46 protein-coding genes (2 of these 46 cut by a window edge) are annotated in these 57,671 nt (G+C 54.9%); 25 read left to right on the top strand and 21 right to left on the bottom strand.

Annotation, left to right across the window (positions count from 1 at the left end; translation table 11 throughout):
* On the bottom strand, positions 1-108 hold the 5' end (the start) of the coding sequence (locus AAF465_01890; protein MEM7081475.1) for an MATE family efflux transporter. 1,269 nt of this gene lie to the left of the window's left edge; the window shows 108 of its 1,377 coding nt (coding positions 1-108); the start codon lies at positions 106-108; its stop codon lies beyond the left edge, outside the window.
* 198 nt (positions 109-306) lie between these two features.
* Between AAF465_01890 and AAF465_01885 the strand changes: the two genes are divergently transcribed.
* Together AAF465_01885 and AAF465_01880 are read left to right on the top strand one after the other, a co-directional pair.
* Positions 307-1,587 carry an acetyl-CoA C-acetyltransferase gene (locus AAF465_01885; protein ID MEM7081474.1) on the top strand — a complete coding sequence of 427 codons (1,281 nt, stop codon included), beginning with the start codon at positions 307-309 and terminating at the stop codon, positions 1,585-1,587.
* A 353-nt stretch (positions 1,588-1,940) separates the two neighbouring features.
* Positions 1,941-3,662: an amino acid carrier protein gene (locus AAF465_01880; protein MEM7081473.1), complete on the top strand. Its 1,722-nt coding sequence runs from the start codon at positions 1,941-1,943 to the stop codon at positions 3,660-3,662.
* An 85-nt stretch (positions 3,663-3,747) separates the two neighbouring features.
* Here the strand turns inward: AAF465_01880 and AAF465_01875 are convergent, their stop codons facing one another.
* The gene (locus AAF465_01875) at positions 3,748-5,181 is read right to left on the bottom strand and encodes a deoxyribodipyrimidine photo-lyase (protein ID MEM7081472.1); all 1,434 of its coding nucleotides are present in this window, start codon (positions 5,179-5,181) and stop codon (positions 3,748-3,750) included.
* A gap of 511 nt (positions 5,182-5,692) precedes the next feature.
* On the opposite strand from AAF465_01875, the gene AAF465_01870 reads away from it, so the two are divergent.
* From AAF465_01870 to AAF465_01845, 6 genes are all read left to right on the top strand, one after another.
* Positions 5,693-6,070, top strand: a complete 378-nt coding sequence (locus AAF465_01870) for an antitoxin Xre-like helix-turn-helix domain-containing protein (protein MEM7081471.1) — start codon at positions 5,693-5,695, stop codon at positions 6,068-6,070.
* Entirely contained in the window at positions 6,036-6,791 is a 756-nt protein-coding gene (locus tag AAF465_01865; protein ID MEM7081470.1) for an RES family NAD+ phosphorylase, read from the top strand. The genes AAF465_01870 and AAF465_01865 overlap by 35 nt, the downstream gene beginning before the upstream one ends.
* 318 nt (positions 6,792-7,109) lie before the next feature.
* Entirely contained in the window at positions 7,110-8,213 is a 1,104-nt protein-coding gene (gene hemH / locus AAF465_01860; protein ID MEM7081469.1) for a ferrochelatase, read from the top strand.
* An 85-nt stretch (positions 8,214-8,298) separates the two neighbouring features.
* The gene (locus tag AAF465_01855; protein MEM7081468.1) at positions 8,299-8,973 is read left to right on the top strand and encodes a hypothetical protein; all 675 of its coding nucleotides are present in this window, start codon (positions 8,299-8,301) and stop codon (positions 8,971-8,973) included.
* A 30-nt stretch (positions 8,974-9,003) separates the two neighbouring features.
* Entirely contained in the window at positions 9,004-10,206 is a 1,203-nt protein-coding gene (locus AAF465_01850; protein MEM7081467.1) for an AraC family transcriptional regulator, read from the top strand.
* Between the two features lie 44 nt (positions 10,207-10,250).
* The gene (locus AAF465_01845; protein MEM7081466.1) at positions 10,251-10,700 is read left to right on the top strand and encodes a DUF4149 domain-containing protein; all 450 of its coding nucleotides are present in this window, start codon (positions 10,251-10,253) and stop codon (positions 10,698-10,700) included.
* A 50-nt stretch (positions 10,701-10,750) separates the two neighbouring features.
* Here the strand turns inward: AAF465_01845 and AAF465_01840 are convergent, their stop codons facing one another.
* Entirely contained in the window at positions 10,751-13,981 is a 3,231-nt protein-coding gene (locus AAF465_01840; GenBank protein ID MEM7081465.1) for an ATP-binding protein, read from the bottom strand.
* A 288-nt stretch (positions 13,982-14,269) separates the two neighbouring features.
* On the opposite strand from AAF465_01840, the gene AAF465_01835 reads away from it, so the two are divergent.
* Positions 14,270-14,737, top strand: a complete 468-nt coding sequence (locus AAF465_01835; GenBank protein MEM7081464.1) for a nuclear transport factor 2 family protein — start codon at positions 14,270-14,272, stop codon at positions 14,735-14,737.
* A 375-nt stretch (positions 14,738-15,112) separates the two neighbouring features.
* Here AAF465_01835 and AAF465_01830 read toward each other — a convergent pair whose 3' ends face one another.
* The 3 genes from AAF465_01830 to AAF465_01820 form a co-directional block, all read right to left on the bottom strand.
* Positions 15,113-15,574, bottom strand: a complete 462-nt coding sequence (locus tag AAF465_01830; protein ID MEM7081463.1) for a hypothetical protein — start codon at positions 15,572-15,574, stop codon at positions 15,113-15,115.
* A 497-nt stretch (positions 15,575-16,071) separates the two neighbouring features.
* Positions 16,072-16,767, bottom strand: a complete 696-nt coding sequence (locus tag AAF465_01825; protein ID MEM7081462.1) for a hypothetical protein — start codon at positions 16,765-16,767, stop codon at positions 16,072-16,074.
* Positions 16,768-16,770: 3 nt separating this feature from the next.
* Positions 16,771-19,374, bottom strand: coding sequence for an RHS repeat-associated core domain-containing protein (locus AAF465_01820; GenBank protein MEM7081461.1), 2,604 nt, complete (start codon positions 19,372-19,374; stop codon positions 16,771-16,773).
* A gap of 186 nt (positions 19,375-19,560) precedes the next feature.
* Between AAF465_01820 and AAF465_01815 the strand changes: the two genes are divergently transcribed.
* The gene (locus AAF465_01815) at positions 19,561-21,099 is read left to right on the top strand and encodes a S41 family peptidase (protein MEM7081460.1); all 1,539 of its coding nucleotides are present in this window, start codon (positions 19,561-19,563) and stop codon (positions 21,097-21,099) included.
* A 22-nt stretch (positions 21,100-21,121) separates the two neighbouring features.
* Here AAF465_01815 and AAF465_01810 read toward each other — a convergent pair whose 3' ends face one another.
* Entirely contained in the window at positions 21,122-21,943 is an 822-nt protein-coding gene (locus AAF465_01810; GenBank protein ID MEM7081459.1) for a DUF4198 domain-containing protein, read from the bottom strand.
* Between the two features lie 457 nt (positions 21,944-22,400).
* On the opposite strand from AAF465_01810, the gene AAF465_01805 reads away from it, so the two are divergent.
* Positions 22,401-23,204, top strand: coding sequence for a thrombospondin type 3 repeat-containing protein (locus AAF465_01805; protein MEM7081458.1), 804 nt, complete (start codon positions 22,401-22,403; stop codon positions 23,202-23,204).
* 57 nt (positions 23,205-23,261) lie between these two features.
* Here AAF465_01805 and AAF465_01800 read toward each other — a convergent pair whose 3' ends face one another.
* Genes AAF465_01800 through AAF465_01785 form a run of 4 tightly spaced genes read right to left on the bottom strand, consistent with a single transcriptional unit; the run spans position 23,262 to position 27,882 of the window.
* Positions 23,262-24,365 (bottom strand): DUF4340 domain-containing protein, encoded by a 1,104-nt coding sequence (locus tag AAF465_01800; protein ID MEM7081457.1) that lies wholly within the window; start codon positions 24,363-24,365, stop codon positions 23,262-23,264.
* Positions 24,362-26,209, bottom strand: a complete 1,848-nt coding sequence (locus tag AAF465_01795) for a Gldg family protein (GenBank protein ID MEM7081456.1) — start codon at positions 26,207-26,209, stop codon at positions 24,362-24,364. The genes AAF465_01800 and AAF465_01795 overlap by 4 nt, the downstream gene beginning before the upstream one ends.
* Before the next feature lie 6 nt (positions 26,210-26,215).
* Entirely contained in the window at positions 26,216-26,950 is a 735-nt protein-coding gene (locus tag AAF465_01790) for an ABC transporter permease (GenBank protein ID MEM7081455.1), read from the bottom strand.
* Positions 26,947-27,882: an ABC transporter ATP-binding protein gene (locus tag AAF465_01785; protein MEM7081454.1), complete on the bottom strand. Its 936-nt coding sequence runs from the start codon at positions 27,880-27,882 to the stop codon at positions 26,947-26,949. Before AAF465_01785 ends, AAF465_01790 begins: the two co-directional genes overlap by 4 nt.
* Before the next feature lie 258 nt (positions 27,883-28,140).
* On the opposite strand from AAF465_01785, the gene AAF465_01780 reads away from it, so the two are divergent.
* The gene (locus AAF465_01780; protein ID MEM7081453.1) at positions 28,141-28,380 is read left to right on the top strand and encodes an EF-hand domain-containing protein; all 240 of its coding nucleotides are present in this window, start codon (positions 28,141-28,143) and stop codon (positions 28,378-28,380) included.
* A gap of 16 nt (positions 28,381-28,396) precedes the next feature.
* Here AAF465_01780 and AAF465_01775 read toward each other — a convergent pair whose 3' ends face one another.
* Positions 28,397-28,612, bottom strand: a complete 216-nt coding sequence (locus tag AAF465_01775; protein ID MEM7081452.1) for a hypothetical protein — start codon at positions 28,610-28,612, stop codon at positions 28,397-28,399.
* 346 nt (positions 28,613-28,958) lie between these two features.
* Here AAF465_01775 and AAF465_01770 point away from each other — a divergent pair, with 346 nt between their 5' ends.
* The 5 genes from AAF465_01770 (at position 28,959) to AAF465_01750 (ending at position 33,088) form a co-directional block, all read left to right on the top strand.
* The gene (locus AAF465_01770; GenBank protein MEM7081451.1) at positions 28,959-29,651 is read left to right on the top strand and encodes a response regulator transcription factor; all 693 of its coding nucleotides are present in this window, start codon (positions 28,959-28,961) and stop codon (positions 29,649-29,651) included.
* An 88-nt stretch (positions 29,652-29,739) separates the two neighbouring features.
* Entirely contained in the window at positions 29,740-31,032 is a 1,293-nt protein-coding gene (locus AAF465_01765; protein MEM7081450.1) for a HAMP domain-containing sensor histidine kinase, read from the top strand.
* 153 nt (positions 31,033-31,185) lie between these two features.
* Entirely contained in the window at positions 31,186-31,764 is a 579-nt protein-coding gene (locus AAF465_01760; GenBank protein MEM7081449.1) for a DUF2878 domain-containing protein, read from the top strand.
* Between the two features lie 14 nt (positions 31,765-31,778).
* Complete coding sequence (locus AAF465_01755) at positions 31,779-32,519, top strand: DUF6134 family protein (protein ID MEM7081448.1); 741 nt, start codon at positions 31,779-31,781, stop codon at positions 32,517-32,519.
* A gap of 104 nt (positions 32,520-32,623) precedes the next feature.
* Complete coding sequence (locus tag AAF465_01750) at positions 32,624-33,088, top strand: lipocalin family protein (GenBank protein MEM7081447.1); 465 nt, start codon at positions 32,624-32,626, stop codon at positions 33,086-33,088.
* Here AAF465_01750 and AAF465_01745 read toward each other — a convergent pair.
* Entirely contained in the window at positions 33,085-33,966 is an 882-nt protein-coding gene (locus AAF465_01745; GenBank protein MEM7081446.1) for a 5'-3' exonuclease H3TH domain-containing protein, read from the bottom strand. The two genes, AAF465_01750 and AAF465_01745, sit on opposite strands and share 4 nt — an antisense overlap.
* A 48-nt stretch (positions 33,967-34,014) precedes the next feature.
* Entirely contained in the window at positions 34,015-34,620 is a 606-nt protein-coding gene (locus tag AAF465_01740) for an HNH endonuclease (protein MEM7081445.1), read from the bottom strand.
* Between the two features lie 170 nt (positions 34,621-34,790).
* Here AAF465_01740 and AAF465_01735 point away from each other — a divergent pair, with 170 nt between their 5' ends.
* The 7 genes from AAF465_01735 (at position 34,791) to AAF465_01705 (ending at position 42,942) form a co-directional block, all read left to right on the top strand.
* Positions 34,791-35,495 (top strand): SDR family oxidoreductase, encoded by a 705-nt coding sequence (locus AAF465_01735; protein ID MEM7081444.1) that lies wholly within the window; start codon positions 34,791-34,793, stop codon positions 35,493-35,495.
* A 135-nt stretch (positions 35,496-35,630) separates the two neighbouring features.
* On the top strand, positions 35,631-37,805 hold the full coding sequence (locus AAF465_01730) for a primosomal protein N' (protein ID MEM7081443.1): 2,175 nt from the start codon (positions 35,631-35,633) through the stop codon (positions 37,803-37,805).
* Positions 37,806-37,900: 95 nt separating this feature from the next.
* On the top strand, positions 37,901-39,658 hold the full coding sequence (argS, locus tag AAF465_01725) for an arginine--tRNA ligase (GenBank protein MEM7081442.1): 1,758 nt from the start codon (positions 37,901-37,903) through the stop codon (positions 39,656-39,658).
* 49 nt (positions 39,659-39,707) lie between these two features.
* Entirely contained in the window at positions 39,708-40,370 is a 663-nt protein-coding gene (locus AAF465_01720; GenBank protein MEM7081441.1) for an SPOR domain-containing protein, read from the top strand.
* 146 nt (positions 40,371-40,516) lie between these two features.
* Positions 40,517-41,674 carry a CapA family protein gene (locus tag AAF465_01715; GenBank protein ID MEM7081440.1) on the top strand — a complete coding sequence of 386 codons (1,158 nt, stop codon included), beginning with the start codon at positions 40,517-40,519 and terminating at the stop codon, positions 41,672-41,674.
* Positions 41,675-41,767: 93 nt separating this feature from the next.
* Complete coding sequence (locus AAF465_01710) at positions 41,768-42,568, top strand: alpha/beta hydrolase (GenBank protein MEM7081439.1); 801 nt, start codon at positions 41,768-41,770, stop codon at positions 42,566-42,568.
* A 68-nt stretch (positions 42,569-42,636) separates the two neighbouring features.
* A complete protein-coding gene (locus AAF465_01705; protein ID MEM7081438.1) occupies positions 42,637-42,942 on the top strand; it encodes a hypothetical protein in 306 nt (101 codons plus the stop codon).
* On the opposite strand, the gene AAF465_01700 is transcribed toward AAF465_01705, so the two are convergent.
* The 5 genes from AAF465_01700 to AAF465_01680 form a co-directional block, all read right to left on the bottom strand.
* The gene (locus AAF465_01700) at positions 42,943-44,139 is read right to left on the bottom strand and encodes a heparan-alpha-glucosaminide N-acetyltransferase domain-containing protein (GenBank protein MEM7081437.1); all 1,197 of its coding nucleotides are present in this window, start codon (positions 44,137-44,139) and stop codon (positions 42,943-42,945) included. It abuts the gene before it with no gap.
* 39 nt (positions 44,140-44,178) lie between these two features.
* Positions 44,179-46,218, bottom strand: coding sequence for a choice-of-anchor X domain-containing protein (locus AAF465_01695; GenBank protein MEM7081436.1), 2,040 nt, complete (start codon positions 46,216-46,218; stop codon positions 44,179-44,181).
* Between the two features lie 258 nt (positions 46,219-46,476).
* Positions 46,477-47,064 carry a TlpA disulfide reductase family protein gene (locus AAF465_01690; GenBank protein ID MEM7081435.1) on the bottom strand — a complete coding sequence of 196 codons (588 nt, stop codon included), beginning with the start codon at positions 47,062-47,064 and terminating at the stop codon, positions 46,477-46,479.
* A complete protein-coding gene (locus AAF465_01685; GenBank protein ID MEM7081434.1) occupies positions 47,037-47,696 on the bottom strand; it encodes a thioredoxin family protein in 660 nt (219 codons plus the stop codon). The genes AAF465_01690 and AAF465_01685 overlap by 28 nt, the downstream gene beginning before the upstream one ends.
* Positions 47,697-47,795: 99 nt before the next feature.
* Positions 47,796-49,760, bottom strand: coding sequence for an acyltransferase family protein (locus AAF465_01680; protein MEM7081433.1), 1,965 nt, complete (start codon positions 49,758-49,760; stop codon positions 47,796-47,798).
* 165 nt (positions 49,761-49,925) lie between these two features.
* Here AAF465_01680 and AAF465_01675 point away from each other — a divergent pair, with 165 nt between their 5' ends.
* Entirely contained in the window at positions 49,926-53,408 is a 3,483-nt protein-coding gene (locus tag AAF465_01675; GenBank protein MEM7081432.1) for an SBBP repeat-containing protein, read from the top strand.
* A gap of 190 nt (positions 53,409-53,598) precedes the next feature.
* Here AAF465_01675 and AAF465_01670 read toward each other — a convergent pair whose 3' ends face one another.
* Together AAF465_01670 and AAF465_01665 are read right to left on the bottom strand one after the other, a co-directional pair.
* Positions 53,599-57,132, bottom strand: coding sequence for a thrombospondin type 3 repeat-containing protein (locus AAF465_01670; protein ID MEM7081431.1), 3,534 nt, complete (start codon positions 57,130-57,132; stop codon positions 53,599-53,601).
* Between the two features lie 396 nt (positions 57,133-57,528).
* On the bottom strand, positions 57,529-57,671 hold the 3' portion of the coding sequence (locus tag AAF465_01665) for a sigma-54 dependent transcriptional regulator (protein MEM7081430.1). The gene runs 1,228 nt beyond the window's last position; 143 of the gene's 1,371 nt are visible here — the last part of the coding sequence; its start codon lies off the right edge, out of view; it ends in the stop codon at positions 57,529-57,531.

The raw sequence follows: 57,671 nt of genomic DNA, 5'->3' as shown, positions 1-57,671 counted from the left end.
GAACGTGGTTAGACCGATAATCACGTTGTTCACAATCAACGGCCAGCCGAGCACAAAGAGCGCTTTGCTTTCATTGAAAAATCGGGCGCGTTGCGAAAGGAGGGTCACTGAAAGGTCCGGGAAATTGCTATGATAGGGGACTCTAGCACGCTTGGAAATTAAGCAGACCCCCTGGTTACGCACTCGAAATAGACGACCAGGACACCGCGACAAACATCGGCCCGTGACGCGAACCGGACACACCAACCTACGTCCAATTTGAGCACCCAAATCCGGCACCGCCGAATCACAATTGAGGAGCACCACATGAAAGTTAATTTGCGTAAGGTTGCCATCATTGGCGGCAGCCGCATTCCGTTTTGTCGGTCGCACACCCAATACAAATCCGCGGCCAATCAAGACATGCTGACGGCGGCGATCGCTGGCGTCGTCCATCGCTTTAACTTGCGCGGCGAAACGCTGGGCGATGTGGCCAGCGGTGCGGTGCTCAAACACTCGAAAGACTGGAACTTAGCGCGCGAATCGGTGCTCGGTAGCGGGCTGCATGCCAACACGCCGGCGTTTGATATTCAGCGAGCCTGTGGCACGTCGCTGGAAGCGGCGATTTTAGTCGGCAGCAAAATCGCACTTGGACAAATCAATTCCGGCTTGGCCGCCGGTACGGACACCGTGAGCGACGCCCCCATTGTGTACCCCAAAGAGTACCGTGCGGTGCTGATGGATATTTTTCGCTCTCGCTCTGTCACCGACCGCGCCAAGGCGGCGCTGGGCTTTCGGCCTTCCCATTTGAAACCTGAAACGCCGAGTGTGAATGAACCGCGCACCGGACTCTCAATGGGCGAAAGCACCGAACTGATGGCCAGGCAATGGAACATTTCGCGCGAAGATCAAGATGCGCTGGCGCTCGCCAGCCATCAAAAAGCGGCGGCCGCGTACGACTCTGGATTTTTCTCCGATCTGGTGGTGCCGTTTAGAGGGGTATCCACCGACAACAATCTTCGCCGCGACTCGTCGATGGAGTCGCTCGGTAAATTGCGCCCCGCGTTTGATAAAAAAAGTGGTCACGGCACGCTGACCGCAGGCAATAGCACACCGCTCACAGACGGTGCTGCGGCTGTGCTGCTGGCGTCGGAACAATGGGCGCAGGACCGCGACTTGCCCGTGCAAGCCTATCTGACGCACGGCCGGGTGGCCGCTGTGGATTTCATCGAATCGGAAGGACTGCTCATGGCGCCCGCTTACGCGGTGTCCGAAATGCTCAAAGCCGCCAACCTCTCGCTGCAGGACTTTGACTTCTATGAAATCCATGAAGCGTTTGCCGCACAAGTGTTGTGCACCTTGCGGGCCTGGGAATCGGAGCGTTTCTGTCGCGAAAAACTGGGTCGCGACGAAGCCATGGGCAGCATCGATCCTAACAAGCTCAACGTTAACGGCAGCAGCCTGGCGGTCGGTCACCCGTTTGCCGCGACGGGCGCACGTATCTTGGCAACCACCGCCAAGCTGCTTGAACAAAAAGGTTCGGGTCGAGCGCTCATCTCAATCTGTACCGCGGGCGGCATGGGCGTAACGGCCATCGTGGAACGGTAGTTCTGCCCGGCGCTCCGTGCCGAAACCCTCCTCTGATGGCAAAGGCCGTGCCCATGTCATCCGGGGTCAATCGCGGCCACGCGCCACCGACAGATCGACGCGCAGCGTTTTCGCCGAGTGGACGCTCGATGAACACATTCCGATGGCCCTAGGCGGTGCCAAGGCACTTTATGAATGGCACAAACCGGGTCAGCGATGCGCGGTCGGGTGCGTTTTAAGGGACGACTGACCACCCCGTTATTGTGCAACGCGTCAGCATAATGCTTAGACTCGTCGCTTGCCTCCTCCAGCACAAACCCGCATGATGTGTGCAAAATCAAAACCTTGCTGACACCTCAATCGAAAGGGCCACAATGGAAGCATTCAATTCGTTCCTGGAAACAGCGAACTCCTATCTTTGGCACAACAATATGCTCTACCTCATGGTGGGCGTGGGCGTGCTGTTCACTGTTTGGTCCTTTTTTGGTCAGTTTCGGGCGCTGACCCACGGTACCAAGGTGATTCGCGGGGCCTACGACGACCCCAACGATCCGGGCGCGATCAACCACTTCCAGGCGCTGTCGGGGGCCCTCTCGGCCACCGTAGGCCTTGGCAACATCGGTGGCGTCGCCTTGGCCATCAGCCTTGGCGGTCCAGGTGCCGTGTTTTGGATGTGGGTGATCGGTTTTTTGGGCATGGCGATCAAACTCACCGAAGTGACGCAGTCGATGCTCTATCGCAACACTGACGATCCCGAAAACCCGCACGGCGGCCCGATGTGGGTGGCCTCGAAAGGGATTAAGCGCGCCTACCCCAATCTCGCCTGGTTGGGTTCGCTGATCGGCGGCGTGTTCTGCATCATGCTGCTCATCTCCACCATCACCGGCGGCAACATGTTTCAAGCGTGGAATGTCGCCGAGCTCAACGAAACGTATTTTGGAATCCCAGGTTGGATCACAGGCGTGGTCATGGCCACCTTGGTGGGTCTGGTGATTATTGGCGGCATCAGCCGCATCGGGAAAGTGGCAGGGTTTCTTGTGCCAATCATGGTCGCGCTTTACCTGCTGGCCGGCACGTTTGTGCTCATTAAAAACGCCGGAGCAATTCCGGATGTGTTTCGACTGATCTTCTATTCCGCGTTTAATCCCACTGAAGCCACCGGCGCGTTTGTGGGTGGCACCATGGCCTCAGCGCTACTGTTTGGTATGAAACGCGCCATCTTTTCCAATGAAGCGGGTCAGGGGAGTTCGCCGGTCATTCACTCCGCAGCCAAAACCGATGAGCCGGTACGCGAAGGGCTGGTGGCGGGACTCGAACCGTTTATCGACACCATCGTCGTCTGTACCTTTACCGCCCTGATCATCCTCAGCACTGGTGTTTGGAATCGTGGCGCAGAAGGCGTCTACGACACCGCGCCTGCGATTGTGCCCGTTGGCGCGAGTCAGTTTTCGATTGATGACACGCCGGCTCCAGTCTCGCAATCCAGTGACTGGCAGGTGGGGCAATCGGTGTTCATGATTGTGGCCGGTGACGAAGACGAGCGGCGCGGCAACAACCTGCATCAGCTATTTGGTCAGGTTGTGGACAAGAACGGTGAGAAGTACATCGATTGGAGTACGATCGAATCGCGTACCACGCCGAGCCTCGAAAAGGCCGAGGTCTATGCGTCACTCGGTGGCGCGACGCTCACCGCGCGGGCATTCGATTCGGCCGCCAATGGACTGGGCAAATGGCTGGTGACTATTGCCTCGCTGATGTTCGCGATCTCGACCATGATTTCGTGGAGCTACTACGGCGAGCAGTGCATTGTGTACTTGCTGGGTGAAAAATCCGTGCTCGCCTATAAGTTCGTTTTCTGCCTGCTTATTGTGGTGGCCACTCTCGGACTGATCGAAACTGATCGGGCACTTGATAACCTCACGAGCTTCGGCACAGGGGTGGCGGTGCTTGCCAACATTCCGATCATGCTCATCTTTGGCCGCCAGGCGATGCGGGCGTATCACAACTATTTCAAACGCGTGAAAGCGGGGCAGGCCGAACCGGGTAAAGGTACGCCGGCTCCGAGCATTGATGACATCATCGACGGTAAGGCTTAGCCAACACCCCGATAAAAAACGCCCGCACGAGCACAGGAAACGGTGCGCGTGGGGGCGTTCTTTTAGGTGATCGCGTCGGTTTGCGTCACTTGATTTGCGCGAACGCATCGAGCGCTATTTGACGCGCAGCCTTTCGATCGATGAGTGGTTTGGGATAGGTTTTACCTAGCGTCACGTTCGCACTTGCCAACACATTCGCTGGCGCTTCGGCGGGATTGTGTAGCCATTTGTTCGGCAAGTCGGCGAGCTCCGGCACCCAGCGGCGCACGTAGTCGCCATCTTTGTCGAACTTCTCGCCCTGCAAGATGGGGTTAAAAATTCGAAAATACGGTGCGGCATCGGCTCCGCAGCCAGCCACCCACTGCCAGCTCGCAGAATTCGCCGCCAGATCCGCATCGACAAGTGTGTCCCAGAACCACGCGGCGCCTTGCTGCCACGGTATGAGCAAATCTTTGACCAAAAACGATCCTACGATCATACGCACGCGATTGTGCATCCAACCGGTGGCCCAGAGTTCGCGCATACCCGCATCGACAATCGGAAACCCGGTTTGACCGGTTTGCCACGCCCGCAGCCGTTTGGCGTTTTTCTTCCACGGAAAACGCTCGAAGTTTTCCCGAAACGGTTTGGTAGGCAGCTCGGGAAATTGCGTCAACAGGTGATACGAAAACTCGCGCCAGCCGATTTCCGACAGGTAGGTGTCGGCCCCTTTGCTCGGCCCGCGCCGGTGCGCGACATGCGTGGTGGTGGCATGCCACACCTGCGCCGGACTGATCTGGCCATAGTGCAAATACGGCGACAGCCGTGATGTACCTTTTTTCGAGGGTAAATTACGCGCGTCGTTGTAGCGCTCAACATCGTTTTCGAGAAACTGCTCAAGCGACTGGTGTGCGGCCTCTTCGGTCGGCGTCCATGTGGCCTGCATTTCGCCTGCCCAATTGGGTTGAGTCGGTAGTAGCGCCCAGTCGTCGACTGAATCGCTGGTGGGTTGCGACGACGCAAACCGAATCGTCTCCGGCGCGGCCAACGGCGGAGACGGTGGTGTTTGCGCAAGACAATTACGCCAAAACGGGGTGAACACTTTAAACGGGGTACCGCCTTTGGTACGCAACTGATTGGGGTCAAACAGTATGTTGCCTGCAAAACGACGCACGGTAATACCATCCGCAGTCAAGTCCGCATGGAGCTGCGTTTCCACGTCGGCCATAAACGGCTCATAGTGACGACTAAAGTACAGCGCACTCGCGTCGCTTTCTTTAACCAGTGTCGGCAGGACGTCGGCATAACGACCCGCTCGTAAAATGAGACGCCCGCCGCGCTGACGAAGCTGTGCATCAAGATCCACTAAAGCGTGATGTAGCCACCAGCGGCTTGCGCCTCCGATTCGATGCCTACCCGGCGTGTGTTGGTCATACACGTAGCAGCACACCACCTCATGCCCTGCCTCTAACGCACGGGTGAGTGGACGATGGTCACAAAGCCGCAGATCTTGTCGATACCAAATGAGCGTAGTGGGCATGGCGTATCACTGTGTTCGCGTCGCATAAAAGCGACTGGAGAATTCGGCGGGCTGGTGTTTAGCGCGTCGAAGCGAAGTGTACGCCAAGGGAGTGAATCAGTGGTGATAGCGCGAACGTCATCGCAAAAGCAAAACGGGCAAAGCGATACTCCGCTTTACCCGTTGGTCACTATTCGTTTTATTTTTTTGCAATCGCCTAAAACCAGACAACCTTCGCCGGCTCTTAGAGGGCGTTCAGCAAGCCGTCTGACCAACCGTCAGGCTACTGGTCAGTCCGGCGCGGCCCACAATCCACCAAGAAATCGAAGAGCCGGCTGAAGCACCGTTAATGTATCGCAGTGCATCACAACGGCCCATAAATGGAATGTTAGGCTTTGTAAACTCCCATCTAAACAATCAATTGCAAGAATACGCGGCCGTCAAAGGATGAAGGTCTCTTGGCATGGTTGCGCAATTTCTCTTTTTCTCATGAAATTTTTATTAATTTTCTTTCTTGTGGTAAAGTACAGCCATGGACAAATCACCGCAACTATCGAGTCACGACTACCGGGTGGTGCTCACCAAAGCCGTGCTGAATGCCCAGCAGCTCATGGGTTTGAGCAAAACCGCGCTCGCACGGGTGCTCGGCATTAGCCCAGCCTCGGTCACGCGCATGGCCGGCGGTCAGTTTTTGCTGGGCACCGACAGCAAAGAGTGGGAGTTAGCCACACTGCTCGTGCGACTTTATCGCGGTCTTGACGCGATCATGGCCGGCGATGAGGCCGCCATGCGCGGCTGGCTCACCCATCACAATCACGACCTGGACGGTCAACCTGACCAGCTCATCCATCACATCACCGGATTGGTCGACTGCGTTGCCTACGTGGACGCCTTCCGCGCTCGAGTCTGACGTTGCACCGCTCGCTGGCAAGGCCTGGCGAGTGGTGGAACATCAGCACACACACGCGACACGCAAACTCGTCGACACGCAGCACGAGCAGATGCTGCTCGAAGACATACTCGAGCAGTCAAAACCACAATACCCCCAAGCGGTGGCGCACTTTGATTACTTATTAAAAACACCCTTTCGCTATTTGCCGGTCAATCGCTATGGGTCGCGCTTTCGGCGTGCGGGCAGTCGTGACGGGGTTTTTTACGCGTCCAAAGCCCTGCCCACCGCACTGGCTGAAACCGCGTTTTATCGTATTCGCTTTTTCAACGGCACCGAGTCCGACATGTTGCCCCGCCCGCGCGCCCAGCTCACCGCGTTCACCATCGCGTTTGACACGGCTCGGCATATTGATCTTCGACAACCGCCGCTGAATCGCGATCGCGAAAAATGGATGAGTCTCACACACTATCAAGACACCCAAGCACTCGGGGATGTGGCGCGTGAGGCGCGCGTTGAGCTCATCGCCTATGCGTCGGTTCGAGCGCCCAACGCTGGGGTAAACTACGCATTGCTATCGCCTGCCGCGTTTCAAGGCACTCAACCCATTGATCGCCAAACATGGTATTTCTATCTCAGCCCTCTCGAGGCGCATTTTTCGCGCGCGCTAGCCACCGGCCCTGACGACCACTGCATCTTCGATCGCGCGCGGTTTGATGCCATGCCGACACTATCCGCCTGAGCATCGCGGAGGGTTGGGGCGTGGTTGTCGCCAGACGTTGAGGCGCAGAACGATCTCTTGGCGAATGGGCCATCGCTGCGTTCGGCCCTCATCGCACACGTAATCGCCGTGCGCGTGAGTTCACCTGACGACCATCCGTTGCGAACACCCCACCCGCTCGCGCTTCTTACACTCACGCAACCTGTCGCGAGCGCCTCTCACTGAGTCTCGCACAGCGCAGAATGATTCGATCATTGCAGTCGCTTCAAATCACGCCCAAGCGACGGTTTGTTGGTAGACTTGGCGCACCTGACCCGTTACCACCACGGCCACGCTCTCATGCCAAAGTATTCCGGTGAGCCCGACTTTCGACACGGACAGCACACGCGAATTGGTGTGCTGCTAGCCAATCTCGGCAGTCCGGACGAAGCCACCACCGCGTCGGTGCGACGCTACCTCGCCGAATTTCTGATGGACCCACGCGTGGTGGAGGTGCCACGCTTGCTCTGGCGCATTATTTTGCATGGTGTGATCTTGCGTATCCGCCCCCGCCGCAGTGCGGCCGCCTACCAAACGGTGTGGGAGAAGGAGGGCTCGCCGCTTATCCGAATATCCAAAGACCAGATGCGCGGTGTGGCCGAACGCCTGCAGCGCCGCTTTGGTGATCATGTCGCCGTCGATCTGGCCATGCGCTACGGCAACCCGTCGGTGCCCGACGCGTTGGCGCGCCTCAATCAACAAAACGTGCGGCAGCTACTTGTGCTGCCGCTCTATCCTCAATACTCCGCGGTCACCAGTGCCTCTACGTTTGATGCGGTAGCGGCGGTGTTCACCCACAAACGCTGGATCCCGGAGTTGCGCATGATCAATCAGTATCACGATCATCCGGGCTACATTCAGGCGTTGGCTCGCTCGGTGCGAGACTACTGGGCCGAGCACGGCCAAGGCGAACGCCTGCTGCTGTCGTTTCACGGCATTCCAAAGCGCTATCTCACCAACGGCGATCCGTATCATTGTCAGTGCCACAAAACCGCACGTTTGCTGGCGGCCGAACTGCAGCTTGATGACACCCAATGGGCTGTCGCATTTCAATCGCGCTTGGGTCGTGAGGAATGGCTGCGTCCGTACACCGGCGATACCGTTGAACAATGGGCCAAAGAAGGGCTTCAAAAAATCGATTCGCTGTGTCCAGGCTTCTCCGCCGACTGCCTGGAAACACTCGAAGAAATGGTGGTGGAGTATGGCGACCTTTTCAAGGAACACGGGGGCGATGAGCTGCGTTACATTCCGTGTCTGAATGACGCCGATGCGCATTTGGATTTCCTCACCCATCTCATCCTTGAGAACCTCGAGCCCTGGGCGTCGAATATAGACGCGCTCAACAGCGAAACGGAACGTGAGGCATCGAATCGCCGCGCCAAAGCGCTCGACTCGCCGGTGTAGTGACATGGATTGCGAGTTCTTGGTCATGACCTACGCTCGCCGGTGCGCGCTACCCGCACTCTTTTAACTCGAGTTGATCCGCGACATGACGCCACTGCTTGAGCTCAGTCTATGCACCACCGATATTTTGCGCGACATGGGCCGCTTTTCCGATCTTGGTTTTGAGGAATATCCGGTGAATGAGTCGGTGCCACATCCGTACGGTGTGATGGGCGACGGGCGTTTTTTTGCCGGCCTTCATGGCGCTGACTTTGCTTCCCCCACGCTCACCTACGTGGTGCCGAACCTCGTCCGTATCGTGCCTGCGCTATCGGATCTTGAAATTGAATTTGAGCGCGCGGATCTTGGCGACGACCAGTTTAATCAAATCAGCTTTTACGACCCGGGTAATCAGCGTATCAACCTCATTGAAGCGCGAACCTTCTCGCCCGCCTACGCCGACACAGAAGCATCGCACACGCTCGGCGCGTTTCAGGGGATTGAGCTCCCGCATAGCGATGCCCGCCAGGCCTTTTGGGAACAACTTCAGCTTGTCGTGGAAACCATGACGCAACAATCGGTGGACGCCGAATCCGTACCGCTTGTGGACGTTCATCCCGATCGCGCACGCCTTACGGTGCGGTATCGCGGTGATCTGGATACCCTAATCATGCACAGCGCTCAGCAAGGTTGGCGCCACTTCTCGGTCACCGCTGACAACGAAGGGCTGTATCGAACAGATCACCAGTTTGATTTTGTGATTCAGTCTGCTTCGTCATAAACATGCGGTCGTTCTTTCAGGTATTGATCGATGTTCGATCTCTGCGGGTGGCTTGGCGCCCAAGCCGGCGACGCACAACCGAGTGCGATGACGATGGTTGAGCAACTGAGCTTCGGCTGGCGTAGCACACTCATGGGCGGTGTACTCTTTCCCATTATCGCCAGCGCCTTACTGCTTTGGGTGGGCGCGGCCGACCGCCGCGCCGTGCGCTGGCTGGTGGCCTTGATGCTCGCCACGCTGTCGTCGTGCATTCCGTTCTTCATCGGTTTTGCCGGCGCCTACGATATTTGGCCAAACCTCACGTTTTTGCCAGTCGACGCCTCGTTGAGTTTCGCACCGCTACTCTACCTCTATGTCTACAGCAGCTTCGTCGACCAGCCCCCAGGCTGGCGTCGTTGGCTTTTGCTGCCTGTCGCCTTGCACCTGGCGTACCAGTTTGGCGCCTTCACGCTGATTGACGGCTATCAGGCCAAGTGGGCCTACACCGATCGTTTCCATCAGCCGTACGTTGAGCCCTTTGTCCGCGTGCTATCAATTACGTTGTCGTTAGGCTGTGCGGTGGCCATTCATCGACTCTACCAGTCTTACTCAGCGTGGCTTCCGACCACGCGCGCCGACGACGACAACTATCGCCCGCTTTGGCTACGACTCTTCATTTGGATGTGGGGCGCTGTGGGCGTGCTGTGGATCGGCATCACTATCATGGAGTTGAGCGACAGCTACAATTACCGCGGTCGTTACTGGCTCATCATCGCATCGCTGCTCGCCGTATTGCTAATCCTTCTTGAGACACTCGCACGCAGTCGCACGCCTTTTCCCAAGATGCCGCTGACGGACGAAGTCGATGAGCAAGCACGCCAAGAACGCAAGGAGCACCCCAACCGGTCGCAAGACTGGCCAGCCATCGGACGACAACTGAAAGAACGGGTGGAATCGGAAAGGTGGTTCTTGGAGAGTGATTTTTCGCTCGCTGAGCTTGCACAACGCACGGGACTTAATCGCTCCTACGCTTCCCGTGCACTGAACGAAGGGCTTCAGCAGAACTTTTCAGAATTCGTCAACACCCTGCGAATCGACACCGCGCGTCAACTGCTCGCTGATGTCGATCGGCCGCTGCTCGACGTTGCCTTCCAGTCCGGCTTCGGCTCCAAAGCGAGTTTCAATCGAGTGTTTCGGGCAGCGATGCTGTGTACGCCGAGTCAGTATCGCAAAAGAGTTGATTCGACCGGCTAAAAAATAGTCCAATACGCCATCGAGTTTGTGAACCCATACGATCTATGACAACCATCAGCCTCATCGTGATTGCCATTACCACCGGACTTCTAGCCGGTGCAATTGTTTTCCAATCGGCCATCGTTGCGCCAGCCGTGTTCAAGACGCTCGGCGCAGAGGGTGCCCGTGACTTTTTGCGCGCCCTGTTCCCGCGCCTGTTCCGATTCGGTATTGCCTCCGGTCTTACGATCAGCGTGTTCGCAATTCTGTTAATGGTGCTCGACGGCGCCGGACGATCTACGGTATTGCTCATTGTTGCCGGCGTTGGCATCGCCATCGCACAATCGGTTGCCTTGAAGCTCGTACCAGCAATTAACGCCGCCCGGGATTTAGGTAGCGACGGGGCGGCGCGTTTTCACCGACTTCACACTTACAGCGTCGCGCTGACCCTGATCGCTTTGTTAATTGCGCTGATCGCATTAGGTGCATTTGGTGCCACCACCACTTTGCCTTAGAAGGTTAGATCGGCATTGGGGCTCGCTCCGTCCATCAGGCGCCGACGCCATCAAGCGTCCTGCGTTTGCTTCGGCATTCCCTGAGTACTGTGAATCGCACTAGCGAGCGCCTCAACGAGGCGAGAAGGACTAAACGGTTTAGCGACATAGGTCACGCCAGGACGTACGAGGTCGCGATTCGCCAGGTCTGACGACATATAGCCCGAGCACAGCAGCACTGGCCGACCTGGATGGTGTTTGAGGAATTCGTCGATAATTTCTGAAGACGGTGCACCCGGCATGACCCCATCAATACACGCCGCAACAAAGTCGGTGTTTTCAATGGCGAGCTGTTTTCCTTCGTCGCCATCAGCGGCTTCGGTGACATCGTATCCACAGTTGCGTATGGCCTGTGCCATCACGGCACGCACGTTAATCTCATCCTCGGCGAGCAGAACTGTGCCGGTCGACTTCACGGTGCTGACCTGGCTCAGGCGTTGCGGTGTTTTTGCCGACGCCTTTTCAGCGGGCCACGTAATGGTGAATGAGCTTCCCACACCAACCTGCGACTGAACGTCGAGCGTGCCGTTGCTGTCATTAATAATATCCGCCACCAAATGAAGACCAAGCCCTGTGCCCATGCCGCCTTTCTTTGTTGTATAAAACGGCTCGAAAATTCGATCTCGCTTCGCATCGGTAATGCCACAACCGGTGTCGGTGACATTCAGTACAGCCGTATTTCCGCTTTTGGTTAACGACAGGGAAATCGTGCCGTCATCGTCAATGGCATCTCGTGCATTAGTTACAAGATTAAACAGCAGTCGACGCAATGCCATGCTGCCGATACGTACCGCGACGTCCGGTTGTATTGTCGCTTCGAGCGTAATCGACTCCGGCAGCATACGCCGCAATAGCGTGGTGGCCACATCGACATTGGCAGACAAGTCATAGATGGGATAGCGACCATCGTTTCCCACCCCTGGGCCCACGCCGTCAAATTGCGTGGCAAGCGCCTCCGCGTAATCGACCGCGTCCGCGAGCGTTAACACGGCGTCGGCAATCTGCTCGTCGGAAAGATCGTCGGCTGACAGAAGGTCAGACGCCATTACTACGGCGTGTATCGCGTTGCGTAGATCGTGAATAACCGTTCCGGCAGCCTGACCCGCTACCTCGGAGCGCTCAGAGCGGTTTCGTTGTGATTCCATTTTCAGAAGTCGGGCGCCTTCTTCGGCCTCTCTTAGGCGCATCGATTCGACCCGTTTCAAGGCATCTTTTTCGGCTAAAACGCTGTTGGCCGTATGTGTCAGCACGCCCACCACACTGCGCGACAGGATCAACCCGAACAACGCGACTTGCGGAGCAAACCGGTACCAGTTTGCCGCCAACGACACATCGCCATTCGCCAGTGGTGGTAAGTAAAACGGTCCTGAACGCAAATAGCCGGCTAACAGCAGCGCACCGGTCACGCCAATCAGGGCAATGAGACCGTCCCAGCGTTTACCCAGCAACGCCGCCCAGATCACCGCGGTGGCCACCGCGATCATGGCGGATACGAGTGTGTAGGACGTGGCAAAGACGATCGTCACGCCCACCCACGAGAGCGCCACAATCAGGAGGATAAACGACACGCGAGGCGACAGGTCTTTCTTCCAGCCGGACAACGACGTCAAGATCACCGCTGGGCCGCCTGTGATTAAAAAGACCGGAATCATCTGAGGCAGTAACAGCGCAACAGCCGTCAAAATAGTCGCCACTACCCCTGTGGTGACACGAGCGAGTTTAACCACTACCTCGTGTTGCCATTGGGGGGTGTCGGGGGTATCACCCGACCAATTTATGTCAGGTGTGACGGAGGTCTGATGGGGACCGAGCTCATGACGGTGAAGAACATGCGACGTTGGCCAAATCGAGTTTGGGTCAACCTCGGCAAAAACAATAGGTGATACCAAAGGTAGAATAACCAGCGCTCGCGTGCCGTATTCCTCATCGCTCTCTAAACGCAATTCCCCGCCCGCTTGTTCAGCGATGGCGTGCGCAACAGAGAGACCCAGACCACTGCGAGCAGAGTCGCGCGAGTAAAACGGGTCGATCGCCCTTGCCAAGGAATCCGGACTCATGCCGCGGCCGTTATCTTCAATCGCCAAGACGGTCCGCGTGATGGTGGATTCGTTTTTGTCGTGATAGAGCGCTGCCGTTATTCGAATCTGACCCGACTGACTGATCGCCTCGGCGGCATTGAGCACCAGATTGAGTAACATTTGCTGAAACGATTTGGGATCGATTAAAACGTTGAGTTGCTCTACCGAATGAAAACGCAGATCGACATCGTTGGGCACCACGTGAGCATGCGTGCTCGAAAACTCACGTAGCACATCCGCAAGATTGATCAGTCTCGCATCCGGTTCGTCCCGTCGGCTAAAAATCATGAGATCACTGGTGGCTTTTAGCGTGCCGTCAAACGCATCCTGAACCTGCTCTTTCGCACGCTGCCGATTCTCGACAGACGCATCAACCTGCACAGTTTCTAGTGCAGACCGCACGACGGTCAGCGCGTTGTTAAACAGATGGGCAAGCCCGCCTGAGAGTTGCCCGACGGCCTGAATTATTTGTGTGCGTCTCAGCTCGCGTTCTACGCCAAGACGCGTCGTCCGAGCCTGCATCGCCGCTTCTCGTAGCAATTTTGCTTGAGCAAGCTCGCGATGGGCGCTCGCGTAGCGATTGTTCACTTCGCGTGTCACGTATCGAACGACGATGACAAACGTCAGGCAAATCGCGGAAAACAACACCGTGGCGCTGAGCCAGTTGCGCATCACACTCGGATCGTGATCGGGCGTGCTGATTGCCAGTAGACCGATATCGGTCGCATAACCCGCCACCAAAAAACCCACGGTGGTTATAACCACCATTGAAATCATTGCCGCTCGGCCAAGCAACAAGCCGGCAACCACCAGCACAAGTGGGTAGCCGCTACCGAATGAGGGACCGAATCCGCGGGTTACCAGTACCGAAATAACGGTACACAGCAGCACGGCAAACAGAATCCAGCTGCGAGTTTTGATACTGACTGTTTTGATCAGCGGTAACACACCAACCGTGATACCGATCGCCAGCAAGATGCCAGAGACTTTGGCCATGTACCCAGCGATGGCCAGAAACAGAAACGGTGCAATTAGGTGTACGGCCGCTGTTGCAATGCAAATAACATTGAACAGACACTTTCGCCATCGCTCGGGGTCGTCTACACCGTCCACAATGGGCAAAGAGTGATCATTTGATATAGGAGGCGCAAATTTGTTTCCCATCGCCTCCCCGATTGAACACCTGCGACAAGACTAGAATAGCACGTCAAATCCACGATGAAATACAGAAGAACCCCACTGTCGAGCGTTGGGGAAATAATTCCTTTCACTAGGCGATTGTTCCACCTATCAACCCATCGCGATCAGTGTTTGCATCGCTGAAATGATCCTGATCATGGCCAACCAACGCCCTGGCGAACCAGTACCCCGCCGCTATCAATACGATCGCCAACCATTTACGATCGCAACCTGAACACCAATTAGTTCCGCTTGAAACTCTGGAGCCTCACCATGCAAACCAAACCACCGCTGCCCCCGTTCGATGTCGAATCGGCGACCAAAAAAGTCCGCATGGCAGAGGATGCCTGGAATACAAGAGACCCTGAAAAAGTTTCGCTCGTGTACACACCTGACACCGTCTGGCGCAATCGCAGCGAGTTCCCGGTTGGCCGTGATCAAGTCGTTGCGTTTCTGCGCCAAAAATGGGCGCGAGAACTCGACTACCGATTGATCAAGGAACTGTGGGCCTGTCGCGATAATCGAATCGCCGTACGGTTCGCCTATGAATGCCACGACGAGTCCGGCCAGTGGTTTCGGTCTTACGGCAACGAAAACTGGGAGTTTAACGAGCAAGGTTTCATGAAGCGGCGCTTTGCAAGCATCAATGATCTAGCGATAAAAGAGGAAGATCGGCTGTTTCATTGGGACTTAGGACGACGGCCCGATGATCATGCCTCATTGAGCGATCTTGGTCTCTAATCCCAACCGCGAGGAACAAATTTCCTGACGCTGACGGTGATTAAGTGAACACGGAGCCTGTCCCATTAGCGATGCATTTCTAACTTGGGATTTTCTAAGTTAATTTGCTGTTCGCGGTTTATTGCAGCTGGTTTGTCGTCGAAGCGTTCATGAGACCGCTCTTCGTTGTCTTCGCGCATCCATTCGCTCGCAATCGACCGCTCTCAACGTCGCGAGCAGCATTTCACTTCGACCAGCGCATAAGCAACTAACACGAAAAAGGTGCCACACGCTGCCGTAACGACTCTAGCCTCTTTGGCGCAGGATGCCGATCCAGATTCGACGGAGAGTAATCTGATCAAATCAGAACGATACTGTTGCAACGAACATTAACACCTAGACACTTTCAGGCGCTGAGCTACTGCCACACCGGCTACTTTTGCTAAATTCGTATTTATATGTAGCAAATAATATTCTTTTTCTGACGTTTGGCTTCACTTGTTGACGATTTTCAAATGAGACCACTATCGAATCAATCTGATCGTATAAGTCAGAACTGCAGATTTCTTTCTCAATTGCAGTGACCACTTTATTAGAAAGTCTTTTCTCGATTTCAATATCACTACCGGTTACACCTTCGATATCAAACAAACTAACAATTAGAAAGTTGGGGTTCTTGATCGATACACTAGCGCTGCCCCCGGGCGTTTGCTGATCGATAACTTCGACCAGGTGCTTTTGAGACTCACTCATAGCACGGGACTGAACAAAGGGACCGGTTGGGGTATTCGGCGAACAGCCGGTAAGAACAATCCAGAAAAATAGGGGTACACCCAGGGCATTTATACAACTCTTCATGGATTCTATAACTCCGTCAGGAATCGATCTGCACAGTTGAAACTCTGCATCTCCATAGATCACCTATTGCAAGAGACCTGCATTTGCGCAGAACCACCGAATCCAAAACATCATCATTCGTTTGCGCTTTTAGAAAAAGCCAAACGAATAACGATCGTCATCGAACTCGAACTCACTGACCATAGCATCGCTAAGTATAAGACCCACTTCTATTCCACAATATTTACACAGATCTAAATCCAACTGAGGCTAGAAAATATCTGTAATATCACCGCCAACATAACACTTAACCAGGCGAGAAAAAAAATACGAGACTAATACTGTACAAAACCGCTCCTGCCAGATGCTGCCTATTCTTTTTAGATAAACGATTACGTGTTTCCTTGGCGCCAAGGCTTTCCTTTTCGACTTCTCTAGTTACAACATTCGAAGTAACCCACAAAACTGCATTTATAAAGTTAAAAATCCGGAATGGCAGTATTACACTCATGTACAGCTTACGGTTCGCTTGGCGATCCCAAACCAGACGGAATTATTTTCCCGGTCGAAACTCTAATTCGATACTTGAATGCGTTTTCATAATCAAGCTCCGTCATATCAGGATTAATCTTTATCAGATTGATAAGCGCAATATCATCATTGACTTCCCACGTGACCGCGTAATTATCAACGCACCGCCGCCCGCAATGCCCATCTATCTCGCTCATGGCTAGTGACAGACTGGGCAGAAAGCGCGCGTGAACTCTGGCCACAGAGAGAATGTTTTGATATAGGGTTCCCCCAAACCGATCCGGATAGTCCCTAGCACTGAGCTCATCTCTTGATAATTTGACTATAGTATCGTTTTCAAACGAATATTCGTATCCATATACAGTAGTTTTGTTCGAAGCACAGGTAGCGCATTCTTTCACAGGAAAGCGGAACAGAACCGCGAAATTTAAGGCGTCTATCTCGTAAATTTCGACAACATGAAAAAGAAGGTCGTATTGATCAAATCCATGCTTAGCAGACCGAAAAACCTTGGAAGCCGCCATCATCTTCTTTCCATGAAGGATATTGTTTTTCTCGGCTTCAAAAATAAGATCTGCATCCACTTCCATTCCGTTCCAATATTTCCCAGCATCAATGGCTAACGAAGAGCTATGAGATGACGATACGATTAATACAACTATTGCTAAAAAAAAACGACTCACCTGTTAATTTCCTCCTTGCGTAGGGTCTGGGTGTTGAAATACGTTTCGTGTAGCGTTGACCATAAATACAGAAATCCCTAAGTCGTTTGCCACTGATATATCTCCGCGGTTACCGGGAATAGCGCTTGTCCCGTGAAAGGTCGACTCGTTCGCACCTGTGCTCGGATCAACTCCAACAGAGAGATTTAAGCTAAATGAACCGGTATTTTCTGGACCCGATAAAGGCAAATCGTCAGTGTGATTATGAACGAACCCTACAATCGTTTCTTCAGAATATTGTTTGAGAAGTGTTGCAATATCCACTTGCCCATCATCGTACTGAGTAATTAAGTCTGTAATATGAAAACTACCGTCCTTCTCATATATTAGAGCTGCGAACTCGAAACGATCAGATAAGCCTGTTCCAAGAATAGCTGCAATTGCGGCGTAAGCTGCATGCCTCATTGATGAGAACCCCTTATTCGGCTTCGCAATCACTATAATTTCCTCAACAGGCCCCGGTGTTTCCTGGCTGTTTCCTTCATGGCTACCTGAACTAGACTGACCGAAATCTGTACCAGGCTCTCCTGAACTATTGTTGCCTCCACGCGAACCTCGCGAACCACCTTGGCTTAATTGCCCCAGGGATCCTGGGGGAGATTCGATCCCTCCTGGTGCATCGGGTGTTGCAGTAGTCAAAGTTTCTTCCAGATTGTTGGAGTCTGTGTATCCAGTCGGGTCTATCCGCGAAAGTGGATTGTTCTGAACATATGAATAGCGATTAAAAGACTGACTATCTATAGGATGAGGTATAAATGGATCCGCACTTATCATCCTGCCAACAACGGGATCATAAACACGGCCGTTCATATGAATCAGATTAAGTTCACGTAAATGTTCGTGATCGGTAAACCCCCGTGTCGTCGTTTCCCAATCCAGCCCTTCCGGAAGAGACACGTTGTCGTACTCCCATGTGTCCGCCATTCTACGTAAACCAAACGCATCGTAATTAAATTCTGCGACGAGTTCGCCATTCGAATCTGTTATGGCATCAATGCTCCCAAGATGATCGGTATGAAAGTACTGCACATGTCGACCAAGCTCGGCTGATCGACCGGGTCCAGGGTGACCCAGGCTAAAGTACGTCGGAAAGAGTGCAAAATCGACGTAGTTTATTGCACCATCACCATTAAAATCTGCGTGTTCGTTGTAATTTGGATCACCCAATTGGGTCAAGTGATGGGTCAGATAAATTGATGTGTCCAGAAAGTTGACGGCGCCATCGTTATTCAAATCAGGATCGCAGATGTTACCGAATCCATCTCCATTGGTGTCTCGTTGATTCTCGTTATCGACTAATGTGCAGTTATCGCTCGCATCAACAATACTGTCTCCGTCTGTGTTCTCCGTGGCTTCGATGTCACTGAGCGTCGCGATCCGCTCGCCGTTAGCAAAGATGTAATGCCGATAACCAACCACAGGGAGGCTATTGGCTTGCAATATACTGGTATGGCGCTCGAATAAGCCGCCGATATAGAGCGTTTCTGCATTCTCGTTAAATAGGGTCTCGACCTGTCGATAACGCTGATAGTTTGCGTCGTAATACAGATTTGATGCGGCATTTGACCCGCGCTTAATCTGCGACGGTTTATCAAAGCTGGTCCACGAAATGGTATTCGTTGGGCTACCCCGGTAGATCATGTTGCCATTGTCGTCATAGTCAAACGTTTGCACAACATCGCCACCGTCTTTTATCTCGGTGACCGCATGAGGCCCTCCGTTAGTTCCAGCGGTTTCATACAAATACGTATCCCCTAAATTTGTTTTCTTCTTGATATTGCCATTATCGAAGTAGTCCAGTTGCAACAAGCACTCCGGCGCATTGCCAGCGCACGTGCCCACTTTGGCCTCTGTCAGACGATAGCGAGAATCGTACTTAAAATTTTCGACAAGATCGGCTGTCATACTGCCGGTCATATGCCGTGTCCGCTTCTCCAGATTCCCCACTTTATCCCAGACATAGGAATAGTCCCTGAACTTGGTGCCCCCGTTTTCGGACTCAATATCACTCACTCGACTACTGGCCTCATCACGAGTTCGAGTGTTGGTCACACCATTACCATACTGGGTTTTTTCTATACCGCCCCATACGTCACGAGATTTAAGTTGGTAGTACCAAACGTTCATGTTGTCCTTGTTCGACACGCGTTTGACTACGCCATTCTCATACTCATATTTCACACCGAAGGGTGTCGCCGAGTGCGTCGAGTCTGGGTATGTGATCGTGTTCAGCTGGCCCACGGAGTCGTAGTCCTGTTCGACAATGAAAGTCCCCGCCACCGGAAATCCACTGAAGGTACTGATCGTTGTGTCAGTTTGATCAATCCTTCCTAAACTGTCGTAAAAATACTCAACCTTTGGTCCGTTCGCACCAGGATTCTGTTGATGCGACTTCATTCTAGAGAAACCGTTGTCCAGTGTCTTATCGGTATAATAAGTAAATACACTGTCGATACCGCTATCAATAATGGTGCCATTTGTATCGCGAATCAGGCCATCCGTGCGTTTTACCAATCGACCTAAGTCATCGTACTCGTAAATGCGTTCTTGATCCTTCGCGTCTTTCATTCAGACTAATGCATGCGAATTCAGTACTGGAAGACTCACGATGGGCTCAACCACTCGCCTAGCGCACATCGAAACATCACCCCACCACGTCTCAAATCGTAAAAAGCGCTGATTTTCATGCGTTTTGAGGCGCAGAAGACGAAACGGGCTGGTTAACTTACGACTCCATCAGTCGAGGATGTCACTATGATTCCAGCCCGTTTGCTAACTACCGTATTCACGCTGTGTGTACTGACGGTAGCGTCACTCTCCAGTGCCGACGAACCGAACACCGCCGCACCCGCTAGTGCGTGGCTGTCGACAGCGCAGATCCAGCGCGATGTCGCGCTGGCCAAGGAAACCTATGAGCGCGTGCATCCTGGCTATTTGCGGTATGCCACGGCCGACGACATGCACGATCGCTGGCAGCAGATCATCGATGTAGCGGTAGAGAAAGAAGGGCTCTCTGTCGGTCAATTTTATTTGATGTTGAGCAAGACGCTGACCGCGATTCGCTGCGATCACACAAAAGCAGAACTACCGACCGCGCTGCGCGACGACCGTAATGCAACACCGGTTTACTTCCCCGCCCAGATCGATTTGATCGAACGCCGTGGCTTTATACGTCGGGCCCCCGTCGGCAGCCCACTGAAGCCCAACGACGAGATTATGCGTATCGATGGTCGGACGTTGTCCGATTGGCTCGATGCAGTTGAGCCCTACATTCCGATGGACGGCTATACGCCCTGGGCGCGCAATGCGGGCCTGACCGCATCGCTTGAATTTATGGGCGGCGCGCTCGATCATTTCGGCGCCTTGCTGTTCGATATCCAACCTGTCGCATCGGTGCAGATCAAGCGTATGGATGCGGAGTCAGGCAAATCGGGGAAGCTTATTACGCTTGACGTGCCGCGCATCACACACAAAGAGTGGCTCGCACTTGGACTGGATAGCGGCGTCGGTTACTTAGACGTACCCACCCAGACCGCAGCGAATTTTAAAGATGGGGTGCATGTTCGGATCCACAACACCACGGCCTATTTGCGTGTCGATACGTTCGTCAATTATCGCGATCCGGTCGAGCCCGATGCCATCCTCAACCCGGTGTTTACACGCCTTAAAGCGGCTGGCGTATCAACGCTGGTACTCGACTTGCGTCGCAACGGGGGTGGCTCGACCGACGCCAAAAATCGATTGCTGGCTTACTTGCTGCCGAAGACGGTTCGTCCCGTCCGCGAGAAGCGGGTGAAGACGCTCGATCTCGATGGGCTGCGAGAACACCTGTGGACCTGGGACAAGCGCGCGCTCAATCCCAATCCGCTTGGCTTTCGGAAAAACGACGACGGAACCTACACGCTTCGTGCCTTTGTCAGCGACGACCTGGATAAAGTCAAACCGGCAAAAGACGCCTTCAACGGCAGCATCATCGCGCTGACGAGCAACGCCAACTCATCGGGCTCGACGAACTTGCTCGCCATATTGAAAGAGCACACCGATGTGACACTGGTGGGCGAGCGCACAGGCGGCAGCGCCGAAGGGCCAACAGCCGGGCTGTTGTTTACGCTGACGCTGCCTGAAAGTCAGATAAAAGCCCGCGTGCCGTTCTTCCGGCAGTTCAATAATGTTGAGTCATTCGAGCAAGGTCTGGGCTTGTCGCCGGATGTGCTGGCGCACCAAACCGTCGACGATTACCTAAACGGGCGCGACACCGTACTGCTCAAAGCAATGAGTCTCGCGCAGCCTTAACCCTTCACGGTGGGTCGAGGCGCTACTTCGGTAGCGCCTCGATCACCACGCTGTAGGTATAGGTATAACCGTCGGTTGAAGCACCCTCGGCGTAATCGCCCTCGGTGTTGGTCGTCAACAAATACCGCCCCGCTGTCGCGAGCGTTAACTCGCAGCGCCCCAGGGCATTGGTGGTGCACGTCGACGTCGCATCATGTCCGTCACTACCCTCGGCGTACACAAGCACGTCCTGATCGGCCAACGGCGCGCCATCGCTGAGTACACGAATGACAAAGTCCTTGTCAGCGTGTAGATCGTTGGGGTGTTGATCGAACACGATCTCAATCGGATCACCGGTCGGTTTCAATACGCTCTTGGTCAGCGATCCCAGCGACACATACGAGACCGACTTTTGAAAATACAGGCGCGAACTCACCACCTCATGCCCGCTGAACGCGTCACGCGAGCCCGGCTGCCACTGCTCTTTCTCATTCAGTTTAATTTTGGTCCACGCCATCCGATCTTCTATCGCCTCTAAGCGATACGTGCCGGGATCGGTCAGCTCGATCTCGCCCACGGTGCGAGTCTTGCCAAGAAACAGGTGGGGAATACTTTTCTTAAAGCCATCCGGCCCCACTATCCACCAAACGTAATAGCTGCTGGGACCCGAGCTTGGAATAAAACGGCGATCACTGAAGGCGTGATCGAAACTCAGCCACGCGCTTTCGCCACTCTCCAGATTAAAGTTCGGCGCCAACCACTGCACGTGTGCGTGGCTTGTTGCGGTCAACAACAACAGGCTGAACACACCGGTCAGCGCCAAATGACGATATTGCCTTGATGATCGATTCGTGTGATTCGGCACAGCTCCCCCCTTTTTAAAACGGCGTTCCTCTCGGACTTAATGTTACAAAATAACATAATGTCGTTTCGAAACGGGAATAGCACTCGCGCCGCCAACGAGGGCATGGCGATCCAAATTGGTGGCAACCGCTCTACCCCGTGAGAAAAAAATCGACGCCATTCCCGACGCGCACCCCCCATTCTGCGGCATCGCACGACCAAAAATCCGTCAGAACCCAGCCCGCCACCGACCCCAATCCGAGATTATTGACCCGATCACTGGTTTTTTTGCGCCTATCAAGACGACATCGTGAAAAGCGTGTTGCTAACAGGGCGACAGCGCTTTCGCAAAACACACGCATGAATTTGACATAAATTTGTGTAACGCAGGCGCAAGCAGTCGACTGCTTGCCAAAACAACAACAACATTGTGCACGTCGCAAAGGGCGCAGCACGAACACCTTAAGAAGGGGCTTCACATGAAATGGTACACATATGCACTTTGGCTGATCGCACTCGCACTACCTGCAAACGCGCAGGTGTTCGACGATGAATCACTGTTCCTCGCAGCGCTCACTAATTCGACCATCATCGACACGTCCAACTTTATCGGTAACACAACATTTGGCATTAGCCCAGCAGTTGCCGGAGCCGATTTCTTTGGGCCGGACGCGGAAGTACGAAGCGATGACCTCATATTAAATGGGTCGGGGTTTCATGGCCTGTCTACACCCCACGTCGGCCTTAACTTTTCACCCGCCGTCAATGCGGTGGGCGTGACCTCCAACCCCGTCGACGGTGGACGTATACAACTGTATTCCGGCCCGAATGGTACCGGCACGTTACTCAGCGAAACGGATTTTGGGGGGACCAACAGCTTTCAATTCACTGGCGTGATCACCACCAGCGACATTGGATCGGTCGTGTTCACCTGTGACTTTAATCAAGATCTAGCTTGCGGCCTTCGCGATCCAATGTTTGGTACCGCCAGTGCCTTAGTGGATTCCGATGGCGATGGCGTTGACGACTCGGTCGACAACTGTTTGTTGGCTCCCAATCCGTCTCAAGTGGACAGTGACAGTGATTCGTTTGGTAACGCTTGTGATGCTGACTTTAATAATGACGGCATCACCAACTTCCTCGATTTGGTGTTGTTATCGCCCGCATTCCTATCGACGGATCCGGTCTTTGATCTCAACGCCGATGGTGTGGTGAATTTCTTGGATATCGCCCTATTCTCGGGCTTGTTCTTAACGGCACCTGGGCCTGGCGCCACCGGATAGGCCACAACCAATGGGTTCTGCGCGCACGTCCAGCGGCGCGCAGTGCCCGGTTGGCGCTTACTCCACCGCGATTAGCAAACTCTCTTGCGTGCGATTGATGCTGTCAAATCGCGCGCCCGTAATCTCATACACCCATGGCCCGTTGCGGTTTTTAATGTCGTCGGCCTCCTGCTGACGGTCGGCCAGATCGGCGTCGGTCAACACAAAGGGCTGAGCGTTTTCGTCGCTAGGCTGCGGTGTAAACTCAGTAGCGATAGCGGCATCAAAACGCGAGCCAATCGACAGCCAATATTGCGGTTCCTTCGTAGGTCCGTCGTCACTGTCCACAGGCTCTGTGTAAAACAGAATCACTTCAATTACGACGCCGTTGAACAAGGTGTACACGGCCGACATGCGTTGGTATGCATTGACCGGAAACGCAACCGCTCGCGTGACATTCTGAAAGGTCAACCCGGTTAAACCACGACCCAGGCCGCGAACAGGCACATCGCTGAGCGCACGACCCTCGGGCATACCGTCGAGCACAAAGGCGTCGCCACGCGCCGATTTGCTGATCGTGACCACTTCGCCATTCGTGGCTTGAATTTGCACGGACTGGACATCCGCGGCATCGATGTCGAGCACGCTGGTTTGCAGCCATAACGGAACGTTGACCTCCGCGCTTAACATCGGCGTCACAAGAAACGACTCCGCTTCACCCGCGCGGCGCACAAAAGTCGAGCCGCCAAACCGGCCCGATTGATTTCCAATCAACAACTCGTAGGTTTTCGACGGTGCTGTAATCGACAGCTTTACAGCCCGCGAATCGTCTTGGGAGAGATCCTGCACACCGATTTGGTCGTACAACTCGGGATTCGAGGTCTTCGCCTCACTCACGGTGGCATCGGCAGCGGCCACCAGCAGGTTGCCGACCATTTTGCTGTTGGCATAGAACCGACTCTTTTCACGCACCGTCCACTGGCCATTGGTCTGCTCGATGGTCACCGTATCACCCGCCGCATTGGCGAGCGCCAGTTCCGACACGTCATCCAGCTCCTGAGCAAGACCCGATAGCAACACCTCACCGGCCTGGTTGGTCTCGACATCGTTTTGGCTCATCCAAATGAACAGCGCCGCCGCCACAACCACAAGTCCCAGGATGCCAACTGTTTTTGCGTTCATGCGATTTTCCTTTTCTTTCTCGCAGCTAACACGATCACAATAATAATCAGCAACAGGGGAACGAGCGCCGCATTCAGCACCTTAATCGTTGTTCCGAGCCGTTTAATATCGCGATCGAGATTGCGACGCACCTCGCGAAGGTTCTTGCGAATCTGCGCTTTCTGCGCGATAAAACTGTCGATCTCTGCCTGTTGCTCGGGCGTCATCATCATCGACCCTGTGTCGGTGCGCGCCGACTGGAGCTCACCCAGACGCTGCTCGGTGGTCGCCAGCTCCACCTGAAGCTGCTCTTCGGTTTGGCGGTAGCGCTCATCGGCCTGCACTTTGAGCTCTTCAACCCGCTTGAACGGACGCCGGTAGGTTTCGCGGCCTCGAATGCTGATGAGGTCGGCATTGCCGGTAAGATTATCCAACGCGTTGAACACAAAATCGCCGTTACTGGCGAACGAATTTACGAGGCGCTGGCCGAAGAACTGTTGAACGCTCACCCAGAACGGATCCAAAAGCACGTCCGTATCCGCCACCACAATCGCATTGATTTGGCCAGACACCACGCCGTTTCCGGCAGCAGCCCGTTCCGCAAACGCGGATGCAGACTCCCCCGCCACGCGCGCAGCCAGCACATGCAACGTCTCGTCAGGTTGAAAATTATCCTGGATATCGGCCGGATCTTGCGAGAACAGCAGGCTTTGTGCACCCATCAGTCCGGAGTCGCGCGTGGTTGTGATCAGCGGCGAAAGCGTGAGTGCCGCGTCATCGGTCGCACGCAAGCTCCCGGCATAGCCAAAATTAATCGCATTCAACCCGCCGGTCACCACGTCGTCGGAATCAAGCAGTTCTTCATCGATGCCAAGCAGACCAAGATGCCGCACCTGCCCCACACCGTCGGGTGCCCGCACATTGAGCGCCAATAGCTGATCTGCCACAAACTGCTCGGCCGTGAACTCGACACCCCATGCCGTAAACAACGGTCCGAGATTCGACGCCCGGCTTTGAAATTGCGCCACCGGATTGTTCGGGTCAGGCGGTGGTTGGTCGCTGTCAGCATGAGGATCCACGAAGATCAACGCGCGTCCACCGCGCAGCATGAACTGGTCAATGGCATACAGCGTGTCGTCGCTCAGGCCCTTGGGGTGCACGATCATGAGCACATCAATTTGGTCGTCAATAGCCGTCGCCGCGAGGTCGATGTCACGAATCTCAAACAGCTGTTCAAATTGACTGATGACGGTCCAAGGCGGCATCGGCTGGCGCGTAACGGGGTTGAGCCCACCGCGCACCGGCAGCGACGACATCAAACCCACCACGGTTTTTTTCGGGTTAGCCAGCGAATACACAAGCTTCGTAAGATCGTATTCAAGAAACGCCTCTTTGCTGGCGTCAAAAAACGGAATGACACTCTGATCGTCCACGGCGTTTGTGCCCACCAAACCAAAATACACGGTGTCACCGGCCGTACTGACGGGCACCGCTTGAACACCCGCGCTCGCCGCTTCATCTTCTTCTTCGGAGAACGGCAGCGGATCGATGACCTGCAGCTTTATCTTGCCGCGCGCGCGCTGCTCATATTCTTCGAGCGTTTCTTGTACGCGTCGCGCATAGCCGCGTATCTGCGGCAACTGTTCGGTGCCCGTATCGGAAAAGTAGTAGTAAAGACTGATGGGTTCTTCGATGTTGGCGAGCACGTTACGTGTGCCGTCCGACATCGTGTAGAGCTGATTTTCGGTTAGATCGAAGCGCACACCCTTAAAAAGGGTATTGCTGAGCAATACAGCGATCACCAGCAGCGCCGCCAACAGTAACAGCCCCGGTACACTCCATACTTTTTTCGTGGCGTTATTCATCGCTGATTAATCCGATTTCCTAAGGTCCAATATCACGGCATTGCAGTACAGCCAGAAACTGATGATCAGGCCAAAATAGACCAGGTCGCGAAGATCGATTACGCCTTTGATAATGGACGTGTAATGCGACAAAAAGCTCATGGACGCGACCGTATCCACAATCACCTGGGGCGCCCATAACTGGAGCAGGTTGAGCATACTCGGCATGCCGGCCAAGACAAAACCCAGGCAAACCACGATGCTGAGCACAAACGCGATCACCTGATTGCGCGTCAACGCCGATAGACAGGCGCCGATACTCAAAAACGCGCCGCTCATTAGAAAGCTGCCTAGGTAGGAAGCCACGATCACACCGTTATCTGGGTCACCCAGGTAGTTCACGGTGATCCAAATCGGAAACGTGAGCATCAACGCGATGCCAGTGAAGACCCAAGCCGCCAAAAACTTACCGATCACCGCTTGACCGATGGTCACGGGTAGCGAAATCAGCAATTCGATGGTGCCCGTTTTGCGCTCTTCGGCCCACATGCGCATCGATAAAGCCGGCACCAAAAACAAATAGAGAAAAGGATGAAACTGGAAAAAGGGCATTAAATCTGCCTGTCCCCGCTCATAAAAACCGCCGAACGCGAACGTAAACATCGCGGCCAACAGTAAAAAGATCACAATGAACACCAGCGCCAGTGGCGTGGCAAAGTAGCTGTTGAGCTCGCGACGAAATATCGCCATCACACTATTCATGAGCGCTCCTTGTCGGCCAGCGTAATGGTCCGAAACACCTCATCGAGCTGCCCCTCTAACAGTTGCGCCGACTCAAGAACAATGCCGCGATCTTTGGCCAGTGCGGCCACGTCCGCCAGCAGATTTTGGCCTGCCGCCGGCACAACGCGCAGACACCCCTTTTCGCGACTCACTTTATCGACCGTCGTCTGCGCCCTCAGCGCCGCGGCGAAACCGTCAAGTTGATGGTCGTCGACAGGCTTCAACAACAGCTCGTTATGACCCGGGGCCTGCGCTTTTAGTTGCGACGGCGTACTGTCGGCCAGAATTTTGCCACGAGCAATAATAATGGCGCGCGTACAGACGGCCGACACCTCTTCGAGAATATGGGTCGACACAATAATAGTCTTGTCGGCCGCCATTCGTTGAATAAGCTGCCGCACCTCGTGCTTTTGATTGGGATCCAGTCCGTCGGTCGGCTCGTCCAAAATAAGAATACCGGGATCGTGCAAAATCGCTTGTGCCAAGCCAACCCGTCGCTTGAAGCCCTTCGATAAGGTATCGATCGTTTGATGCAGCACTGGCTCAAGGTGTAGCTCGGCGACAACCTCATCGATACGACGCCGGGCTTGGTCGGCGTCCATACCGCGCACTTGGCCAATAAATCGCAGAAAGTCGAGTGGAATCATTTCGCCGTATGCCGGCGCGCCTTCGGGCAGGTAGCCGATGCGCTGTTTACAGGCCACGGGATGGTCGACCACATTGAGGCCGTCGATAAGGGCCTTGCCGCGTGTCGGCGTCACAAAGCCCGCCAACATTTTCATGGTCGTCGATTTGCCGGCACCATTTGGGCCCAAAAAACCCAGCACCTCGCCCGGTTCAACTTTAAAACTCACGCCATCTACCGCACGCAATACGCCGTAGTGCTTCTCGAGTTGATGTGTTTCGATCATCATGTCGTCCAGACCCTTCCCGTTGGTCGATGATTTGCGCGTAACCCGCAGCGCGAAAATTTATCAAACCGACGGGAATTTTCAACCGCGGCCAATCGGCATACGCAGCCCGTCATGCAAGGTACTCAAGTCCGATCCTGCGCGTGCACCGTTCAGTGTCGATGATTTAGTCGCCCGGCTTTGAGCCGGCTGGCTCACTGGCAGGGCCGAATGGCATCGGTTACACTTCATTTCCTCTTAATATTGTCGGAATCTCAGATGGATAAGCTCAGTCAAGAAAGCATCGAAGACGTTCGCCAGCATTTTGGTTTTTTTGACCGCGATGGCAATGGATTTATTGACGTCAAAGAGTTCATCAAGTTACTGCAGACCATCTCACCCTCTGCCACGGAAGAGCAGGCGGTCAAGGGTTTTGACATTGTCGATGAAAATCAAGATGGACTCATCGAGTTCGACGAATTTCTCGAATGGTGGCGTTCGGTCTGGTACGAGTTTTAGCCGCCAGCCCGTCCGCTCAACGCGTGTCGGTGCTGTCTTGCGTCGGATCAACCCCCGACCCTTTTGGTTCGCCCCAATCGTCATCGTCTTCCCACTCTTTCATTTTTGAGTAATCGAGCGTCGACTCGATTTTCTTGCTGACCTCCATGAGTTTGCGAACCCGGGAGTAAACACCGAGTAAAAAGACAATAACCAGGCCCACGACCAGCCAAGTCCAATACTGTTCAGACATTTTTATCTCCGTCCTGTCGCCGTTGGCTGTGCAGCTCGAAGCATAGCAGACTGACTACATGCACTTAGGCCTGTGGATGTTCACGATCGTTTTACAGACAGACCGACTCACGATTGATCGTTGCTCGACCGTGGACTGATTTTAAAGTCAGGCGTTCACGCGACGCCGCGAAACAAATTGCCGCCGACGGAGTCGTACCTTCACATAAAATGGTGCAGTGCTTCACGTTTGTTTCACTATTTGTCCTTGATCGTAGCGCCGAATCGAAAGCAAAGGGCTCAGAACACTGGACGCGCCCTATCAAATCGTCAACTATGCGTTTATCAGACGCGACCGGAAACACGTCATGCAAGAAAACATTTCACTGCTGCTGATCGAGGACCATCCTGACATCGCGGCGATCATCTGCGACTACTTCGAAGATCGAGGCTACATTATTGACTACGCCGCCGACGGCGTCACCGGCCTGCATCTGGCGGTGAGCAACGAGTTCGATGCGATTATTCTCGATCTCATGCTGCCCGGCATGGACGGCCTTGAACTGTGTCGCAAACTGCGCGACGAGGCGGCCAAGAGCACGCCGGTATTGATGTTGACCGCCCGCGACACGCTGGACGACAAAATTGCGGGCCTCGACGCCGGTGCCGATGATTATCTGGTCAAGCCGTTCGAAACCGCTGAACTTGAAGCTCGCCTGCGCGCCATTATCCGTCGCGCCAGCGGGCAGGTCGTGAACGAAACGCTGGAAGTCGCCGATTTGACCATCGACACCGGTACCCTGGAGGTGGTGCGTGACGGTCAACGTTTGAGCCTCACGCCAATCGGTTTGAAGCTGCTCATGACGCTGGTCAAAGCCTCACCCAAAGTCGTGAGTCGTCGCGAACTTGAACGGTCGGTTTGGGGCGACATCGTGCCGGACAGCGACGCCCTCCGCAGCCACCTTTATAACCTCAGAAAAATTATCGACCGACCCTTCGAAACGCCACTGCTCCACACCATTGCAGGCTCCGGATATCGACTCGTTAAACTTGACGAATAAGCCGTATGTCGTGTGTTAGGCCAACAACCTTAGTGACGAGCGCACCGCTTCCCTGGCGGAACGCGGCAACCTGGGCGGGCGACACACGATGAGCAGTACTCAAGGTGTCGCCAAGCGCCTGACAAAGGCCTTTTTACTTCAGGCGATCTACATCAGCATCGCGGTCGTGCTCGGCCTCGCGGCGGTGACACTGGTGATTGAAGACGTGCTGATCAAACAAGCGTTGCGCGGCGAAGCAGAATTTTACTGGGAGCGTGTCACGACCAAGCACGATCACACGCTACCCGAAACCCGCAACATGGTCTCCTATCGCGACGGTCATGGCGACGGTGTGCCGGCCGATCTTGCCAATCTCGAACTCGGCTTCCACCGTATCGAAGAACCGAGCAAAGCACTCGCGCTCATCACCGAGCGGGACGGCGACCGTTTGTATCAAGTGTTCGACACCGCGCGCGTTGACTGGCTCATCACCTGGTTCGGGCTTGTGCCGCTGGCCACGGTGCTCGCCGGGGTATATATGGCGCTTTTTCAGGCCTATCGCGTTTCGAGCCGCGCGGTGTCACCGATCGTCAATCTGGCTAACCGAGTGAAACAACTCGATCCCGCTAATCCCGATGTTGATTTATTCGCGCGAGGCTCAACCGGCATTGACGTAGACGAAGAGATACTAACGCTCAACTCCGCCATGGAGGATCTCACGCAGCGCCTCGTTGAGTTCGTCAAACGGGAGTTTGATTTCACGCGGGATGCGAGCCACGAATTGCGCTCGCCGCTCACCGTAATCAAGATTGCCGCCGAGTCACTCACGGGCACCGAGCTGAATGACAATCAGGCTAAAAATCTCGCCCGAATTCAAAAGGCGTCGAAAGACATGGAGGAGCTCACGGAGGCGTTCTTGCTGCTAGCCCGTGAATCGAATCAGTCGCTGCCCTCAGACTGGGTGAACATCAACGAGCTGGTGCACAGCGAAGTCGACCGTGCTCAGATTTTGATTGGTGAAAAAGACGTGGTCATTCATGAACAGGCCAGCGCGCAAATGACGATCAATGCGCCGGAAAAAGTGCTCGCCAGCGTCATCGGCAACTTGCTGCGTAATGGTGTCAACTACACCGACGAGGGCAACGTAAGCGTCAGCGTGTCAGAGCGTGGTGTCATCATCGAAGACAGTGGACCCGGTATGGACGCGGAAGAACTCAAGCAAGTGTTTCGCCCATTTAATCGCGGTAAGCGGGAGCGGCAGCGCGGCGGATTTGGCGTAGGCCTGACTATTGTCAAACGACTCTGCGACCGGTTTGGCTGGCCGCTTGAGATCGATAGCACCGTGGGTGTTGGCACAACCGTCCAGGTTCGCCTGCCCCAGGCACAGCCCATCCAGAGCTAAATGGCCCTGCGCGACCATCAACACCGGCAGAATTTAACCTAATCCTCTGATTTTACTGGTTCTATTCTTTCACCACCCGTTCACCCAAGACAGACCACTCTTTCACAGAGGCGGTGCTACCGTCTGCTCGTACGTTAAGCAAAGGCCCAATTCATGAAATCGATCGTCACCAACCTAACCCTATTCAAAATCAGCTGGCTCGCCTGTGTCATCGGCGCCGCCGCCGGTATGCCGTGGATCGGCGTACTCGCCATCCTCGCGGCGAGCATCGTGCACATCGCCAGCGCTGAGATCAAGTCGCGCACGGTGGCGCTGTTGGCGAGCGCCGCTCTGATCGGCTTAGTGTGGGAATCCTTCATGATTGTGGGTGGATGGCTTGAATACGTCGACCACACCGGCCCCATCGCACCCTACTGGATCATCGCCATGTGGGTGTTATTTGCCACAACACTCAATGTCGGCTTCCGCTGGCTCAAAGACCATCTGCTCGTCGCCGCACTGGTTGGTGGGATTGGCGGTCCGATGGCGTTTGCAGCGGGTGCCAAAGCGGGGGCGGTTCAGTTTGAAAATCCCACCACGGCACTCGTCATTGTCGGCATCGGGTGGGCGCTCATGATGCCGCTCATGGTGTACATCTCACGCTACCTCAATGGACACCCAAATCTCGAAGCGGCTGTGTCCAACGCACCTGAGTCGTCCGAGCGTACGGTCGCGATTGATCACGCCGCTTAGAGGGGATGATGACCATGAAGCCACTCATCGCATGCCTGATCACGTTCGCATTCACGCTGGTCGCCGCCATCTCGAGCGCAGCCGCCAGTTCGGTCGAATCGGGCAACAGCTACCGATTCCAAGTGTTGTTAGACAATAAGCCGATCGGTTTCCACCACTTTGACCTGACCGAGACCGAGGGCGGCAAGAAAGTCGAAAGCCGCGCCCGCTTCGACGTGAAGCTCCTATTTATTACCGCGTTCAAGTACCGCCACCAAAGTGTGGAGAACTGGCGCGATGACTGTCTGGAGTCGATCGAAGCATCCACCAACAGTAATGGCAAACAACAGACGGTGTCGGCGGCCAAGCAAGACGACGTGTTGGCAATCGACAGTAACAAAGGCAATCAGACCGTTGACGGCTGCGTGCAGACCTTCGCCTACTGGAATCCGAGCATCCTCGATGCCACACAGCTGTTGAACTCCCAAACGGGGGATTACGTCGACATTGATATCCGTGATCTGGGCCCGGACACCGTGTTGTTGGGCGACACCGATGTGGGCGCCCGCAAGTACAACATCAAAAGCATGAAAGACTACGCCGGCAAACCCGTTGATATATTGATCTGGTATGACGAAACAAACACCGAGTGGCTCGCACTTGAAAGCAAGGCCAAAGGCGATCGCGTGTTGCGCTATGAGCGACTCGATCTGCTTGAGACGCACCGCGAGCAGCGCCAAGACGCCGGGTTAATGTCGACACGAGTAACACCATGAATCGTACCACCGCGCTGAGCCGCGCTCGCCCTACATTATTGCCACCTTTTTTTCTTATGCTGCTGTTGGCAGTAGGCGCCACCGGATGCGCCGGAGGTCCGACCATGCCGCCGATTAAAACGGCCGAATACGTCGACATCGATCGCTTCATGGGTAATTGGTATGTGATTGCCAACATCCCCACGTTTCTTGAAAAAGACGTTTATAACGCAACGGAGCGATACGAACGTAAAGAAAAAGACGTTGTGGCGACCACCTTTTCGTTTAACAAAGGGGCATTTGACGGCGAGCGTAAGACGTACAACCCCACCGGATTTATTTTTGACGACCCCTCAAACGCCGTTTGGGGCATGCGCTTTATCTGGCCCATCAAAGCCGACTATCGAGTTGTGTATGTCGATGATGACTATCAACACACCATCATTGGCCGTAACAAACGTGACTACGTTTGGATCATGTCTCGCGAGCCGATTATGAGCGATGTGACGTACAACGCACTGGTCTCAATCGTAGGCGATCAAGGTTACGACACCAATCTAATCCGCAAGGTGCCGCAACAAGCGCGCTAACTCGTCGCCAGCGCAGCGACTTTGTTTCTGAGTGTCGTTGAGAAGCCGAGTTCATCAAACAAACGGCCCACTTCGGTCATGTCGGGTTTTTTGCGCCTGAGGGCCGTCTTGGCCGCACTAATGGGCATGTCACATTTAATCTGCGTGAGCTGTCGGGCGAGATAGGCTGTGTCCTGGTGTTCGATGAGCTTAGCGGCCAGCGTTTTGGCACCGCGCACGTTGATATGCTGCAGATCATCCAAGTGCGCATAGATGGCATCCAAATCCGCATGCGCTTCGAGCAGTTTTGACGCCGTTTTCGGGCCAATGCCTGGAACCCCTTTGATGTTATCAACCGCATCACCCGTGAGTGCGAGGTAATCTGCCACCTGCTCAGGGCGCACACCCATTTCGCCCAGCACCTCATGGTGCTGCACGCGTCGATCACCGGCGAAATCCCAATACACATCTCCGGGTGTAATGAGCTGCATTAAGTCTTTGTCGCGCGTAATGATCGTGACGCCTTGATTGCGTTGACGCCATTTGGTGGCCAGCGTGCCAATGATGTCATCGGCCTCGCACGTGCTGTCGGCAAAGCTTGGAAAACCCATGGCACGACTAATGGCCCGACAATAGACGAACTGGCGTTTAAGTTCGTCTGGCGCCGGATCGCGGTTGGCTTTGTAGTCTGGATACAGATCGTTACGAAACGAACTGGTCAGACTGATATCAAACGCAGTGCCAACGAATTCCGGTTTGGCGCGCCGGGCAAAGTCGCACAGGAAATTGGTAAATCCATACACTGCCTGCACGGGGTTACCGTCTGCGTCAGTCATGGAATCGGGCAAGGAATAATACGCCCGAAAAACGTAAATACTGGCGTCAATCAAATACAGCACGGTGTGGTTCTCCGTCGCGCCATCAACTATCGATACCGCAAAACACGCCTAGTGTTTCGACAGTTCATCGCAGAGTCGGGCATGCAGCGGGCTTCGCCTTGGAAAGTGGGCGAGTAGATACTCCATTTGATCGGCGCGCACGCGTCGGCCTTTAAGGTAGATGTACTCGGCATAGGTGGGTGCAAATGGAATCGCCAGCAGCTGCATGTTTGCTTGCGTGGGCGTGCGGCCCGCCTTGTGATTGTTACAACGTCGACATGCCGTAACCACGTTTTCCCAGGTATCGGCCCCACCCTGGCTGATTGGTCTGACATGATCACGCGACAAGGCCTGCACCATGAATTGATGCCCACAATACAGGCACAAATTTGCATCACGTCGGAACAGCGTTTGATTGTTTAGCGGCGGGCGATAGTCGTAGTGCTTGTTGCACATGCCAGGGCCGTCGCCATGCGTGGCGATGATGGAATTGACATCGATAATGCTTCGACGCCCGGTGCGCGCATTGATGCCACCGTGCAAAGTGTACAGCGCACTACCGCACGCATAGGCCACTTGGCCTAGGTGATAGAGCCTGCCAGCATCTTTGTAGCTGATCCATTCCAGTGGCATACCGGCTACATCAGTGCGCAAAACTTGTTGACGAATATCCATCGTGTCGTCTTTGTTATTCCAGAATCCCCGGTCAATTGCAAACCGCATGAATTAGCGCGATTATTCTGCGCCAACCCGACGCAATGCAGCGACCAAATTGCGCCTTCACCGCCCGGCTCCGCACCGATAGCTGAAGCAGAACTGAGCACCCACTCCAGGAGCTGAAAACGATGTCCACTGAAAAAATTGCATTGATTACCGCAGGTGGCAGCGGCATGGGCGCCGGGGCGGCGCGGCGTCTGGCTGAGAAAGGCTTTTCGATCGGCGTATTGTCCTCCTCCGGCAGGGGCGAAGCGCTGGCGAAAGAACTGGGCGGCGTGGGCGTGACGGGTTCTAATGAGTCAAGCGAGGATCTCTCGTCACTGGTCGACGCCGCGATGCGCAAATGGGGCCGAATCGATGTGCTGGTGAACAGCGCCGGTCACGGGCCGCGCGCCCCGATTCTTGAGCTCTCCGACGAAGATTGGCATCGGGGCATGGATGTGTACTTTATGAACGTCGTGCGCCCGACCCGTCTCGTTGCGCCGATCATGCAGGCGCAGCAGGGTGGCGTGATCATCAACATCTCGACGTTTGCGGCATTTGAACCGGATCCGGTGTTTCCCACTTCCGGCGTTTTTCGTGCCGGGCTGGCGGCGTACACCAAGCTGTTTGCCGATTTTTACGCGAAGGACAATATTCGGATGAACAATGTGCTTCCCGGTTTTATCGACAGCCTGCCCGAAAACGACGCATTCCGCGCCCGTGTGCCGATGGGCCGTTACGGCAAAACCGACGAAATTTCGGCCACCATTGCATTCCTCGCCTCCGAGGGCGCAGGCTACATCACTGGTCAAAATATACGCGTCGATGGAGGCATCACGCGTTCCGTATGATTGGGCGCGTTGTCAACCTCAGCCACCCAGCTTATCCACAAGGTTTTCCACATTTTATCCACATGTGGATAATCTCTTTCCGGGAGCAATAGCGTTAATATCAACTCAGTAAATCAGTCACTTACGATTGCTCGCGTGGCCCTTGCCGTGCCGCTGCGCAAGCCGTTTGACTATTTACTGCCCAGTCATCCACAGACGCTTGTGCCCGGCATGCGGGTTCGCGTGGCGTTTGGTCGTAGTCGTAAAACCGGGGTGGTGCTCAGTCTCGCCAGCCACAGCGATGTCACGCCAGACAAACTCAAGCGTATCGAGCGGGTACTCGACGAAGCCCCGTGTCTGGATACCGAGCAACTGGCGCTGCTGAGCTGGGCATCCGACTACTATCAGCATCCCATCGGGGAAGTGGTAGCTGCCGCGCTGCCGCGCAAACTCCGGGACGGCGTGCCGCTTGCCGCCGTAGAAAGTGTGTGGCGCTGTGCAGCCGGTGCCCCCGCTCAGGCGCTCGAGCGACTCAAGCGGGCGCCTCGACAGGCCGAGTTGTGGCGGTGGTTAACGCGTCACCCCGACGGCGTGAGCCTCGACAGGCTGAACTCGCTCGATTTCGACGCACGTGCCGCGCTTCGCGCGCTCGACGACCGTGGCTGGATTGAAACGCATGAGCGCCAAGTCGTGAATCACCTGCAACACGCCTCGGCCTGTGAGCAACCACACACGCTCAACGCAGAGCAGCAAGTCGCCGTCGATGCCCTTGCCGCCTCGGGTTTTCGTTGTTCACTGCTGCATGGTGTGACGGGCAGCGGCAAAACCGAAGTGTATTTCCATGCCATCAGCCGCGTACTTAAGGCCGGTCGCCAGGTGCTTGTGCTCGTGCCCGAGATCAGTCTGACCCCCCAACTGCAAAGCCGATTTGAACGTCGGTTTGACGCGCCTATCGCCCTCATGCACTCGGCGCTGACGGACACCGAACGGCTCAATAATTGGCGAGCGATTCGCGAAGGGGATGCCCGCATCATTATCGGCACACGATCGGCCGTATTTGTGCCCCTAATCGAGCCGGGCCTAATTATCATCGACGAAGAGCATGACGGGTCACTCAAGCAGCAAGAAGGTTTTCGGTATTCGGCGCGCGATCTGGCTGTCTGGCGCGCGCGACAATTCGATGTACCCATTGTCCTGGGCTCCGCCACGCCATCGCTCGAATCGCTGCACAATGTTGCCGCATCGCGTTACCGGTTGTTATCCCTGACGCAGCGCGCCGGAAACGCGCAACCGCCCGAAGTGGGATTGATCGATTTGCGCACGGAACCTAGCCATCAAGGCCTGAGCACGCGCGCCGTGCTCACCGCCAAGGCGCATCTCAGCGCTGGTGGTCAGGTACTGTTTTTTCTCAATCGTCGTGGTTACGCACCCACCTGGTACTGCAGCGAATGTGCGTGGATCGCTGATTGCCCCGATTGCGATGCCCATCTGACCTATCACCAGCAAAGCCATTCGCTGCGGTGTCATCAATGCTCACGCCTTGAGCCGGTCATCAACACATGCCCCAATTGCGGAAACGAACTTAAGCCGGTCGGACAGGGCACAGAACGTATTGAAGAATATCTGACCGAGCAGTTTGCCGACTACCCGGTCGGTCGCATGGATCGCGATGTGGTGCGATCGCGGTCGCAGCTCGAAGCGTTTCTCGATAAGGTGAACAGCGCCCAAATCAAAATCCTCATCGGCACACAAATGCTGGCCAAAGGGCATCACTTTCCCAACGTCACGCTTGTCGTCATATTGAATGCCGACCAAGGACTGTTTGGTGCAGATTTTCGCAGCACCGAACGGCTCGCTCAGCTTATTGTGCAGGTCGCGGGGCGCGCGGGTCGCGCGGAGAAACCCGGTCACGTGCTGATTCAAACGTCGATGCCCGAACACCCGCTGCTGCAACACTTAATCGATGACGGCTATGCCGCCTTCGCCGACGCGGCTCTCGCTGAACGCGAAGCCACGCGCTGGCCTCCGTTTAGCTTTTTAGCCCTGCTTCGGGCCAGCAGTCGCAGCCAAACCGCGACGATGGACTTTTTGCGCCAGGCTCGGCGTTATCTCGAGCAGGCCGCCGCGCAACACAAGATCGAACTCTACGGCCCGGTCGTTGCGCCAATGGCGCGCCGAGCGGGACGATTGCACGGTCAGCTTTTGTTGCAATCGATGCAGCGCGGTACGCTCAATTTTCTCCTACGGGAGCTTAGTACCTATCTGCACGCCAGCCCACCGGCATCAGGCGTGCGCTGGTCGCTGGATGTCGATCCGCTTGAACTATTCTAGACCGATATAGACCCACTATTTCGCCATCGATAGGCTGCCACCGACCGCCGCCATCATGTAGACTGTCGGGCCTGATTTTTACCCGATTGGCCGCTGTGAAAAACGATCTTGCTCAATTGATCCTCGACGCGCTTGACCGCGTAGTCGCTGCCGAACTCGCCACGTTTGAAATACCTGAGCGTGTCAACGTGGAGCGTACGCGCGACCCACAGCACGGCGATCTAGCCACCAATGTTGCAATGATGCTGGCTAAACAGGCCAAGATGCCGCCGCGCAGGCTTGCCGAGCTCGTCGTCGAGCATTTTCCTGACTCACCGCTCATCGACTCGATTGAAATTGCGGGCCCCGGTTTCATTAACTTTCGACTCAGTTCGGGTGTCACGCAGCAGGTCGTTCGCCAGGTGCTCGAACAAGGCCAACAGTTTGGTCACGCCGAACCCAATTCAAAAGAAACGGTTCTTGTCGAGTTTATTTCCGCCAACCCCACCGGCCCGCTGCACGTCGGGCACGGCCGACACGCCGCTTACGGCGCCAGCGTGTCGAACATCTTGTCGGCGGCGGGATTCAAGGTGCATCGCGAATACTATGTGAATGACGCCGGGCGACAAATGGACATTCTGGCCGTCAGTCTTTGGCTGCGCTATCTCGCCAAGCGAGGAGAAGCGATCGCGTTCCCCGCTAACGGTTATCGCGGCGCGTACATCCTCGATATCGCCAAGGACCTACAAGAAACCTACGGCGATCAGTTTCACCGCACGGCGGAGGAAGTGCTCGCTGATCTACCGCCCGACGAACCGGAAGGCGGTGACAAAGACGTGTACATCGACGCCATTGGCGAGCGAGCGAAATCGCTTCTGGGTGACGACTACGCACTCGTTCAGGACATGGTGCTGAACGCCATTTTGGACGACATCAAAAACGACCTTGACGAATTTGGTGTCAAGTTTGACGAGTGGTTTTCTGAACGCTCATTGACACGCACCGGCATGGTCGAACAGGCGCTGGACAAACTGCTAGAGAATAAAAGCGTGGTCGAAAAAGACGGCGCACTCTGGTTCAAAGCGACAGACTACGGCGACGACAAAGACCGCGTAGTGCGCCGAGCCAACGGTGCCTACACCTATTTCGCGTCGGACATTGCCTATCATCTGAACAAACGCCAACGTGGTTTTGATCGCCTGCTCGACATTCTAGGTTCGGATCATCACGGCTATGTGTCCCGTGTTCGCGCCGGCCTTGAGGCCATGGGCGAACCGCCGCAGTCGCTGCACGTTCAGCTCATGCAGTTTGTCACGTTGTATCGTGGCGACGAGCGGATGCAAATGTCGACGCGATCGGGCGGCTTCGTCTCGTTACGTGAGCTGCGTGAAGAAGTGGGTAACGACGCAGCACGGTTCTTCTATGTGATGCGCTCTAACGACCAACATCTCGATTTTGATCTCGAGCTGGCCAAAACCAGTCGGGAGGAAAATCCGGTCTTCTACGTGCAATACGCCCACGCGAGAGTGCATCGTATGTTCCAGCATGCTGATCTCAAAGCCGCTCCCTGGGATCAGGCGAGCGGGATCGAACACTTGGCGCGTCTTACGCACGCCAAAGAGGATGCGCTGATGACCCTATTGTCGCGCTTCCCAGAAATCGTACAGCTCGCCGCGAAGAATTATGCCCCTCAAACCGTTGTGAATTATCTACGCGAGCTAACCGCTGGGTTTCACAGTTTTTATGGGGCATGTCGTGTGCTGTGCGACGAACGCGAATTGCGAGATGCGCGCCTCGCATTGGCCAGTGCTACGGCTCAGGTCATTCGTAACGGGCTCGACCTCATTGGCGTGAGTGCGCCGACACGCATGTAGCAACGATCGAACGTTCGCTGTCTGACCATCGCTGACTGAACAAACGTTTATGGCCCGAGATTACAAACGCAACGCTTCTCGCCGAAAGAAGAAAACGAACGTGTCCCCGTGGTCGTTTCTGGTGTCGGGCTTTGCCCTGGGCCTCATCGCAGCGCTCGCGCTCTATCTTTATGTGCGCCCGACTCCGCTCGATGTGCCTGATCGACCGATTCCGGATGCCAGGACCACACCACAAAGCAGCGAGGACGAGCTTGCCACGGCCGACTCACCGACGGTCACGCCAGCACCGGCAGAAGCAACACCCGTGACACCCGCCCACAGCGCGCCGGCCACAACCGCCCCAGCCGCCGAGCAGAGCAGCTACGATTTTTACGATGTCCTGCCCGATTTCGAAATGGTGGTCGCCGAAGACGAGAAACCCCCTTCCCAAGCGAAACCCGCGACCATCAAGCGCCCAACCGCCGCGACAGGTGCGCCGAGCAAGTATATTTTGCAAGCCGGTTCGTTTCGTAAATTCATCGATGCCGACCGTCGCAAAGCAGAGCTCGCCTTTAAAGGCATTGAATCCAATATTCAGCAGGTGGTACTCAAAGAGGACCAGATCTGGTTTCGAGTGTATGTCGGCCCAGGTGACAACCTAGCGCAATTTGAATCGATGCGTTCCGACTTACGTCGCGCCAATATCGACGTTCTTATTCTAAAAGTGCGCTGAACCGACACACGAAACGCCGTTGCATCCGGTCGCCGGCTCATTTAGTGTGAGCCTCAATTTCCGGTACTGGTCGATTCAACCCACACCCGAGGACGTAGTCGATGTCGCGAGCGATCCGTTGGCATAAATCACTCTGGCCATGCTTGATGCTCCTGTTAGGTGGATGCGCCACCACGCCCGAGCCTGCGCCCGAACCACCACCGCCACCGCCGATTCAAGAAGTTCAGCCCGAGCTCGACCCGACGCCGCCACCGCCGATTCAAGAAGCTCAGCCCGAGCTCGACCCGACGCCGCCGCCACCGCCACCGAAGCGGCCAATCACGTTCGCTGCGGTGGGGGACATCATGATCGGTACCGACTTTCCGTCCAATCGACTGCCACCGGAAGACGGTGCCACGAGTTTTTCGCATGTGGGAACCCTTTTGCAGGGCGCGGACGTTACGTTCGGCAATCTAGAGGGGGTACTGCAAGATGGGGGTGAACCGTTTAAAGTTTGCCAAAACCCGAAGCTGTGTTACCTCTTTCGTTCGCCGGCCCGTTACGCCAAGCATTTTTTTGATGCTGGTTTCGACGTGATGAGTTTGGCCAATAATCATGCGCGTGACTTTGGGGAGGACGGGCGTGACTCATCAATGCGGGCGCTGGCCGAGTGGGGCATCCATCATTCTGGCCGGATCGGCGATGTCGCCAGTTTTACTTCCGGCGACTACACCATCGCGATGATCGCGTTTGCGCCGAACCCTGGCTCGCATGACATTAACGATATCGAGGGCGCCGCTCTGGCGGTTCGCAACCTCAGTTCTATGCACGACCTAGTCATGGTGTCGTTTCATGGGGGTGCCGAAGGGGTCGATGCCCAGCACCTCACGTTTGACAATGAAACCTATTACGGCGAGCAACGCGGCAATGTTGTGGCGTTCGCGCGTCGCATGGTGGATGAAGGGGCCGATTTTGTCATCGGACACGGACCGCATGTTCTACGCGCCGTTGAGGTGTATAGCGATCGGTTCATCGCCTACAGTCTGGGCAATTTCAATACGTACTATGGCATTAGTATTGCCGGCATCAAGGGGCTCGCGCCCATTCTCAACGTCACACTCAATGAACACGGCGAGTTTCTTCATGGCAAAATTGTGTCCACTCGACAGGCAAGGCCCGGTGGGCCTCGACTGGATGAATCGCATGCAGCGGCTCGATCCATCCGGGCACTCACTGAGAGTGATTTTGGCGACACTCGTCTTCAGATCGATGACGAGGGAAATATGACACTTTTGCCGCCGGACCATTCGACGGGCCCTCAATGAAAGTCAACGCAATGCGACCCATCAAAATTTGTCGACACGCTAGCCCAAGTGGCGATCATGCCGCGTATGATGATCGGGAGTCGAGGGTAGGATATGCCTGAAATTGCCATTAACGGTTGCAATGTGGCCTATGAAGAACACGGCACCGGTCTCAACACAGTGGTGTTTTTGCATGACCTTTTTTTCAATGGTCGTTGTTTTAATCAACAGATTCTCGCGTTGCGCGACCGCTTTCGATGTATCACCATCGACCTTCGTGGCCACGGCGAAAGCCGTGTTACCGCCGAGGGTTATGCGCTTGACACTCTCGCCCACGACGTCACCCAGTTTATCGATGTGAAACGCTTCGGCGCCTGCCATGTGGTTGGCGCGGGATTTGGCGGCACCGTAGCGGCCCGTGCAGCACTAACCCGTCCGTCACTGATCAAGTCGCTCACCCTGATCGGCACGTCACTCAATACTTGCTCCGACCGCGATCTTCAGGCACTCAAATCGCGGCGGCTTCATATCAAATTATTTGGTCTACGGTTTGTCACCAAATCGCTTTTGCGCCGCGCCTTCAGCCCCGCTTTTCTCAATGACCCAAACAATAAAGAAGTGCTGCAACATTGGCAGCGGGAGTTTCTTAAACTCGATCGACGCGAGCTACCCCACGCCATTGCGGCCTACATGGTCAGACCACGCCTGTTGGACGCGCTTTACACGTTGAAACTCCCGACGCTCATTCTCGGCGGTGATAGCGATAGCGTGGTCACTCCCGATGATTTAATGCAGGTCGATAATCGACTCGCTCATTCAGCACTTGAAATTCTTACCGATACGGGACGGGCCGCACACATTGAGAAGCCCAATACGCTCAATCCCTTTTTGCTTGAGTTTTTAAGCCGCCTTTGAGCCCCGAAACGAGGTAAACCATGACCCGACAACAACTCAAATACATTGCGCTCATTTTATTGATCATCATGGCTATTGCCGCCGGCGCGGCCAAAGTGCTGAAGATGCCACAAGAGATCGCTTTTTTTCACGACACGATCGGCATGAGTGTGAACGCGGTTGTCGCATTGGGCGCCGCGCAATTGCTGGCCGGATTGTTGTTACTGTTTGCCAAAACACGTTTGCCCGGCGCGTTGATCATGGATTTAACTCTGCTGCTGTCGGCAGTCGTGCTGTTCATGGCGGGCAAGCTGGTGATGGCTGTGGTCACTCTGGCGGTGGCGATGATCGCCGGTCTGCTGGTTGTCGATGAAATACGCCAGAAATCACGGTAACTACAGATAACTCAACCACCAGTGTGAATGCGTTTTACGGTATTCCATGAACCGCTTGCACGGCCAATAAAGCAACGCCACCGTGACGATCCAAACCACATAGCCGCGCCACAGTTCATACGTATAGCCCTCAGGAAACGGCGTTGAGTTGAGGTAGTGGAATTGCCACCGCCCAAAACTCAGATAGGTCCAAATGGATGACATCATGTGAATGAGCGCGATATGCAGCACATAGAACAAGAAAGGCACACGACCGAATACGGTGAGAATTGTTGCCATGTGCCCGCGCCAAGTTTCCATCCACGGCATGAGCATTAGTGCCGGACCGAGCGTCATGCATAGAAACAACAAGGAGGGCGGATACTTGCTGGTATTGAGAAACGCCATGACCGAATCGATACCGGTGTAGCCGCCTTCGCGCCAGTCGGCGAGCGCCGGCGGGATACCGGGTTCGCCATAGAGATTAAATCCACGCAACACCAAAAAAACGGTCAGCGCGATACCGCCTGACAGGAATAGCTGGCGAGTACGAACGTCAGAGGGCTTTTCGATAATGGCGCCGAACCAATAGCCCAGCGCCATTACGCCCACCCATGGAATAAGCGGATAGGCCATCGCCACGCCCCATAGGCGAGAATTGGGCGTCGGCCAAAACGCGCGTTCATGCAAAACCTGCCAAAGCCACGCGCCGCTGCCCAGGTCAGTGGCCTTGATCGGATCAAGCAGCCCGTTGTGCAACACAATGAGCGCCAACCCGATAAGACCGATGACCGAGCGCGGCAAGTGAATAAGAAGGGCCATGCAGACCATCGAAAGGCCGATCACCCAAATGACCTGCAGCAAAATCAGGTTGACCGTGAACTGCCACAGAAAATTAATGAGCGTCAGCTCGATGAGCATTAACCACAGGCCACGTGTCACTAAAAACCACGATAACTCGCGTTTACTCGCGTGTTTATTGCGGCGATAGAGCCAGGCGCTCGTGCCCGATAAAAACACGAAGACTGGCGCGCAAAAATGAGTGATCCAGCGAGTAAAATAGAGCGCCGCATCGGTTTGGGCCAAATCGGACGGATCAAATGGCGTGAGACTGAAGTAGTCGCGCGCATGATCGAGCACCATAATCACCATCACCAAGCCACGCAGAATATCCACCGACACAATGCGCGGGCGAATACGATCCGAGGATGGGTTCATGTGATGCCTCCTGCCGCCGGTCGCGGCAGTCGATCACCGCTATTCCACTCGTATGATTAACGACACCACAAACGACGCGTTATTGCCAGCAAACGCACCGGCTGGAATGATTCGCACATGGGTAATGGCGTCGTCGAACCCCTCACCATCGGCGCTGGGGACATAGCCAAAGTTCACGCCGTCCGTTGAAAAAGTGACGTGGCTGGCGTAGTTATACGTCAATCCCGTGGCGACCGGTGATCCCGAATCATCATAGACCACCGGATCGCCTGAGGCACACGGCGGGCCAATGCAAAGTGCCGCATCAGCCGGAAGCGGATCGGTGATGACCAGCTGATTGTTATCGACGGCGCCGTTTCCACTGTTCGATACTGTGAGCGCGTAGCGCACATAGGCACCGGGTATGCGCTTGGGGTTTGTTGTGCCGCTAAATGGGTCGCTAATCACTAACGAGGTTTTTAGCAAATCGAGACTAGGGGCCGCATAGGAAAACACCTGTTCATCCACATTCCAGAAGTTGGCCTGCGCAATGGCCGTGCCTTGGCCGTCGATTTGCACTAAGCCATTGGCCACACCGATGCCACTGACCGAACCATCGAGCGCTTGTACCAACAGCGACCAGTTGGTACCGGTTGGGTCGCTACTTTGGAATGTATAAGTAGGAAACGCCCCGTCGCTGCCGTCGTTGTTCCAGACACCATCATTCGCCGTGGTATCGCCGTGGGTGCCGTCGTCGAATAAGGCAATTCCGGTGGCCACCGCTGTGCCGTTTTCATCGATCACGTTGGCCAGCACTGAACTTGCGTCCGCATCGACCACTGCTCTGATCGACAGCACCTGTCCTGTGGTGTAGGCCGACGGTGCACCGACCGTCGTGTCGTTGGGCAAGGTAATATTGGTGCCAAAGCCTTCAACCGCACCCAGGGTTCCCGTCTGAACCGCCCACTCGAAATCGTCAAGCTTAACCCACGTACGATAGTTATCATCGGCGTCGGTATGACGCATTTCTACGCGCAGTGTCGTCGTGCCAGCTGGAAATGCGGTCATGTCAATCGAGGCCTGTCGCCAGCCATGATCAACCAATGTTGCCGAGAAGCCCGGACTGCCGATGCCCACGTCGCGCTGCCGTAGCGTCGGCGCCGTCGTATTATCAAAGTTCACGGTCGTGTGATCGATGACCGCTCCATTGATGGAAATGCGCATGTAGTCGTAGTTATTACCGGTCGCCTGCAGGCCGTCGTACGCCTGAACCTGAAACGCAAACGTGAGGTTGCCCCGCGCGGCGCCAGCGGGGTTTTCAAATGTCCGATTGAGCTGCACAAGCTCCACACCACCGCCACCGTCTTCGCAGTTTTCCCGATAGCCCAATAGATACCAGTCGTCACCCGTACCGACGCCGGCGATATTGTTCGGACCGTTGTCGACATTGTTCGCCGCATTGGTGCTGCAGCCCGCCGGAATATTGATCGTCGCCCCAACGGTCGAATTGATCACAAGATTGCGTTCGCCGCCACCGGTGTTTACCGCGCTTGTCGTCCAGCGAGTCGCCACACTGCCGGCGGACTGTTCGAAGTTGCCGTTAATAACCGGTTGTGGATTGACGGCTTTCGCACCATTGCCGGTGATATCGAAATAAACAAAGTAGTCACCGGCGCCCGGTGCGTCGTCTAAAATGAATTTGACTTCGCCCCGCGCGTTGTTCACGGCGTCGAAATTTCCATTGAAGACTTGGTCAGTGAACTCCTGCTCACCTGCCAACGTGCCGTTGGGTCGCACAACGCGCACCGAGTTTTCATCAAAATCGACAGCCCCCGCATTGACACCCAGATCAGACAGCAGTGCCGCAAAATCGATATCGACGCGTAACGTACTGGACACGCCCGCCGACCCCGGAATCGTGACCGGGACCCGATAGTGCCAATCCTCCCCGTTGCCGACACCATCCGGATCAAACCAGGCCGGTGCGGAGCGCAAATCGGCACCCGTCATCCACGACAGGCAGGCGCACGCCACCGCCACCAGACCTCCGGCCAGTTTTCGTTTCCACTGCAATGGTGTTGTTGTCGTGCTCAGCGTCATTGGATACACAGCTAAACGCCGTGCCCTTATGTCAATTTCAGAGCGTAACAATATGAGTTAGGGGGGAATTATTCGCGGAACGACGTCGCATTCCTGTGGGTAAATCGTAAAAAATGCGCACAAATCGGGGGATTCGGGCGGCTAATGACGATTTTTCCCAGGTTTTTGCTTATTTTGACCGTCAAACGATTGACGTTATTGACGGAGACTCGACCCAGATTGGGCCGCAGGCTCCGTCAATCCCGAGGTTTTGTGTCGCTACGACTCATCGAGCAACGCCAAAATGGCCTTTTCCACGTCCTCATCACTGAATTGATTGTTCGGATTGTCATCATTGAGATCGGCCACCAAATTGCCATTCCGATCGTAAATATGGATGGCTGGGACAGTCTGGATGCCCACCATCTCAAACGCATCCATGATGTTCTCGTCGAGAAAGAAATTTGGGAAAGTCGCGTTTTGGCTAACTAAAAATTCCTTTGCAAATTCCACGCTCGCCGGATCGTCGCGATCATCCAGACTCAGCGTTACCACCTGCACCCCGCGGTCTTGGTACTTGCGATGCATTTCCACCATGTGAGGAAACTTCTCAAGGCACGGTGGACACCATGTTGCCCATAAATCCACCACGAGGATTTTTGGCGCAAAGCCATCACGACGCGTCTCCCATTCGCGAAACGAGAGCGGAATCAACTCAACGCTGGAGACGCGATCGGACGCCGCATTGAGCGACGTTTCCAACTCAACATTATTTGTCGCGTCCGTTTCTTTTTCCTGCGTCGCTTCGCCGCACGCGGTCAGGAGCAGCGCGAGAACAATTACTCCTGCGTGTATTTGACGGAACATCCGTGCGCCTTGGTTTCCGTTACATCGGGCAGGTTGCCAGCCAACGACGCATTGATCGCATCCGCCACATAGAATTCGGTCGGTTCGCCCTTCGTGTAATTCACGCTGCCATCTCGATTGATTTTGGCGGGCGAATTATACAAAAGCCCTGTGTAAACCAGTTCGCGCTCTTTATTAAATACAAAGTACTCTGGTGTACGCACTGCACCCAGCGCTTTGCCTAGCGCCTGACTTTCATCAAAAAGATAGTCAAAGCCATAACCGTTTTCACGAGCGTGCACTTTCATCGCTTCGAGACGATCGTCTTCGCGATGATTGAAGCTCAAACCAACAAACGCCACGCTTTGATCCGCGAAGTCTCTGGCGAGCGACACCATATCTTTGTCCATTCCTTTTACCCATGGGCAGTGATTGGCGAGCGAAATCAACACAACAATATCCGCATCCAAATCGCTGGACGACATTGCGTTGCCATCGATATTGGGCAGATCCGTAAACGCCGGCATTGAATCGCCAATCGAAATAACCGCGTTGTACTTGCCCGCCCAGGTCAGTGGTGTGGACAACATAAGAAGCGCCACGCTGAGCGCAAAGAGTCGAGACAGCCGAGCGTGTGTCGTCAAAACGTTCATTTGATTCTCCGAATTGGTGATTCATTCGATCATAGCAGAGCCCTGTTACGGGCGAGTGAACGCGCAAAACGCAATCACTAAGCGCATGTTTTTGCGAAGTTATTTCCCAATCTGCTCAAACACTTGGGGAACGCCCTCGCGTTTTACGATCTCTTCGCCAATGCGCCAGGAGGCCGCAATGGTCAGATGGTAGGGATCAAAAAAGACCGGCTCATCCTTCACATACAGTGGACAAACGTCCCCCGGACACAGATACGCGTTCGCGTCGAAGTAATCCACATTCGGGTAGCGAGCAGCCAGCTGCTGAAGACGCGTATTCGTATCGATAATGCGTCGATCGAGTGGTACCGGTGCCTCGCTGCACGCCACACCAGCAAAACCCAACTGCTTTTCTCGGCATAACGTGTCGTATCCGTACGCAATTGGTCCGTGTCCCAATATAATGACACGCTCGACGCGCGAGGCGAGATCGCCAAGGGTTTGGGCGAAGCCCTCCACGACGTCGTTACCGTTGAAGTGATAGTGCACCCAGGACGCCGAGGCAAACACGGTTGTGTTGGCATTCAACGCGTTCGACACTAAGTGATTCGACGCGTCGCAGTCCGCCACTCTGCGTACATTGGTGTAAGGCGCGGAGCCTGAAAGCAGAGGGGGACACGAGCCGACCTCGAGATTGCGAAACCGAAAATTGGCCTCTCGGGCGAACACGCCGAGCATGCCGACGTAACGGGCGGCAATTGAATCCCCCCAAAGCAAGGCGTTCGGCTCAGTGTCGCCATTAGCGCCCAGCACGCAGCGTTCATCGGTCAAGTCGGCCACACTCAAACGTTGCCGTTGACACACGTAGTCGTATTCCAAAACGCCCGGCCGTTCGGCGCGTTGTTCGGCGAGTGCTTGACGATACGTATCGGAACGTAAACCGTAGCCATCCGTCTTCATCGACACGCCGATCAGTATCGATATCAATAGGGAAGGCACGACGAACTGTTTCAACGCAAGTGGAATAAACGAATCAGAGGAGCGGCGTAGCGGCTGTTCGACAAATCGATAAGACAACCAAGCGAGTGTAAACGTCAGCACAAACACCGCGACACCCAGCGCAAGCGACAGGTTGAACCCACCATAATGAAGAAACGCCAGCAGCGGCCAATGCCACAGATAGGCGGAGTAGGACACCAGCCCTATCCAAACAAGCGGCGCGATCGACAACACACGATTCGGCAGTGGTGAGTGGCGATGGCCGGCTAAAATGAGCAGAGCGGTGCCAAGCGTGGGTGGTACAGCCTGCCAGCCTGGAAAGGGCCTTTGCGTTGTCACCCACCAGAGCGATCCGGCGATCAACGCCACACCCACCCACGCGCACACCACTGCCGTTGAGGAAGAAAGCGTGCGACCCGACATCACATAGTGTGCGGCGATGGCCCCGACCAACAGCTCGCCCGCGCGCGATGGCAGCATGAAATACACAAACGATGCATCCCGCGAAAAATACCACTCACCAAACGCGAACGAGGCGAGCGCACCCAGCACCAGTAGCCCGAAGTACGCGCGTTTCAATGCCGAGTAGGTCAACATCAGCAATAGCGGCCAGAGGATATAGAACTGCTCTTCGACCCCTAAGGACCAAAGATGCAATAAAGGCAGTTCGTTGCTGTCCGCCGCAAAATACGAGGTGTCTTCAAACAACCAAAAAAACAGGTTCGCGAGCGACAGCAGCGACCAGAATCCGGCGCGTGCCGTGGTTTCGGCTTCTTCGGGTCGAAACAACCACTGCGCGGCTAATACGGTTGTCGCCAACACCAACAACATTGCCGGCATGATGCGTTTAATGCGTCGACGATAAAACTCAACTAGCGAAAACGTGCCCATTTGGATTTCGTTCATTATTAACGACGAAATCAAAAATCCCGATAGCACGAAGAAAATATCAACACCGAGAAAACCCGCCGGCACCAACCGATGATCGATGTGGTACACCACAACCGACAGCACGGCAATCGCACGTAGGCCATCGATATCGGCCCGATAAGTTGGTGAGGTGCTTGGGTTTTGAATAGCGTACATAGCGTTCGACAAACAGGTTCGTGTTGTTCCTATCAATAAGATCGTTGTTGGTCCTTACCATAACGCAGGATTACTAACGAACCAATGTCGATTCAATTGTAGAGCCTCCAACTGAGCGGGTACACTCAATGCTCCTGGAAGAAGAAATCGAAAAAGGAGAATCCAGTGAACAAGCGCCTGTCGTTATTTGGGCTAACCTTGGCCACCCTATTTCTCATCAGTCCTGTTCACGCTCTGTCGTGGATCGAACAGAATCAGGGGCAAGCGCGTAGCGAGTATGGGTACGTCGTTCGCGCGAACGACTTGACGGCACTGATTTCACCAGCCCATATCGAGCTCTTGCTGACCGCGCCCGACACCTTGACGAACACTCCCCATTTACAGGACGTGAGCACTGCCGATCTTCCCACCCCGTTTGTGCAACACATTGCCCGACTGACCTTTGAGCAAGCCAATCCACTCGCCCAGTCACACGCCGGCCAGCGCGCAAAGGGCATGACGCATTATCTGAGTGGCTCAAACCAGCAAAAGTGGCTCAAAGCCGTGCCCCACTTCGAGACAGTGCGAGTGACCAATGTATACGACGGTATCGATGTCGTGTACCGACTGCACGACGGCCAGCTTGAGTACGACTTCATCGTGGCCCCTAACAGTGACCCCTCGCAGATCACACTCTCGCTGAGTGGCGCGACAACCACCGTGCTGGACGAGGAGTCGTGGCAGGCGACTACGCCGATGGGCCTCATCACGCAGACGATCCCAGCGGTGTATCAACAAATCGATGGTAACGAACAGCGGCTCGCGGGTCGGTTTCGCGCCGCCGCGGAAGGCACTATCCAGTTTGAACTACAAGACCATGATGTCACCGCCGCGCTCGTGATCGACCCCGTGATCGAATTCTCCGGCTATTTTGGCGGCAACCGCACCGACCGAACCACGCGGTTTCTGGAAAGAACAAACGGCGCTTACCTTCTTTCCGGCACGACCACGTCGCTGCTTGACTTCATTTCGAATCCCTCGGAATTTAAAGTGCAATCCGACGTATTTGTGGCTGAGCTGGACTCGGCGGGCGACATCAATTGGGTTACCGTATTTGGCGGCTCGCGGTCGGAACGCGCCGAAAACACACAGATAGACAGCGCCGGTAACATTGTTGTTGTGGGCAACACCGAGTCCTCTGACTTTCCAACCTTAAATGCCCTTCAAAGCACGTTTGCCGGCGGTAATTTTGTTGGCGGCGGCCTACTCAACTCAGATGGGTTTGTGGCTAAGCTGGCGGTCGACGGGCAGAGCTTTGTATTCGCCACGTATCTCGGCGGTACCGATTTAGCGCCCAACGCGACAACCGGCTTCGGCTTCGAGTTTTTTAGAGGCTTGGCGCTGGATGCCTCCGACAATGTGTATGTCGCGGGTCAGACTGCAGCGCCCGACTTTCCGGTCACCGACACGATTAATGGCACCGGGTGCTTTGAGGAGGAAAGCCAACCCCAAATCGAACCCCTACCAGGCTCGGCCAGCGACATAGCAATAGCGAAGATTTCGCCGACTGGTTCACTGCTTTTTTCAGCCTGCCTTGGCGGATCGTTCCGTGACGCAGGCCGGCATATCCAAGTGGACGACAACGGCGATGTGTATCTCTCCGGATTCAGTCGCTCAAGCGATTTCCCGACCACGCCCGGCGTCTATCGGCCAACCCCACTCATTGAACTGGGATTTAATTCGATCGTCGTAAAACTGTCGTCCGATCTGTCGACCGTCACCGCCGCTACCTTTGTCGGCGACGGGTTTTTGCAGAGCATGGATGTCGATGCCGACGGCAATATCTATGGAGTGACCGCCACCTCGGAAGGACTGAACGAGACGACGGCCGGCGTTTTTCAGCCCTTGCCGAGTGATCCGCCGGCTAATCTGGGGGATGCTGACAGCTATGTTTTCAAGCTTAGTGCCGATGCCACTCAGCTGATTTACGGCACCTATCTCGGCGCGCTCGGCAATGATTTCCTCTATGCGATTAAAGTGGATGATGAAGGTCGCGCCTACGTCGCCGGTAATTCATCTGCCCCCGACTACCCACTGCGCAACCCACTCCCAGCGTCGCCGCAACCCTATCTGATCAATACCAATGCCGGCACGGCCTTCGATAGCTTTAATGGTGTCAGCCGGGACGTCTTCCCACTCACCGATAACAATCTCACGTATAACGCATTTTTCGCCCGCGACGGACTCAACTACACCGCCTTGGGTGACGTAGAGAGCCTCGGTTTGCTCGTGCCACTGTTGGCGCAAATCGATCAGTACGATACCAGCGCCATCGCCTTTTCGGCTAACGCCAGTATCAACCCCCTTCTCGCTCGAGGTCTTATTGCGAATCGAGACGGAGTGAACCAGCTCTTCTCGTTTGACGAAAACCTGTTCACGTACAGTTTGTTCGATACGGTTGGCAGCGCGTCGGAAGACTCGCGCGACGTAGTGACGGATATACTAGGGCTGTCGCCCAGCCTAGCCGTCTTTCTCGTCGCAAACTACGGCAGTGCAAACACATTGGTAGAAGTAACCGGTACAACGCCTGGAGCGTTCGTTGAAACAAGCGTCGGCCGTACCGACGGTAACACCACCGCATTTGTGCTCGCCGAATTAAACACGCTGGCGGCCGCGGGTCAGTTTGTCGCTGTTGCCAATGAGCTTCAAGACATCCGTCTCTACGATGTAACAAACGCCGCGCTGGGTCCGGCCATTGTGCTCAACCACAGTGTTGGCACCGTCAGTGATATCGCCGCAGGTGACCTAGACGGCGATGGCACCGACGAGTTGGTCGTCGTAAATGCCGATAGTGCAGTCGAAGTTTTGACGCTGAACGACGCGGCGATGGTGTCACAGGTAGTCGTGTTGACCGAAGCGAACGCCGACAACTTGTCCGCAGCGGTTGTCGATGTTGACGGCGATAACGATCTGGATGTGATTATTGGACGCAGTGACAGCGATAAACTGTACATAAATGATGGCACCGGCACGCTTAGTCTGGAGGCCTCTTATGTGGGCGCACTCGATGCCACGCTGTCGATTGTACCGTCGACATCCGCCGCCCGTTGCCCCTGTTTTTCCACCACCAACCGAGTTCCTCAGGAAATTTGGCCGACTGCAGACGACGTGGTTGTCAGCGTGCTATCCGCTGATGGTAGCGACCTTGAGTTTTCAACACGCCTTAAGGGTGGCGGTGAGGAAGAACTGTTCACCAGCCTTGTCTTTGCACAGGGCTCGGATTCGAAAGTGCTCCTCGGCGGCGCTACCACCGGTGACCTGTGGCCGCAGGTCGGCACGAGCACGCCACCCAGCAGTGGACGCGATGCACTCTATATGGTGCTCGAAATAGATCAGGACCAGGATAATGTATTGGATGGCCTCGATAATTGCGAGCGCGTTGCCAATCCAGATCAGCGCGACACGAATGACGATGGGTTCGGCAATCTATGCGATGCGGATCTGAACAACGACAACATCGTCAACTTTGTGGATGTGTCGCAGTTTGCTAGCGTATTTGGCAGCACGGATGAGGATGCAGATTTTAACGGTGATGGCGCTGTCAACTTTTTAGATCTTGTGATACTTCGTGAGGGCTTTTTGCTGCCGCCTGGACCGGGCCTGCAGTAACCGCCGCGAATCACGCCGTCTGTTCAAGACGCGCTAATCCGCCATGCTAGGTCGACCACATTGAAAAACGCCGGTCAGTGACCGGCGTTTTTTTATGCACACTCTAGCAGAACATCATCCACCGACCTGTTCGCCCTAGATACAGGGCGCTAGTGCAGCGCCGAGAGAAAAATGGAACAGCGGTTCGCCATTACGGACACGTCGCCGTGGTGCTAGGTCCCGGGGCCAAACCAAAGAACGGCGCAAACAAGGAAATATCGATAAAGTTGACCAGCCCATCACCGTTAAAATCGGCATCCTCATCGGTCGTTAAGAACAGACTCGACAACGCCGCGAGGTCCAGGAAGTTCACAACACAATCGTTGTTCAGATCTGCATCGCAAAAATTGCCATACCCATCCCCGTCTGTATCGCGCTGAGCAGGATTGGCGATGAGTAAACAGTTGTCCACATCATCGGTTGCGCCATCACCATCCCCATCTAAAGCAAGATCATCAAACCAAGCCCCATCCGCTCCCTCAGAAATCGAGCCGTCTTTTGCGTAGCGCCACTGGAGTGTGCGACTACCCGAAGCGATGGGTGTTTCAAACGTTTGCCAGCCGGTATCACCCGACGCCGTCAATACGACGACACCGTCAATAAGAAACGTGAACAGATCGAAATTCTCCTGACTATCGACTTTGTATTGAAACTTGATCGCGCCGCCGGCAAACGTGTCCGTGTACTCGATAGCAGCGACCTGGTTGTCACCGATAAGTAGACTACCGAAACTGGTCTGCCCCCCAAAGGCATCGTCTGTCGCAGCCGTCCAACTCGTATCTGTGCCGACCACGTCCGAGTAGCCGGTTGGCCAGGGCGACAGAAAAACACTCACATCGAACGGGGTATACCGCTCAAACGTCTGAACAGGACTCTGTGCGTTCAACGGTTCGATATCTAGAAAATCCGCAAATCCATCGGAATCATCATCTTCATCGGCGTTGTTGCCGACACCATCAAAATCCGTGTCGCTTGTTTCACTGGCGTCGTAATCAAATGCATCATCAGGTGCCAGTACGCCGTCACCATCGCTATCGGTGTCAAGAAAGTCAGCGATACCATCCATATCCAGGTCGAAATAGTTGCCTGGATCGCCGTCAAACTGGTCCAAGTTGTTGCCCGCGCCGTCCTCATCGGCGTCCAACCATTCGCTGGCATTTTTCGGGAATCGATCGCTCGCGTCTGAAAAGCCGTCGTCGTCATCATCGGAATCGGCATTGTCGCCGAGCAGGTCCCCATCGGTATCCCGCCATTCCGCCGCGTCGCTAGGAAAGGCATCGGCCAGATCAGGCACGCCATCGCCATCGGTATCCGTGTCCCCCGTTGGGTCGATGATGGCCAACGTCACGTCGTAGTCGCCCGCGTTCGTCGTGCCTGAGCCGACAATCGGAAAATCAACCGAGCGGGTGTAGCCACCGACAATGATCTTGCCGGCGGCGTTCACCGCCAATCCGCCCGGTAACTGAAAGACCTGGTCGTTGCTTCCACCCAAGTACGTTGAAAACGCCAACGCACCATCAGGCGTGAATTGACTGACCGCGATACTGGACTCGTCTGTCTTGCTGGCCTGAATCGGATTGAGAACAGGATAGTCGTCGGATCGAGTCACGACCGCCACGTAAATATTGTCCTCACTATCGAGCGCCAACGACGGTAACCCACCGTCAGACTGACTGCCCCCCAAATACGTGGAGAAAATTACGCCATTGGTCGGATGCAGTTTTGTCACAAAGGTGTCATCGAGAGGCGCTTCCGTACTGCCTTGGCGAAACTCGGCTGAGTTTTGCGGCACGCCGAGGTTGGTTTGAAACGCATTCACAAGCGGGTAGGACAACGAATTAATCGGACCCGACACAACGATGTTGCCCGCACTGTCTACCTTGATGCCAATGGGAAAGAAATTGAGAAAATTGCCAAATTCAGTCGGCGGTAAATTTGCCGCAGTCGGTCCAAAATACGTTGAGAACTTAAGCACGCTGGCCACCGGATCAATTTGCGAGATCGTCATTTCTCGTGAGCCGATTACATTGAGGCTGGGTTGAATGGCATTCACCACTGGAAAATCAGTCATGGAGCTGTACCCCAACACATACAGATCGCCGTTGTCACCAATCGCAACGCCGCGCAATCCCTCAATGGACGAACCGCTGCGAATATCGCCACCGAGACAGCTCGAAAATGTCAGCGTGCCGGATGCATTAAACAGCGCGACATAACCGTCAAAGAACTCGTTTTGTGCCGCATTCATGATGCAGCTCTGCCCGGGCAAGCCGTTTACAACCGGAAACCCATTGCCGACACTTAACAAGCCGGTCGCCGCCACCTCACCGCTCGCCGATACGTCCAACCCTCTTACCCAGGTGGTGATTGTGCCCAGGTTGAGATACGTGCTAAAGGTCAGTGCGGATCCAGCACTGTTCAGTTTAGCGATGTACGCGTTATTTTGCGTACCCGAGTAGGTCTGCGTTGGATTAACAAGCGGAAGACCATCCGCAGCGCTGGTTATGCCAAAGGCCAATTCACCTGCGTCCGATACCCCAGTTGAGTCCACGCCCAGTGAGACATTGCCCGCTACCGCCCCATTGAAATAAGTCGACCACAGCACGGTTTGTCCATCGGGACTGAATTTGGTGATGAGCAGATTATTGGCACTGACTAGCGTGACGCGCCTGACCTGTCCGCCACCGATCGGCGCATCTGTGCAATCAACGCAAAATGGAAAACTCTCTTGTTCAAAACGTGTGCCGACGGGCGACTCGAGATAGACGCCTGGCGTTGCAAGGCCACCACTTGTGCTGTCGCTAATCACATAGATATTGCCAGCGGCATCCACTTCAACATCGCGCGCGCGATCGAATCGAGCACCCCCAAAGTACCGCGAGTATTCCAACACTGGATCGATAATCAGGTCTCGCGACGTATCCCACTTGTCGAGCTCAAAGCCGATGACGTCATCGCTGAGTACATACCGCGATGCCACGACTTGGCGAACGCCCGTTTCATCGCGCTGATACGTGAAGGGCGCCCGTTGAACAATTTCTTTTCCATCAATACGGATGATCAGATTTCCGTCAGCGCTGAGGCGCACGTCATCCGCGCCATCAAAGCGAAATTGAATCGGTGCGGGGTCGCCGCCCGGGCGCACAATGAAATCGTACTCTAAACGCCCTTCCTGTCCGTAATATTCAACATCGACAAGCGGCAAAATATCGTCATACCGAATCCGGGCGAAATTGGGCACGTCAGTACGCCAGTCCTCTTTGGACCCAAGCAGATAGTGCGTGCGCGCTTGGTTCTTGGCCAACGGTATAGCCTGAGCATCATCACGTGCGCCAAGAATCGTTAAACGAAGCTGCGCAATAGAGTCAATGTTGACATTCGACGCAAACTCATCCAGTTCTTGATCGGTGGAGGCCGTAGACAGGTCGCTATAGCGAAACAATTCAATGACCGGTGCACGACCCAATACGACGGAATACCCGTCCCCCTTCGCGACATAGTCAACGCCAGGGCCAAACTGACCTTTATTTTGCTCAAACAGGAGTTCCGGCTGGGACAGGCTCAGCGAATCGGGTTGATTTGCTGTGGCCAGCGACGTCATCGACAGCGCGACGACAAAAACCAACGACGCCACGATGGTCGGCGTCGAACGAAAGCAAAACGGAACGTATTTTTTAAGCTTCACGGGGGCCTCCTGGCAATGTGACTCAAGGTGTCCAAACCGACTCTTTGACTGTGCTTATGGTCATCGGCCTGTAGAAGTGTGTGTCATTTTCTTAAATGATCTCCCACAAACCTAGAATAAAGGTCCACTAAACACAAACCAGAGCCCTACGTTCTCGACGGCGAAGGGACGATCACCGAATCAAGGGTAACCGAATCGAGATGACGTAAGCGCCTAAATCAAAAGTGTATTACAGACATATACGCGCCAGGATGTCGGCCGATACCGCCATCGGACGACAGGCCATTGAGATCGATTCTTGAGGGAGTCGATGCCGCTGCCCAGTTCGGCATCAAGTTAACGATGTGGTTTAGCGATTAGCGTTTGGGTGTGCCGCCCCAGGCAGCACAATCGAGATCACTCCCCACCCGAACCAAAATCAACGCCAAGCGAACGCAGTTTACGATACAGATGGGTGCGTTCCATGCCCACACGCTTCGCCAGAGCACCGACTTTACCGCCGCACAGCATTAGCTGCTTTTTGAGGTAAGCCCGCTCAA

The sequence above is a fragment of the Pseudomonadota bacterium genome, from assembly GCA_039028935.1.
In the GTDB taxonomy this organism is placed as follows: domain Bacteria; phylum Pseudomonadota; class Gammaproteobacteria; order Steroidobacterales; family SZUA-146; genus SZUA-146.
The sequence above is the reverse complement of the archived record's forward strand: the minus strand, read 5'-3'. Positions and strand labels throughout refer to the sequence as shown.

Bases quoted from the DNA above. Each gene is read 5' to 3' on its own strand.
- AAF465_01845 (MEM7081466.1), top strand. From the start codon at position 10,251: ATGACAACCATCAGCCTCATCGTGATTGCCATTACCACCGGACTTCTA.
- AAF465_01715 (MEM7081440.1), top strand. From the start codon at position 40,517: ATGCTCCTGTTAGGTGGATGCGCCACCACGCCCGAGCCTGCGCCCGAA.
- AAF465_01680 (MEM7081433.1), bottom strand. From the start codon at position 49,760: ATGTACGCTATTCAAAACCCAAGCACCTCACCAACTTATCGGGCCGAT.
- AAF465_01835 (MEM7081464.1), top strand. From the start codon at position 14,270: ATGCAAACCAAACCACCGCTGCCCCCGTTCGATGTCGAATCGGCGACC.
- AAF465_01830 (MEM7081463.1), bottom strand. From the start codon at position 15,574: ATGAAGAGTTGTATAAATGCCCTGGGTGTACCCCTATTTTTCTGGATT.
- AAF465_01695 (MEM7081436.1), bottom strand. From the start codon at position 46,218: ATGACGCTGAGCACGACAACAACACCATTGCAGTGGAAACGAAAACTG.
- hemH (MEM7081469.1), top strand. From the start codon at position 7,110: ATGCCAAAGTATTCCGGTGAGCCCGACTTTCGACACGGACAGCACACG.
- AAF465_01815 (MEM7081460.1), top strand. From the start codon at position 19,561: ATGATTCCAGCCCGTTTGCTAACTACCGTATTCACGCTGTGTGTACTG.
- AAF465_01685 (MEM7081434.1), bottom strand. From the start codon at position 47,696: ATGAACGTTTTGACGACACACGCTCGGCTGTCTCGACTCTTTGCGCTC.
- AAF465_01720 (MEM7081441.1), top strand. From the start codon at position 39,708: ATGGCCCGAGATTACAAACGCAACGCTTCTCGCCGAAAGAAGAAAACG.
- AAF465_01740 (MEM7081445.1), bottom strand. From the start codon at position 34,620: ATGGATATTCGTCAACAAGTTTTGCGCACTGATGTAGCCGGTATGCCA.
- AAF465_01870 (MEM7081471.1), top strand. From the start codon at position 5,693: ATGGACAAATCACCGCAACTATCGAGTCACGACTACCGGGTGGTGCTC.
- AAF465_01780 (MEM7081453.1), top strand. From the start codon at position 28,141: ATGGATAAGCTCAGTCAAGAAAGCATCGAAGACGTTCGCCAGCATTTT.
- AAF465_01735 (MEM7081444.1), top strand. From the start codon at position 34,791: ATGTCCACTGAAAAAATTGCATTGATTACCGCAGGTGGCAGCGGCATG.
- AAF465_01880 (MEM7081473.1), top strand. From the start codon at position 1,941: ATGGAAGCATTCAATTCGTTCCTGGAAACAGCGAACTCCTATCTTTGG.
- AAF465_01875 (MEM7081472.1), bottom strand. From the start codon at position 5,181: ATGCCCACTACGCTCATTTGGTATCGACAAGATCTGCGGCTTTGTGAC.
- AAF465_01775 (MEM7081452.1), bottom strand. From the start codon at position 28,612: ATGTCTGAACAGTATTGGACTTGGCTGGTCGTGGGCCTGGTTATTGTC.
- AAF465_01850 (MEM7081467.1), top strand. From the start codon at position 9,004: ATGTTCGATCTCTGCGGGTGGCTTGGCGCCCAAGCCGGCGACGCACAA.
- AAF465_01760 (MEM7081449.1), top strand. From the start codon at position 31,186: ATGAAATCGATCGTCACCAACCTAACCCTATTCAAAATCAGCTGGCTC.
- AAF465_01805 (MEM7081458.1), top strand. From the start codon at position 22,401: ATGAAATGGTACACATATGCACTTTGGCTGATCGCACTCGCACTACCT.
- AAF465_01765 (MEM7081450.1), top strand. From the start codon at position 29,740: ATGAGCAGTACTCAAGGTGTCGCCAAGCGCCTGACAAAGGCCTTTTTA.
- AAF465_01820 (MEM7081461.1), bottom strand. From the start codon at position 19,374: ATGAAAGACGCGAAGGATCAAGAACGCATTTACGAGTACGATGACTTA.
- AAF465_01700 (MEM7081437.1), bottom strand. From the start codon at position 44,139: ATGAACCCATCCTCGGATCGTATTCGCCCGCGCATTGTGTCGGTGGAT.
- AAF465_01840 (MEM7081465.1), bottom strand. From the start codon at position 13,981: ATGGGAAACAAATTTGCGCCTCCTATATCAAATGATCACTCTTTGCCC.
- AAF465_01790 (MEM7081455.1), bottom strand. From the start codon at position 26,950: ATGAATAGTGTGATGGCGATATTTCGTCGCGAGCTCAACAGCTACTTT.
- AAF465_01705 (MEM7081438.1), top strand. From the start codon at position 42,637: ATGGCTATTGCCGCCGGCGCGGCCAAAGTGCTGAAGATGCCACAAGAG.
- AAF465_01855 (MEM7081468.1), top strand. From the start codon at position 8,299: ATGACGCCACTGCTTGAGCTCAGTCTATGCACCACCGATATTTTGCGC.
- AAF465_01795 (MEM7081456.1), bottom strand. From the start codon at position 26,209: ATGAATAACGCCACGAAAAAAGTATGGAGTGTACCGGGGCTGTTACTG.
- AAF465_01690 (MEM7081435.1), bottom strand. From the start codon at position 47,064: ATGTTCCGTCAAATACACGCAGGAGTAATTGTTCTCGCGCTGCTCCTG.
- AAF465_01755 (MEM7081448.1), top strand. From the start codon at position 31,779: ATGAAGCCACTCATCGCATGCCTGATCACGTTCGCATTCACGCTGGTC.
- AAF465_01800 (MEM7081457.1), bottom strand. From the start codon at position 24,365: ATGAACGCAAAAACAGTTGGCATCCTGGGACTTGTGGTTGTGGCGGCG.
- AAF465_01710 (MEM7081439.1), top strand. From the start codon at position 41,768: ATGCCTGAAATTGCCATTAACGGTTGCAATGTGGCCTATGAAGAACAC.
- AAF465_01750 (MEM7081447.1), top strand. From the start codon at position 32,624: ATGCCGCCGATTAAAACGGCCGAATACGTCGACATCGATCGCTTCATG.
- AAF465_01785 (MEM7081454.1), bottom strand. From the start codon at position 27,882: ATGATCGAAACACATCAACTCGAGAAGCACTACGGCGTATTGCGTGCG.
- AAF465_01770 (MEM7081451.1), top strand. From the start codon at position 28,959: ATGCAAGAAAACATTTCACTGCTGCTGATCGAGGACCATCCTGACATC.
- AAF465_01885 (MEM7081474.1), top strand. From the start codon at position 307: ATGAAAGTTAATTTGCGTAAGGTTGCCATCATTGGCGGCAGCCGCATT.